Below are 45,542 nucleotides of genomic sequence, written 5' to 3'. Positions count from 1 at the left end.
GGGCGGAGCGCGGGATGCGCTCCGCCCCTCGCCCTGTCGGCGCCGTCCTCAACCGCCCACGACGGGCCTGGAGTCGATGGCCGCGCAGGCCGCCTCGTCCGTGGGGTATCCGTCGGCCGGATAGACGACCGGCCCGCCCAGTCGCGCACGCCCGTCGGTGCCGGAGGACTCGCCGTGATCGGGCCCCGCGATCGGGTGGTAGCACGCCGCGAACCGGGCCGGCTGCGGGCTGCCCTGCCACATCCGGTTCCAGGCCGTCGCGCAGGAACGAGCGGCGTCCTGCGGATCGAAGTCCTTCTTGGCCTCCGACGGCAGTTCACTGAGGTCTGCCTCGGCCGCCAACGTGCGAGCACACATGACCCTGTTGCCGTCCTCCCCCCACGGCCCGAGGGTCGCCACCGCTGCCGTGCTGACGCCCCCGAACAGCGCGGCCGCGACCCCGGCCACCAGGAACAGGCGGCGTCGGCTCCGGGCGCGGCCCGTGGCGGGCGGTTCCTCGGTGCGGCGCAGGATCTCGTGCAGCACGCGCCGGCCCGCGGCGGACGCCGCCCAGCCGTCGGTGCCGTCGTCGTCGGGGCGCACGGCCCGGACGGCGGCGAGATCGGGCGCGTGTCGCGGCGTGATGACGGTCTTCTTCATGCTGACTCCCGCTGGGCGAAGTGGGGGTGGCGGCGCGTGCCGGGGACGTGTGGTGCGTGGTCCGCTTCGGTCAGCGCGGTCAGTGCTGCCCGGAAGCGCTTCCGCGCGCGATGCAGGCGTACGGCGAAGGCGGTGGCGGTGCAGCCCATGACCACGGCCGCCTGCCGGGCCGTCAGGTCGTACCAGGCACTCAACAGGAGTGCCTCCCGGTCCTGTTCGGAGAGCGCCAGCAGAGCGGCGGCCACCTCGGAACGCGTTCCTATCGCGTCCGCGATCTCCACGCTGCCGGGCCGGGAAGCCAGCGTCGCCAGGCGCTCGGTCGCCGCGCGGTACCGCTGGTCGGACCGTACCCGGTTGGCCAGCAGCCGCCGGGCCGAGGCGAGCAGCCACGGCAGGGCGTCATCAGGGACGGCGCCGGACTTGTGCCAGGCCAGTACGAAGGTCTCCGAGAGGATTTCCTGGGCTGTCTCCTGGTCCGTGCGGTGCCGCAGATACCCGAGGACCCGGTCGGCATGAGCCGTGTAGAGAGCCTCCAGCGCCTCGTGCCCGGCGGGGCCGCCGGAGGTTGTTCGTCGTCGCTTCACTGCACCTCCATGGTTTCGTCCGTCAACCAGGAGATGTACGGCCGAGCCGGATCTCTTACCGCCCCCGCGGACCCGGTCCGCGGTCACCGGACCGGACATACCCCCGACGGACCCGATGGTCGCAGAGGGGGAGCGACGAAAGCCCGCAACTGGGGAGGCGCGGCAAGCGCTTCGCCACCGGTGCTGGACGCGTCGTGCGGCAGCCGGGACCGGCGGTCGGGGTGGCGGCGGTGCCGCTCACCTGCTCCCGGCTGCCCGCCGGAAATCGCTGGTCGTTGATTTGTTAACACCATTGACATATGACCTGACCCTGCATACGGTCCTGCGTCGAAGCGCTTCGACGCGTCGCATCGAATCCATTCGATGGGCGTCTCTCCGTTCGTACAGCCCAGGTGGAGGTCACTTCAATGTTGAAGGTGCGCAGACCGGCAGCTCTCGCGGCGGCTGCCCTGGCGGGCGTCCTGCTCATCACGTCGTGCGGCGGTTCCGGCGGCGAGGAGGGCGACGGCAAGACCCTCAAGCTCTGGCACTACGAGGCCCCGAACAGCGCGATGGGCGTCGCCTGGGACCAGGCGATAGCGGAGTTCAAGAAGACCCACCCGGGCGTGAAGGTGGAGTTCGAGGCCAAGGGCTTCGAGCAGGTCCAGAAGACCGCGTCGATGGTCCTCAACTCCAGCAACGCGCCCGACGTGATGGAGTACAACAAGGGCAACGCCACCGCCGGACTGCTGGCCAAGCAGGGCCTGCTCACCGACCTCACCCCGCAGGTCACCAAGTACGGCTGGGACAAGCTGCTCAGCCCCAGCGTGACCACCACCAGCCGCTACGACGCCAAGGGCGTCATGGGCTCAGGGAACTGGTACGGCATCCCCAACTTCGGCGAGTACACGATGGTGTACTACGACAAGGACCTGTTCAAGAAGAACAACGTGCAGGTCCCCACCACGTTCCAGCAGTTCGAGGACGCGCTGGCCGCCTTCAAGGCCAAGGGCATCACCCCGCTCGCCAACGGCGGCGCGGAGTACCCGGCCCACCAGTACCTGTACCAGCTGGCGCTGACCAAGGCCGACCGCAGCTGGGTCGACGCCTTCGAGCTCTACAAGGGCAAGACCGACTTCCACGACGCCGCCTGGACGTACGCCGCCAACACCCTGTCGGACTGGGTGAAGAAGGGCTACATCGCCAAGACGACCAGCGGCGCCAAGGCCGAGGACGCCGGCGTCTCCTTCATCAGCGGCAAGGCCCCGATCTTCTTCTCGGGCAGCTGGTGGTACGGGCGCTTCCGCGACGAGAACAAGTTCCAGTGGGGCTCGTTCCTCTTCCCGGAGTCCAAGCTCACCCTCGGCTCGGGCGGCAACCTGTGGGTCGTCCCCAAGAACGCCAAGAACAAGCAACTGGCCTACGACTTCATCGACATCACGATGAAGAAGGGGATCCAGAACACCCTCGGCAACAACGGCGGCGTCCCCGTCGCGGCCGAGCCCACGGCGATCACCGACCCCAGCTCCAAGGAACTGATCGAGAACTTCAACAAGGTCTCGTCCCAGGACGGTCTGGCCTTCTACCCGGACTGGCCGGTCCCCGGCTTCTACGACGTGCTGGTCTCCGCCACCCAGAAGCTGATCACCGGCAGCGCGAGCCCCGACGCGGTGCTCGACGAGCTGCAGAAGGCCTATGACGCGGGTGCGCCCACGTCATGAGTGCCCGACCCCTCCGGCTGCGCAACCCCTACGCGCTGTACCTGATCCCCGGTGTCATCGCCTTCCTGGCGGTCATCGTCGTGCCGTTCGTGATGAACATCTACTTCAGTTTCACGCACTGGCAGGGCGTCGGCTCCCCGGCATGGGCGGGGCTGGACAACTACCGGGAACTGATGAAGGACTCGCGCTTCTGGGAGTCCTTCCGGCACAGCCTCGCCATGGTCGTGGCGATGGCGGTCGTCCCGACCGCCATCGGCCTCGTCGTGGCCGCGGCCCTGTTCGACTTCATCGGCAAGCACTTCGGATCGAAGCTGGCCGGCGTGCTGCGCGCCTGCTTCTACCTGCCGCAGGTCCTGCCCATCACGGTCGCCGGCATCGTGTGGAGCTGGATCCTCGCCCCCGAGAACGGCTCGCTCAACGAGGTGCTCAAGGCGGTGGGCCTGGGCTCGCTCCAGCAGGACTGGCTGGGCGACCCGAAGTTCGCGCTCTGGAGCGTGATGGCCGTGATGGTGTGGGTGCAGCTGGGCTTCCCCGTCGTGATCTTCATGGCGGGGCTCCAGCGGGCCGACCCGGCGCTGTACGAGGCGGCCGAGCTGGACGGGACGAACTGGTGGCAGCGTTTCTGGCATGTGACGCTGCCCCAGATCCGCCCCGAGATCTACGTGGTGATGCTCTGGTGCACCATCGCCGCGCTCAAGGTCTTCGGCGCCGTGTACGTCCTCACCAAGGGCGGACCGGCCGACGCGACCATCGTGCCGTCGTACTTCTCGTTCGCCACGTTCTTCGAGAAGACCGACGTCGGCTACGGCTCGACGATCGCGACGGTGCTCACCCTGATCATCCTGGCGCTGACCATGGTCGGCCTGCGCTTCCAGACCCGCGCGGAGGACGCCCAGTGACCGCGGCAAAGCGCTACCCCGTACTGGTGGCGATCATCCTCGGCGCGATCTTCATGGTGCTGCCGCTCCTGATCGTGCTCAACAACGCGCTGAAGTCGCCCGCCGACTACTCCGCGCACGGCCCGCTCGCCCTGCCCCACGGGCTCCACTTCGACGCGCTCTCGGACTTCTGGACGCGGGTGGACTTCGGGCAGATGCTGCTGAACTCGGTGCTGATCTCCGGCCTGGTGGCCGTGTTCGGCGTCGTCCTGTCGGTGCTCAACGCGTACGCGATCGGCATCGGCCGGATCAAGGGACGCGCGTGGATCCTCGGCTTCTTCGTGCTGGCCAACGTGCTGCCGCAGGAGGCCCTGGTCTACCCGCTGTACTACCTGGCCAAGCAGGTCGGCCTCTACGACACCCGGGTCAGCCTGATCATCGTCTTCAGCGTCATCCAGGCGGCGTTCGGCACCTATCTGCTCTCCTCCGTGCTGGGAGCGTTCCCCAAGGAGGTCATCGAGGCCGCCCGGATCGACGGCGCCAACAGCTGGCAGATCCTGTGGCGGATGGTGGTCCCGATCAGCCGGCCCACGCTCGGCGTCCTGATGGTCTTCTTCTTCATCTGGACCTGGAACGAGTTCCTGCTGCCCCTGGTCATGCTGCCGTCGAACGACAACCAGACCGTCTCGGTCGCGCTCGGTGTCCTCCAGGGCCAGCGGCTGATGGACGCGACGATGACCAACGCGGCCGGCCTGCTCGGCGCGCTGCCCGCCATCGTCTTCTTCCTGGTCTTCCAGCGGACCCTGACCCGCGGCATCGCCGTGGGCGCGGTGAAGTGACCCGGCCGCCGGCCGCGCCTGTCACCACCGCCCGCCCGCGGGGCGGCTGACCACCGCCCCGCGGGCCCCGCCCACCGCTCTGCCTCCCGCCCTCCCTCCCCGGGCCGGAGGCAGAGCCCCCCATGCCTCCCACACGTACCGAGAACGCCGGTGGCATCCACCGGGAAAGGCATCTCCATGAAGTTCACCGACGGATACTGGCTGCTGCGCGAAGGCGTCACGGCGGCGTATCCGGCAGAGGTCCTCGATGCCGTCCCCGGAAACGGCACGCTGCGGATCTACGCGCCCACCCAGCACATCCGGCACCGCGGCGACACCCTCAAGGGCCCGGTCGTCACCGTCGACTGCACCGCGCCGATGCCCGGCGTGATCGGCGTACGCGTCACCCACTTCGAGGGCGGCGTCGGGACCGGCCCGCACTTCGAGCTGCACGAGCGGCCGCACGAGCCCGTGGTGACCGTCGACGACAAGGAAGCCGTCCTCACCTCCGGCGAGCTGAGCGTGCGCTTCGCCCGCGACGGCGAGTGGCGGATGGAGTTCCGCGACGCCGACGGCCGCACGCTCACCAGCAGCGACGTCAAGGCGATGGCGCTGATGAGCACCGCCGACGGCGGCCACCACGTCCGCGAGCAACTGCGCCTCGGCGTCGGCACCTCCGTCTACGGCCTCGGCGAGCGCTTCGGGCCGCTGGTCAAGAACGGCCAGACCGTGGACATCTGGAACGCCGACGGCGGCACCAGCAGCGAACAGAGCTACAAGAACGTCCCGTTCTACCTGACCGACGCCGGCTACGGCGTCTTCGTCGACGACCCCGGCAAGGTCTCCTTCGAGGTCGCCTCCGAGCAGGTCTCCCGCGTCCAGTTCAGCGCCGAGCGCCAGCAGTTGCAGTACTACGTCATCCACGGCCCCTCGCCGAAGGAGATCCTGCGCAAGTACACCGCGCTCACCGGCCGGCCGGCCCTGCCGCCCGCCTGGTCCTTCGGGCTCTGGCTGACGACGTCGTTCACCACCTCCTACGACGAGCAGACCGTCACCGGGTTCGTCGAGGGCATGGCCGAGCGTGATCTGCCGCTGTCGGCCTTCCACTTCGACTGCTTCTGGATGCGCGAGTTCAACTGGTGCGACTTCGAGTGGGACCCGCGGGTCTTCCCCGATCCCGAGGGGATGCTGCGACGGCTGAAGGAGCGCGACCTGCACATCTGCGTGTGGATCAACCCCTACATCGCCCAGCGCTCCCCGCTGTTCGCCGAGGGCAAGGCCGCCGGTTACCTGCTGAAGCGCCCCGACGGCAGCGTGTGGCAGTGGGACCTGTGGCAGCCCGGCATGGCCCTGGTCGACTTCACCAACCCCGACGCCTGCGCCTGGTACGCGGGCAAGCTCGAGGCGCTGCTCGACATGGGCGTGGACTGCTTCAAGACGGACTTCGGCGAGCGCGTGCCCACCGACGTCGCGTACTTCGACGGCTCCGACCCCGAGCGCATGCACAACTACTACACGCAGCTCTACAACAAGACCGTCTTCGACGTGCTGCGCGGGCACCGCGGCGAGGGCGAGGCCGTGCTCTTCGCCCGCTCGGCCACGGCCGGCGGCCAGCAGTTCCCGGTGCACTGGGGCGGCGACTGCGAGTCCACGTACGAGTCGATGGCCGAGTCGCTGCGCGGCGGCCTCTCGCTCGGCCTGTCCGGCTTCGGCTACTGGAGCCACGACATCGGCGGCTTCGAGGGGCTGCCGGACGCGGGTCTCTTCAAGCGCTGGACCGCCTTCGGCATGCTCTCCTCGCACAGCCGGCTGCACGGCTCCTCGTCCTACCGCGTGCCGTGGCTGTTCGACGAGGAGGCCGTGGACGTACTGCGCCACTTCACCAAGCTCAAGCTGAGCCTCATGCCCTACCTCTACGGGGCCGCCCACCAGGCGCACACCGAGGGCGTCCCGATGATGCGCGCCATGGTGCTGGAGTTCCCCGACGACCCGGGCTGCGCGCCGCTGGACCGCCAGTACATGCTCGGCGGCGACCTGCTGGTGGCGCCGGTGTTCTCCGCGAGCGGCGAGGTGTCGTACTACGTGCCCGAGGGCACCTGGACCCACTTCACGACGGGCGAGCGGGTCACCGGCCCGCGCTGGGTGCGCGAGACGTACGACTACCTCGGCGTGCCGCTGCTGGCCCGGCCCGGCGCCGCGATTCCGGTCGGCGCGGTCACCGGCCGCCCCGACTACGTGTGGGCGGACGACGTGACCGTCAGGGTCTTCGAGCCCGCCGACGGCTCCCGGACCCTCGTCCGGATCCCGGGCGAGGACGGCGCCACCGCGGCCGAGATCACCGTCGTCCGCGACGGTGCCACGCTGCGGGCCGAGACCTCCGACGCCCGCTTCCCGTGGGGCGTCGAGGTCGCGGGCGGACCCTCCGCCCGTGCGGCGGCGGGAACGGCGGTGCTCACGCTGGACCTGTCCGTCTAGCCGGAGACAAGGGACAGACAAGGCACAAGGCACAAGGCACAAGGCACAGGGACAAGGGACAAGGGAGTCTCATGGTCAAGATCACCGATGTCGCGCGGCACGCGCAGGTGTCCCCGAGCACCGTCAGCTACGCGCTGAGCGGCAAACGGCCGATCTCGCCGGAGACCCGGGAGCGCATCGAGAACAGCATCCGTGAACTGGGCTACCGGCCGCACGCCGGTGCCCGTTCGCTGGCCAGCAGCAGGTCACGGGTGCTGGGTCTCGTCCTGCCCCTGCGCAAGGGCATCCACGTGCCGGTGGTGATGCAGTTCGCGACCTCCGTGCTGACCGCGGCCCGTGAGCACGACCACGATGTCCTCCTCCTCACCCAGAGCGAGGGGGAGGAGGGCATCATGCGGGTCGCCGAGAGCGCCATGGCGGACGCGTTCATCATCATGGACGTCGAGTTGGAGGACCGCAGGCTCCCGCTGCTGCGGACCCTGGACCGCCCGTCCGTGCTCATCGGCTTCCCGTCCGACCCGGCCGGGCTCACCTGCGTCGACCTGGACTTCGCGGGGGCCGGCGAGGCCTGTGTGGAGCATCTCGCCTCGCTCGGCCACCGCACGGTGGCCCTCGTCGGCTCACCCCCCGAGGTCTACGTCCGCGGCACCGGCTTCGCCCGCCGGGTCGCGGCCGGTTTCACGGCCGCCGCCGACCGGCTCGGCCTGCGCTCCAGCGTGCACCCGTGCCCGGAGACGCCCGCCGCCGCCCGGGCGATGGCCGAACAACTCCTGCGCGAGCAGCCCTTGTTGACGGGGGTCGTGGTCCACAACGAACCGATCACCCAGCCCCTCATCGACGCCTTCACCGCCATGGGACTGCGGGTGCCCGAGGACATCTCGGTCACCGCGATCTGCCCCGACGAGATCGCCGAGCAGACCCCGCTGCCCATCACGTCGGTCGCCCTGCCGACGGCCGAGATCGGCACCCGCGCCGTGGGCCTGCTCATGGCCAAGCTCACCGGTGACGACGTCCCCGAGACCACCGTCCTCCCGGCCCGCCTCACCCCCCGGTCCACGACGGCCCCGCCCCAGGCCTAGCCGGGCGTGCGCCCGGGGCCGGCGGCCGGACGGTGACCCCACTATGAATTCCCTGTATACGTCATGTGTATTGTCCCGGCATGCACTTCTCCAGTCTGCGCGGGCGCTCGTCCGCATCCCCCCGGCCCGCCTCGGCGGCAGTCCGCCGTACCGTCATGGCCCTCGGGGCCGCGACGGTGGCCCTGACCCTGACGCTGACCGGCTGCACGCGGGTGGAGACCACCACCCCCAGCGCTGTGCGCGACGCGGCGGGCAGCCACGGCACCGGGCACTTCGGGAGCGTCGACTGCCGCAAGGCCAAGTGCATCGCCCTGACCTTCGACGCCGGGCCGAGCGCCAACACCGCCCGGCTGCTGGACGTCCTCAAGGAGAAGCAGGTGCACGCCACCTTCTTCCTCCTCGGCGGCAAGAAGCACATCGAGGGCCACCCCGACATGGTCAAGCGGATGGCGGCGGAGGGCCACGAGGTGGCCAGCCACACCTGGGACCACAAGATCCTGACGGACCTGGACGCCGACGGGATACGCGAGGAGCTCAGCCGCCCCAACGACGCGATCGAGCGTCTCACCGGCCACCGCCCCACGCTGATGCGCCCGCCCCAGGGCCGCACCGACGACACCGTCCAGGGGATCGCCCGCGAGATGGGGATCTCCGAGGTGCTGTGGAGCGTCACCGCCAAGGACTACGCGACCAGCGACTCCGCCCTGATCACCAAGCGCGTCCTGGACCAGGCCGGCCGCGACGGCATCATCCTGCTCCACGACCTCGTCCCCACAGGCGACTCCCCGGGCTACCGGGGCACCCTGCCCGCCGTGCCCGGCATCATCGACAAGCTCAGGAGCCGCGGCTTCACCTTCGTCACCGTCCCGCAGCTGCTCGCCCCGGGCACCCCCGCTCCCGGCGCCGTCTACCGGCCCTGACCCCGCCGCGGCCGGGCGGAGGGACCGGCCGCTTCCCCGAGCCGCCCGGCGGGCCGCGTTCACCCTGATGCCCCGCCGTCGTCACCCGGTCGGACAACGTGGCCGGGCCCGGACCCGTCGCCGCGTGAACGCTGTGTGCCATAGGCCTCAAGGGAAGCGAGAACGGCATGACGGCATCTCCGGTCCTCGGCTCGCGGCGGTACGCAAGGCGCTCCCATCTCGCCGCGGCGGCGTGCGCCGCGGCCCTGTGCGCCGCGACCGCCGCCCCGGCCGCCGCCGACGGCGACACGAGCCGTACCAAGCCCACCGTCGTCCTCATCCATGGGGCGTTCGCGGACGGCTCCAGCTGGAACGGGGTCGCGGAACGACTCGAACGCCGCGGGTACACGGTCATGGCACCCGCCAACCCGTTGCGCGGCCTGTACAACGACTCGACGTACATCTCGTCGGTGCTGGACAGCATCAAGGGCCCAGTCGTGCTGGCCGGCCACTCCTACGGCGGCGCCGTGATCAGCTCGGCCGCGGCCGGCCACCCGCAGGTGAAGGCGCTGGTCTACATCAACGCCCTGATGCCGGACGTGGGGGAGAGCGGCGCGTCGCTGGCCGCCCGGTTCCCCAGCGCCCTCGGCACCGCGACCAGGTCCGTCCCCTACCAGGAGGGCCACGGGCAGAGCGGCACCGACCTGTACCTCAAGCGCGACAAGGTGTACCCGGTCTTCGCCGCCTGCCTGCCGGAAAGGCAGGCCGACCTGCTGGGCGTCACCCAACGGCCCGCGGCCACCACCGCGTTCTCCGAGACGGCCAAGGTCGCGGCCTGGAAGACCATCCCGTCCTGGGCCCTGGTCGGCCGCCAGGACATGACCATCAACCCGGAGCAGGAGCGCTTCCAGGCCCGCCGGGCGCACTCGCACACGGTGGAGATCAACTCCTGCCACGTCTCCCTGATCGCCCACCCCGACGCCGTCACCGACCTGATCCTGCAGGCCGCCACCGCGTCCGGGTCCGGGTCCGCGTCCGGGTCCGCCGGACCCTCGCTGGCGGCCACCGGTGCGGCCGAGCCCCGGCGTGAGCTCACCGGTCTCGGCGGCATCGCCGGGATGTCCCTGGTCGCCGGTGCCGGCGCCGTCCTCGTCGGCCGCCGTCTGCGCCGCCGCGTGCGCTGACGGGACGTCCCGCGGAGCGCGCGGCCCGGATCGCGTCACCGGCCGCGCGCCTCGGGGCCGACCAGCAGCAGGGCGATGTCGTCCCGGCCCTGGTCCGTGCTCCGCGCCTCGCGGATCAGACCGTCCGCGAGCACGTCGAGGGAGTCCGCCGGGGCGGTGGCGAGGCGGTCCGCCAGATCGCGCACGGCGGTGCCGATGTCCGTGCCGGGGCGCTCGACGAGGCCGTCCGTGTACAGGAGGAGGACGGCCCCCGGCGGCAACGGGATCTCGGCGGTCGGGTACACGGCGTCGGCCTCGATGCCGAGGAGGATCCCCGCCGGCGCGCGCACGATGTCCGCGCCGCCGCCCGGGTGGCGCACGATCGCCGGCGGGTGCCCCGCGCTGGCCAGCGTCGCCCGCTGTCGGGGGAGGTCGAGCCGCGCGTACAGGCAGCTGGTGAACAGGTCGGTCTCGAGGTCCTCGAACAGCCGGTTGATGCGTGCCAGCACCTCGCCGGGCGGAGCGCCGGTGCTGGCGTGGGCGTGGACGGCCATGCGCACCTGGCCCATGAGGGCGGCCGCACCGACGTTGTGTCCCTGGACGTCGCCGATCACCGCGGCCGCCGCGGAACCGTCGAGGCGGATCAGGTCGTAGAAGTCCCCGCCGATGTCCATCCCGCGGGTCGCGGGCAGATAGCGCGCCGCCACCCGCAGTCCCGGGACGCCCGGCAGGGACCGCGGCAGCAGGGCGTTCTGGAGCCCGCGCGCGAGCAGATTCTTGGCGTCGTACAGCCTGGCGCGTTCGAGGGCCTGGGCGATCATGCCCGCGAGCGAGGTGAGCGCGGCGCGGTCGTCCGGTCCGAACGGGCGGCCCTCGGCATAGCCGAGGACGCAGTAGCCGATCGTCCGGCCGGAGGCGTTCAGCGGCAGGAACGCCCAGCCGTCCATCTCCCGGTAGAGAGCGATGTCCGGGTGGGCGCGGCGGAGCTCGTCCGGCCGGGAGAAGAAGGCGGGCACGCCCGTCTCGACCACCTGTGCGCCCTGGCTGCCGGCCGCCAGCGGCAGGTGCTCGAAGTACGCGGTGCTGCTGGGCGAGAACCCGCGCGTGGCCAGTATCTCGATGCGTCCCTCGTCGGCGGTCAGCAGCCCGAACCCGTCGGCGCCGAGCACGGGCATGATCTGGTCGCTCACGGCCGCGGTCACGTCCCGCAGGCCGACCGCTTCGGTGAGCCCGGCCGAGATGTAGAGCAGGTGGTACAACGCGCCGGCCCGGGAGGGCGCCGTCGCCGACGGGGCCGAGGGCCACGCCGAGTTCCCTTCGGGCGCCCCCGAAGGCCGGACGCGGACGCTGATGCCGGTGGCGTCCGGGCTCAGCAGGAACGACAGCCAGTGGTCCGGTGGGCGCAGGGCGGTGAACTTCGAGGGCAGGCGGCTGAACAGGGCGCCGAGATAGGGATCCTCGAACGCCGGGTCGTTCAGCCAGGGAAGGGCGTCCCAGGGACGCGTGTGCATGAGGTCGTCCTTCGCCCGCCCCAGCAGCTCCGCCGCGCGGGCGTTCAGGAAGGTGAAGCGGCCCTCCAGGTCGAGGGCGAACATCCCCACCTCCAGCCGCTCGGTGAGTTCGGCGGCGGCCTGGGCCTCGTCGGCCGGCCGCCGCGCGGGCGGCTCGGGGGGCAGGACGCGGGGCGCGTCCGCCGGACGCAAGGCGTCGTCCTCGGCCGCGGCACGGCCCAGCGCCGCGCCCATCCGCTCCGCGGCCGAGGCTATGGCGGACTCCTCGGCCGGTGTGAGCCGCTCGGCCCGCGTACCGGGCCACAGCATCTGCAGAGCGCCCCAGACCGTGCCGTCCGTCGACAGCGGCACGACGTTCATGGCCAGGTCGTAGGGCAGCGCGTACGCCGTGCGCGCGAACCGCCGGGCGAGTTCCGCGTGGCCGCGCACCCACACCGGGCGTCCCTCGCGGACGGCCGTGGCGACCGGGACGGGCGCCGCCAGCGCCAGCCGGGACCATGGCTTCACCACGCCGGAGGAGAGGCCGGTCACCACCTCCATGCGCAGCGCCTGTTCCTCGCGGACCAGCAGGAACACGGCCGCGGCGTGCGACCCGGTGGCCCGGACGGCTTCGGCGAGCGCCCGGTCCAGCTCGGCCGCCGCCCGCGCGGCGCCCGGTCCCGTCCGCTGCCCGCCCGTCATCCAGCGGCCCCTGACGGAGACACCGCGAGCGCTGGCCGCCGGGGAGCGCCGGGCCGGCGAGACCGGGGGTCTCCCATAACGGGACGATATCCCCGTCACCCGTCTGCGGGCATCCGGACCCGTGGGCTTGGGGGCCCGGGGGACCCGCGGGGGCCAGGGTGCGATGGAGCCGAGCGGTTGGCCGGAGGCGGTCCGCCTGACGTCCGGCGAGATGTGCGTGAACTGCCGGAGCCTCAGGACTCGGTGGCGGCCTTGCGCCGGCACGATGCGCACAGGCCCCACCAGGTGATCTCGGCCTCGTCGATGACGAAGCCCTTGTCCTCCACCGGGTCCAGGCAGGGGGCGGCGCCGACGCCGCAGTCGACGTCCTCGATCAGTCCGCAGCCGCGGCACACCAGATGGTGGTGGTTGTCGCCCACGCGCAGTTCGTAGCGCGCGGGTGAACCGGCCGGCTCGATGCAGCGGATCAGCCGCGCCCGCGTCAGGTCGTCCAGCACGTTGTAGAGGCCCTGCCGTGACAGGCGGCCGCCTGTGGCGGACTGGGCCAGGCCTATGCGGGCCTCCAGCTCCGAGGCCGTGGAGTGGGGATGTCCCTGCAGTGCCGCCAGAATGGCGCGACGCTGGGTGGTGCTGCGCAGCCCTTTGCGCTTGAGCAGGTCGCCGGGTGAGTCCTGCATACGGCTGTCACGCTCCTCGGCCGGTCCCGGCACCGCTGCCCCGCCCGTCGGTGCGGGCGACGTCAATTCTGTCGCGTCCCGGCGTAGTCGCCGCTGGTGGCGGACGTCTCGGCAGTGCGGCAGACCGTGCAGACGAGCCGGCGCGCCGGCACGCGGCTCGTGGCGCGCCCCAGGCCGTTCGGCTGGTGGAGGAGGTGCCGGATCACCAGTGCGTGGTCGGCGCAGACGAACAGGTTGCAGCGGGAGCAGATGCCGATTCCATCGGTGTCCCGGCGCGCTTCCTGGAGGCAGTCGTAGCACTTCACATCGGCTCCCTGGGGGTGGTGGGGCGGGTGGGGCGGTGGCCCCACGTGCGGTGGCCCCACGTGCGGGGCACCTCGCGGGCGGTCCTCCGAACGTACGGAGCAGAATGGACTGAGTCAAATCTGAGGCCGCCGGCCGTGGCCGGTGCCTTCGAAGGCACCGGCCTCCACCAGGCCGAGCCCGAGCAGGCTCGCCGACAGACCGGGCCAGGTGTGCACGTCCCAGCCGGTGAGCTCCCGCCAGCGCGCCAGGCGGTACTTCACGGTGTTGGGGTGCAGGTGCAGCGCTCGCCCCGTCGCGGTGAGCGAGAAGCCGTTGTCGGCGAAGCCCCGCACCGTGACGGCGAGGTCGGGGTGGGACCCGGCGGGCTCCGCGGCGGCTTCGAGCAGCGGCGTGAGCCGGCCGGCCTGTGGGAGCAGCGTCGCCGCGAGCCAGGCGCTGCCGAAGGACACCGCTTTCCCGTCGGCACCCGCCAGCGCCAGCGCCTCCTGGGCGTCGACGATGCTGGCGGCTGCCCCGTCGAGACCGGAACGCGCCAGTCCGGTGCCGATCGGCAGCGCCGGGTCATGGCGGCGCATGGCCTCGATCAGGACGTCGACGGGCATGGACTGCACGACGGCCACCATGGTGGCGCCCCGGTTGGCGCACCGCATGTTGCCCGTCCGCCGCCCGACGCGCCCGCGCAGCTCGGCGAGCTGTTCGTCGGCCCAGGCCGAGGACGGGGCGCACACCGCCTGGAAGGTCCCGGCCGGGTCGAAGCCGAGCGAGTGCGCCAGCCGGGCCACGTCCACCTCGGCGGGCGACGAGGCGTACAGGCCCTCGAAGAAGCGGTACGTCAGGCCGAGTTGGGCGGCCTCCTGGGCCCGGATCGTGTCGTTGTAGGCCTCGGCCGCGGCGCCGGTGGCCTGCTCGACCCAGGTCCACACGGTGCCGACCAGCCGAACCAGCTGCCGGCTGAGATCCCCGCCGTGCGCGTCCGCGCGGATGAGCAGCACGTTCCAGATCTCCCGGTAGCCCACGTGGAAGGCACCGATGAGGGCCTGCAGCGGCAGGCCCTCGCGGGCGCGGTCGCGTCCCAGCGTGCGGGCGTGCTCGCTCTCCTCGGGGGAGGGCCCGCGGCGGGTGGTCAGACCGGTGAGCAGCCCGGCGACCTGCTCGGCGACGCCCGCCTCGTGCTCGTCGCGCGGCACGATGTGGTATTCCGGGATCTCCTCGCGGATGCGGTCGACGATGCCGGCGGTCAGCCGGGGCAGCTCGGCCCGGACCGACGTGCACAGTTCGGCGAGTGCCCGCCAGTCCTCCCGCACGGGTCGGGAGGGCAGGGGTGGAGTCGTCATGGCGGCTCACCGCTCTTTCCGCGAACAGGCGCTTTTCCACCATAAGCCCGCCCATGGCCTGACTCGTCTGCGGTGGCCTGCGCCTTTGCGTATTCCACAGGGCGCCCGCGGCGGAATTCTCGCTTTCGGTGAGCCCAGCGGCACGGCGACGGAGAAAGCTGGAGGGCACCCGGCTTCGGCTCGCCGGGTGGGCCTGGGACGGCGGAACGGCGTGGTCGCGGGCCGATGCCCCCGAGAGAGGTATTGGCTGGGCGAGAAGTGACGCGGTGCGACCAGGACGTGTTGTGAACGAGGAGTGGACCCCATGACGACAGCGACGGAGAGCGGCCCGGTCGAGGAGTTCCGGCGGCTGAGTGACGGCGACGCCGAGGTACAGGCCCACGGCGCCTACTTCTCCTGCGCCTACCTGCTCGACATGGAGCGGCACACCTTCCTGGTGCGTATGCACCGGGGCCGGGTGGAGGAACTGGTCACGGACCCGGAGCCCCTGACGGCGTACGACTTCGCGATCAGGGCGAGCGCGGGGACCTGGCGGGAGTTCTGCAAGCCGGTGCCCAAGCCCATGTACCACGGCATCTGGGCGGCGACCTTCCAGCGGGACATGCGCCTGGAGGGCGACCTGCTGGTCCTCATGCAGAACCTGCGCTGCCTGACCCGGCAGCTCGAACTGCTGCGTGTCACCGGGCCGCTGGGCTGACCCGCGGCCCGCGGCCCGCGGCCCGCCACCTGGCGCACGCCGCCCGACTCCCGCCGAAAGGACTCCCGATGAGCACTCCGTCCCGCATCTCCCCGGTGACCGGCCACTACGTCACGATCGACGTGGAGGACGCGCAGTACAAGGTGTTCTACCTGGAGAGCGGCCAGGGGCAGCCGCTGGTCTGCCAGCACACCGCGGGCTGTCACAACCACCAGTGGATGGGGCTCCTGGAGGACGAGGAGATCACCGCGAACCACCGTGTCATCGCCTATGACCTAGCCCGTCACGGCAAGACCGACCCGCCCCTGAACAAGGAGTGGTGGAAGGAGGAGTACAAACTCTCCGCCGACCACTACGTCGCGTTCATCACCGCCTTCTGCGACGCGCTCGGCCTGGAGGACCCGATCTTCATGGGGTCCTCCTTCGGCGGCAACGTCGCCCTGCAACTGGCCCTGCGCCACCCCGACCGCTTCAAGGCCGTCATCCCGGTCGAGGGCGCCGACCACTCGCCCGGCTTCTACCTCGACTGGTGGCAGCACCCGCACGCCAACGCCGCCCAGGTGTGCGCCAGCGGCGTGTGGGACCTGATGGCCCCGCAGTCGCCCGACAAGGACCGCTGGGCCACCTGGTTCTACTACAGCCAGGGCTCGGAGGCGTTCAAGGGCGATCTGTACTTCTACTCCGTCGACCACGACCTGCGCGGCCGGCTGGGGGAGATCGACGGTGAACGCTGCCCGGTGATCATGATGACCGGCGAGTACGACTACCTCACCACGCCCGCGGACGGTGCACGCACCGCGCAGCGGATCCGCGGGGCGGAGTTCATCGAGATGAAGGAGATCGGGCACTTCCCGATGAGCGAGAACTACCCGCGTTTCGCCGGGTATCTGAAGCAGGCGCTGCGCCGTATCGAGGAGCGCACCGGCGCCTCCCACTGACCGTCCGGGCCGGCCCCCGGGCGGCGGATGGGCGGGGCGGGACCGAATTGCGGCGGTCCCGCCCCACCCGTGCCCGGCCCGGCCGGAGCCGGGCCCACCCTCGGGTCAGCTCAGCCCGAAGGCCCGGGTGATGCTCTGCTCCACGCTGTTGCCCCGCGCGTCGCGGGCGGTGGCCCGCAGCGTGACGAAGCGCGCGCCGCGCGGGGCGTCGAGCCGGGTGCGCCAGCCGTCGCCGCTGTGCGTGAGCGCGGCGGGGTGCCAGGTGGCGCCGTCGTCGTACGACAGCTCGAGGCCCACACTGCCGACGGCGCCGGCGTCCACCGACTGCGACAGGTGCGACGCGGTGACCGTGACCTCGGCGTTCCGCCGTGCCGTGCCCGCCGCGTCGGTGTCGACGCCGTAGTCCAGCTGGATGAGCGGAAGCTGCACGGCCTGGCCGGCGGCACCGGCCTGCGACGTGAACCGCCACTCGGTCCGCGTCTTGGTGGAGTAGGGCGCCGCCCACGCGTCACGGGAGTTGTCCGAGACGAGCCGGTACGGCAGCCGCTCCGGACGCAGTCCCGTGGTGGTCATCCACATCTGGTAGCGGTTGGTCTCCCCGATCAGCGTGTCGCCCTGGTAGAGCTTCAGCAGGTTCTCGACGTCGAAGTTGCCGAGGGTGCCGCCCATGTGGGCGGTGCCGGAGTCGCCCCAGCCGGGGACGAAGGAGAGCAGCGTGTCGTCCTGGCGCACCACGGCGTTGCCGTCCAGGAGCCGCGGGCGCTGGACCGGGCCGAACCAGCTGATCTCGTTCCTGGACCTCGGAGCGTAGGTCACCGGCAGGGCGTACTGGTCCTGCTCGCCGGGGACCCGCGCCTGGTCGGTCCACTGCTCACCGGCGGCGACGTAGTCGGTGCGCTCCCCGACCGCGGGGGCGCCGGACGGGTTGAGGGCGCTGGGGCCGCCCCGGGAGATGTCCTGGCGGTCCTCCAGTGCCTTGTCCTGCCGGAAGTTGCGGAAGGAGACGTCGACACGGGCCAGTTCACGGTGCGTGACCCGGTACGTCAGGTCCGCCGGCACCTCGCCGGTGTAGTCGTGGACCAGGTCGTAGACATACGAGGTCTCCGGGTTGGAGGTGACGTCCAGCCGCACGCGACCGTGACCCAGTCGCTCGATCAGCTGCTCGCCCTCGTCGTGGGTGAGGGTGGCCACCGTCAGCGGGGCGGGGTTCGCCTGCGGAGACCACGGGGAGTCGTTCCACGGCTCCAGGCGCCCGGATCCGTCGTTGACGACGATCAGGAGACCGGCGCCCGCGGCGGCCGCGGCGGCGGCCTGCTCCTCGACGCCGACGGTGTCGTTGCGGCGCACCACGACGGCCTTGCCCTTGACCGCTCCGGAGGCGTAGGCGGCCGCGGAGCCGTCACCGGCGAACACCGCGTCCAGGCGGTGGCCGCCCCGGGACATCGGGGTCCCGGCACGCTGCACCCGCAGGTCGTCGTAGACGCGGTCGCCGTCGGCGACGGTCAGCGCGGGCTGCTGCATGCGCCACCGGGTGCCGAGGACGAAGTCGCCCTCCTTGACCTTCCGCCCCGTGGGCAGCGTCCACACGCTGTCGTACGAGGGCGAGGGCCACCACGCCGAGGTCGACCAGTCGTCGTCGGCGAAGCCGCGGTAGAACTCGAAGCGCGACCCGTCAGGGGTGCTCGGCTTGGGCGTCCGTGCGGAGATCTCGCGGGCCTTGGTGGCGTCGATGACGACGGTGCGGTCCTGGTCCAGCGCGATGTCGGACACCGAGAGCATGCCGAGGCCGAGGGACTGCGGGCCGTGCGTGCCCTCCAGGTCCGTGCTCAGCCACACGGTGTACGTGCCCTTGGGCAGACGCAGGTCCAGCGTGCCGGACTCGTCGATCTGCGCCGGCAGCCAGGCCTTCTTGCCGGTGAGGATCACGTTGCCGCCCATCGGCCGGCCACTGCGGTCCTTCGCCTTCAGCGAGAGCGTGTACCGCTCGCCCTCCTTGCCCGCGCTCACCGACGTGCGGGCGCGGACCGCGCCCGAGCCGTCGGTGGCCGTCACGGACCCGGCGAGCACCTTGTCCTCCGCCACCTTGTCGAAGTGCGCCGTGGCGGTCACCGAGGCGGTGCCGTGCGCAGGGACGGTGACCTGCCGGGCGGACAGCGTGAACAGGCCGTCGGTGCCGTCGGTGCCGTTCTCGGTCGCGGCCGCGAGGTCGAGCGTCACCGGGCCGTCACCGGCGTTGGTGTACGTGATCTTCCGGTCGGCGGTCTCCCCGGGCTCGGCCGGCCAGCCGTGGAACCCGAAGTCGGCGCTGCCGGTGGCGAACACCGTCGCGGCCGTGGTCGTGGCGATGTCCATGCGGCCGTTGCCGCCCTCGAACGGGCTGTACTGCGGCGTGGCCTTGGCCGTGCTGACCAGGGCGTCCTTGAGCTGCCCGCCCGTCCAGTCCGGGTGTTCCGCGGCCAGCAGAGCGGCAGCGCCGGCCACGTGCGGCGTCGCCATCGACGTGCCGCTCATGGTCTGGTATGCGCCCGAGCCCTCCATGGCGTACTGCGAACGCGCGGCCAGGATGTCGACGCCGGGCGCGGTGAGGTCCGGCTTGACGGCGCCGTCGCCCGCCCGCGGGCCCCGGCTGGAGAAGTCGGCGAGCCGGTCGGCGCCGTCGACGGCACCCACCGTCAGCGCGGCGTCGGCGGCGCCCGGGGCACCCACCGAGTAGCGGCCCGGCCCGGCGTTGCCCGCGGCGATGGTGAAGAGCGCCCCGGTCTCCTTGCTGAGCGTGTTCACGGCCGTGCTCAGCGGGTCCGTGCCGTCCGTCGGACTGCCGCCGAGGCTCATGCTGATGATCTTCGCGTGCTGGTCGCGGGCGGCCCACTCCATGCCCGCCAGAATCCAGGAGTCCTGGCCGTAGCCGTCGTCGGACAGCACCTTGCCGACGTGCAGCCGGGCGCCGGGGGCGACGCCCTTCTCCTTGCCGTCGGAGGCCGCGCCCGTGCCCGCGATCGTGGACGCGACGTGCGTGCCGTGCCCGTTGCGGTCCTCGACCGACTCACCGGGGACGAAGTCCTGGGTCGCCGCGATCTGCCCGGCCAGGTCGGGGTGCTCGGTGTCGACACCGGTGTCCAGCACCGCCACGTCGACGCCCTGGCCGGTGTTGCCCGACGCCCACACCTTCGGCGCGCCGATCTGCGCCGTGCTGTCGGAGAGGGTGGCCTTCACCTTGCCGTCGAGCCATATCTTCGCGATGCCGCCCTTGAGGGACGGCCGCTGTCCGGCGGTGCGCTCCTGCGCGCCGCCGCCCGTGACCGACGACCAGAACGCGTCCGAGCGGTCCGCGCCCAGCGCCGCGCCCTGCACGCTCTCCAACGTCCGCACCTTGCGGGCGCCTTGCGGCACCGCCGTCGTGCGCGACCGCGCGGCGGCGTCGGTGTAGGTGACGATCAGCGGCAGCCGGTCGCTGTGCGCGTCGTCGTAGCCGTCCGCCAGCAGCCGCGTGACGTTGAACAGTTCGCGGTCCAGCAACCCCGCCGCCACGTACGGCAGCGCGTCGTGCGGGTACACGTACAGGTCCTTGCCGGACCGGTTGACGTCGTACCCGGTGAGCAGGCCCTGCGGGTTGCGCACCGTCGGGGTCAGCGTGCCGTCCGGCGCCTTCGCCGTGGTGACCTTGTCACCCGTGACCAAGGTGACCGACATGGCGCCCGGCGCCGGCGCGGGTGCCGGCGTGGCCGCGGACGCGACGGAGGCGGAAGCCCGGGGCACGTCCGCACCGGCCGCGGAGACCGACGCGGGCGAGATGGCCAGCAGCGCGGCGGCGGTGCACGCCGCCGTCAGTGCGCGTCTGTGAAATGGCAATGGCGACAAAGGGACCCCTGATGAACGTGGGACAAGGACTACGGGATCATGCGTTAGCCCTCGGCCGTCCAACCCCTCTTTGGCGTGGCAGAGTTCGGACATGTCACAGAGCGGCCACGGACGGGACGGGCCGCGCCGAGCCGATTCGTGCGCCTGCGGGGGACCGCTCTCCGTGGCAAACCCGGTCAGGACGGCCTTTTGTCACGGCCGCGCCTCCAGCCCGGCGAGCAGTTCGTGGACGTCGAGACCGCACCGCAGGTACTGCTCGAAAACGGCGTTGCCGAGGGCCCAGGGGGAGCGGCGCCGCCGGACGAGGGCGATCGCCGAGGCCGCGTCATGGCCGAGTTCGACGAGCGTCTGTGCCACGACCAGGCCGGAGCGGTTGTACCCGGCGTGGCAGCGGACCAGGATGGCGCGGCGCCGGCCACGACCACCGGGTGGACGGCGCCGTCGGCGTCGGTCCTGAAATGGCCGCCCATCCAGAGGTCCGGGGTGATCTCGTCCCAGGGCCTTCCGGGACCGGGGACGCCGCCGGGCCGGTTGCGGGTCTTCATGAGCGGTCCCCTCCGGACGGTCAACGGGCCGCCGCCCACCGCCGTTCCGGGGACCCCACGCTCAAGGCGCCGGCACGCCGATGGGGTTGGGGAAGCGCAGCGCCCCGGCACAGGCGTGCGCCGGGGCGGAGAGGAGGGCGAAGAGCCGGTCGAGGGCGGCCGGGGGGAGTGCGGACCAGGGGCGGGCGGCGGCGAGGTCGGTGGCGGTTTCCAGGGACCGGTGGGCAGCGCGGCCCGCGTCGGTGGCGGCGCCGGCGGCGTCGAGCAGACCGCGGGCGGTGAGGCGGGAGTGGGCGGCGGTCCACTGGTCGTCGGTCCAGCCGCGGTGGGGCTGGAGTTCGCCGCGGGGGATGTCGATGCCCGAGCGCAGGACGAGGGCCTCGCAACCGTCCAAGTCCGCCGCGACAAGGGCGGCGACGTGGCCGTCACCGCGGTGTTCGCGCAGCAGTGTGGCGTGGTGCCAGAGCTCGTCGAGCGGGCCGGCGGGCAGCGGCAGGGCCGAGTTGGCGGCGGCCAGGACACGGCCGGCGACGTCGAGCCCGCCGGTGACCGGGCGCAGCAGGGCCACCGCCTCCTCGGCCGCCGCCTCGTGCCCGGCGAGCAGCCGTCGCAGCGCTGCGCCGGCCCCTCGTGCGCGGACCTCCAACGCCGTTTCCGGCGAGGCAAGTTGCCACACACCCGGCAGCGCCCGGGCCGTCATGCCCGGGGCGAACGAGAAGAAGGCGGCGGTGACCGGGGCCGGGCCGACGGGGCCCAGGGGTGCCGCGCGGCAGGCGAAGTAGCCGCGCCAGAAGCCGCGCAGACCCGCATCCTCACAGGCCGCGCGGGCCTCGGGTGCGAAATAGGTGACGGCGTGGACGGGTTCGAGGAGCCGCCACATGCGGCGGGCGGTCGCGGAGGCGTCGGTGCCGGCCGTCACGGTCGTGCGCCTTCCGCGGCGTTCACGGCCGCGGTCCCGCGCCCGTCGTCTCCGGTGGTGCGGGCCTCGATCGCCCGCAGCACGGCCACCATGTCCCGGTGGCCGTCGCCCTGTTCGACGGTCTCCTCGAAGAGGGCGTGGCAGACGTCCAGCAGCGGCGAGGCCAGCTCCGCCCTGCGCGCGGCCTCGGCGATGAGGCGGTTGTTGTGCAGGACGTCGGCGGCCGCGGCCTGGGCGGCGAAGTCCCTCTCCCTCAGCTTGGGCGCCTTCATCCGGGACACGGCGCTGGCCATCGGCCCGGCGTCGAGGACGTCGAGGAACTGCCCGGTGTCCAGGCCCTGACGTTCCGCGAAGTGGAACGCCTCGGTCAGCCCGGTGACCTGCGTGATCAGGAACAGGTTGACCGACAGCTTCATCAGCAGGCCCCCCGGGACCGGTCCGCAGGCGAAGGTCTCCCGGCACAGGGGCGCGAGCAGCGGTCGCACCTCCTCGACCGCGGCGGGTTCCCCGGCGAGCATCCCGACGAGCTGCCCCGCCTCGGCGGGCTTGCGGGAGCCGGAGACCGGGGCCTCCACATAGGCTCCGCCCGCGGCGCGGACGTCGCCCTCCAGGGCACGGGAGTACTCGGGGGAGGTGGTTCCCATGTGGACGACGACATGTCCGGCGACCAAGGGCGCGAAGCCGGGCCCGCCGCGGTCCAGTACCGCGTCGATGGCCGGGCCGTCGGCCAGCATGAGGATCACGACCCGGGCACGGGCGAAGACCTCGGCCGGTCCGGCGGCCACGCGGGCGCCGGCCGCGCGCAGCGGCTCGCCCCGCTCCGCGGTGCGGTTCCAGACGACCAGCGGCAGCCCGGCACGGGCCAGATTCAGGGCCATGGGCTGTCCCATGATCCCCAGGCCGATGAATCCCACGTCCATCACGCACCGCCGTCCCGACCGGTCTACCCCGCCGCCTGCTATGACGGCTGTCATAATAGTGTCCGTGGCGCCCGCGGCCACCCCGTTCGCGGTATGACGCCACGGTGTGGGGCCACGTGGCCGGCGCCGATACGCTCGGCCCGGGCCGGCGCGGCGTCCGGTCGGGAAGCCCGGTCGCAAGGGTGTGAGGTCGGGAGGGCGGTCATGACGGAATCCGGGCGCGGGCCCCGCGAGCGCATGGTGTTCAGCGCGGCGCAGCTCATCAGGCGGGGCGGCGTCACGGCGACGGGCATGCGCGACGTCGCGGCCCACGCGGAGGCCCCCCGCGGGTCCCTGCAGCACTACTTCCCCGGCGGCAAGGAGCAGTTGGTCAACGAGGCCGTCGCGTGGGCCGGCCGCTACGCGGGGAACCGCGTGGCCCGCTTCCTCGCCGGTCTGCCCGAGCCGACGCCCGGCGGTCTGTTCGCCGCGATGGTCGCCCAGTGGACCGACGAGTTCCGCGCTTCCGGATTCGGCGCGGGGTGCCCCGTCGCCGCCGCCACGGTCGACTGCGCCGGCTCCACCGACTCCGTGCGCGCCTCCGCGGCAGCCGCCTTCGCGACGTGGACCGGACCGGTCGCCGCGGCCCTGCGCGACATGGGCGTGCCGGGCCGGCGGGCCGAACCGCTGGCCACCCTGATGATCAGCGCCATCGAGGGCGCCCTCGTGATCGCCCGCGCGGAACAGGACGTACGTGCCCTGACCACCGTCGCCGACGAACTCGCCCCGCTCCTGGACGCCGCCGTCGCCGTCGCCCGCTGAGGGTGCGTTCCAGTCCGGGGGCGGAATCCCGGAGTGGAACGCGAGAGCCGGGGCAGACGTCCCCCAGGACCGCACCGGTGGCTACCCACCCCCCCCGGGTCGCCGGTGCGGTCCTTCCCCCCCCTCGCGGCGTGACCGCGGCACCGTCTCCGGTGTGAGGACCCCCCACCGGACGCTCTGAGAGCCCGGCCGTCCTTCGGCGCATCCATGTCGCCTGTACCACAAGGCTCAAGGCGATGACATGGCGACGCGTTCCGGGCATCGTACTTGTCGACTTTCGGACAACTGGGACTTCGAGAAGTCGATTTGGCGCCACTTTGGAGGAAACTGGCGCCCAGAGCTGACGGGTGGCGGCACCGGGGAGCTGGGCAGGGTTCTCGCGGTGCGAGATGATCAGGGCAGGGTCCGGGACGCCGGCACCGGTGAACCGATCCGGCCCTGCGAACGTGAACCTCGTGGACGAAGGGTGGCCGGCCTTGTGTCGTGACGCGACGCGCAGCGGTACGGCGGCCGGTGTTCGCCTTGTTCTCATCGGGACTTTGACATGTGGAAATGAGTGACCTATGCCTCCTGAGATTGTTGGGCGCCAAGGCTCTCTGGCCGGCGAGAGGTTCGGGATCGGCGACAAGCCCCTCACCTTCGGCCGCAAGGCCGAGAACACCGTGGTGATCGCCGGTGTGAGCGCCTCGCGGTTCCACGCGGAGGTGCGTCGCGAGAACCACGGGTTCGTGCTGTACGACCGGGGCAGCAGCAACGGGACGCGGGTCAACGGGGAACGCGTGACCTCGCATGTGCTCCAGCCCGGCGACGTCATCGCCATCGGCGAGGAGACCTTCTGCTTCGAGGCCGCCGATCCGATGGAGACGATCCTCGATCTCTCCCTCCTGCAGTCGCTGATGGCTCCGGCCGAGCCCGAGGAGCCCGGCCCGGTGCTGAACGTGACGGTGGCGGGCGGCGGCCCGGTGGGCCTGTCGTTCGCGCTGCTGCTGGAGCACCTGATGGGCCGCCGGGTCGCCATCACCGTCTATGACGGCCGCTGGACGCAGGACGGCGACCGGGTCGTGTGGAAGAGCGAGCAAGAGGGCAACGTCCGCCGGCAGCAGGTCGTCACCGTGCAGAGCCGCCAGTACCTGAACCTCCCCGAGGAGGTCCAGGCCCGGCTGTTCACGGAGGACGCGTACACCGAGATGTGGCCGGCCGGACCCGACTCCATCCGCGGCTTCAGCCCCCGCAACATACGCATCGCCTACATCGAGGACACGCTGCTCGCCCTCGCCAACGAGAAGCGGGAGCGCATCCGCCTGGTGCCCGCGCGCTTCGACGCGATCGAGCACCACGAGAGCGTCGCCAAGGACCATGTGCTCGCGATCTGCGAGGGCGGCCGCTCCCGCACCCGCGAGTACTTCACCGAGAAGTTCGGCACCGCCGACAAGTCGATCTATTCCCTGGGCGGCGAGCACATCCAGGACGTCGTCCTCGGACTTCGCGTCAAGTCCACGCTGTCGGACCCGATGACCGTGCTGCTGACTGTGGCGCAGAATCGTTTCCTGCTCAACGCCCTGCGCGGCGAGGGCTTCCTCAACATGCGCCTCACCGACGCCGAGGCGAAGGAGGTCGTCGGCATCGACCCCGTCCGGCAGGTCTTCGAGGAGTGCATCGCCTCCCGTCCCTGCGTGATGGGGCGCGACGAGCACGGCGACTTCCACTGCTCCACCCACAGCACCCTCTTCCTGCCCGCCCTCATCAGGGGCTCGGCCCTGTGGAAGCGGGTCAAGGAGGGCCTGGCGCTCTTCGGCGTCCCCGAGGACGACCTGAGGGCGGTCACCGCCTTCCGGCTGGACATGGTGCAGCGCCCCCGCTTCACCGCACGCCTCTACCCGGGCACCTCCTCCGCCCCGGGCACGTACGGCTTCCTGCTCGGCGACGCGGCGAACGCCATCCACTTCTGGCCCGGGCGCGGCCTCAACAGCGGCCTGGGCTCTGCCATTTCGCTGGCCCGCACGCTCAGCGGCACCTGGCGCGGCCGGCCGTTCCGGGACGCCGACTTCGTACGGCACGAGGCGGCCATGTCGATGCTCCAGTACCGGCACAAGAGCCGCGCCTGGAACGCCATGATCACCACGGATGAGAACGGCGTCAGCCGTGCCATCAAGGAGGTCATCGCCCAGAGCATCGCCGAGTCCGCGGCCCTGGAGGTGGAACTGGACCGCGAGTCCGACATCGACGGCCTCATGGAACAGCTCCGCGCGATCCGCGACCGCCTCGCCCCGCGCATCCCGGGCATGCCCGACGACGAGACCCTGCGAGCGCACCTGGAGACGCTCAAGAGCGAGACCCTCCGCACCCTCATCGACAGCGGGCCGTGGGACACGCTGATCGTCGGCGGCGAAGAGGTCGACATCGACATCTTCTACCGGGACGAGCCCACGCCCCCGCCCGCCTCGAAGCCGGTCCCGGCCGCCACGGCGTGACGACGGGCCGGCGTGACGACGGGACGGCCCGGCCGCTGCTGACACCTCGTGGGCGCGCTCGCGGTCGGCCGGCCCGCCCGGGGGTCACCAGCCGGGGCGCGTGCTGACCCCGCCGTCGACCACGAGGTCGTGGCCGGTGATCCAGGACGCGGCCGGGGAGGCGAGGAACACGCAGGCGGCGCCGACGTCCGCCGGGCTGCCGAGACGGGTCAGCGGCGCGGCCGCGGTCCAGCGGCGTACGCCGTCGGGCCAGTCGCCGGCCAGGCCCGGGCGGTCGATCAGCCCGGGGGAGACGGTGTTGACGCGGATGCCCGCGGGACCGTACTCGCCGGCGGCCGCCCGGGCGAACATGATCAGCGCGGCCTTGGCGGCGCTGTAGTGGGCGTGCCCGTGGGCGGGGCGGCTGCCCTCGACGGACGCGATGGCGGTGATCGAACCGCCGCCCTGCCGGGAGGACATGTGGGCGGCGGCGGCCTGCACGACCCCGAAGGCCGCGTGGAGGTCCGCGTCGATCACCTCGCGCCAGGCGGCGTCGCTCATCCCGGCGAGTTCCTGCACGGGCTGGACACCCGCGCAGTGGACGACGGCATCCAGCCGTCCGCGCCACGCGGCAGCGGCCCCGACGAGTTCGCGCGGTTCGTCCGGCCGGGTCAGGTCCGCGCTCAGCCAGTGGGCGCTGCCGCCCGCGGCGGCGATCCCGTCGGCGAGGGCCTTGACGGCCTCGGTCCGGCGGTGCGCGTGCAGCACCACCGATGCCCCCGCGTCCGCCAGGCTCCGGGCGACACCCGTCCCGATGCCGCCGCCGGCCCCGGTGACCAGGGCGACCTGTCCGGCCAGGCCGAAGCCGGGACCGCCCGTCGTCATTCCCGCTCCCCGTTCGTGCCTGCTGTGCCGGCGGCGCGCACGGGGCGGCTCAGGGCGCGGATCAGCGCGGCGTGCGCCGGATAGCGGTCGGCCAGCGCGTCGGCGTCGCCGCCCTCGAAGTCCGCGGGGACGAAACCCGGCGCCATGGTTGTGCCGCACAGCGACCAGCGTCCGCCGGGCGCGACCCGGGCCGCCATCCACGTACCGGCCGGCACCGTCCACTGCACCCGGCGGTCGGCGTCGTCGCCGAGCAGCAGGGTGTGCGAGCGGCCGTCCGGTTCGAGCAGCAGGAGTTCGGCCGGGTCGCCCCGGTAGAAGTGCCACACCTCGTCGACGGGCAGGCGGTGCGGCGCGGAGGCCCCGTCCTCGTCGCCGCCGAGCAGGTACAGGATCGCCGAGCCTGCCGGCCGCCCCGTTCCGTCCGGCGGCCCCGCCCAGGTGCGGCGGAACCGGCCGCCCTCGAACGGCAGCGGCTCCAGCCCGTAGCGGGCGGCCACCTCGTCGGCGCTCTCGTCGTCGCGGTGCTGCGACATCGTTCCCTCGCCCCCTGCCGGTCTGCTGTGCCGACCCTACGAGACGGGGGCGCGACCAGGAGCCCGGCGCGCGCATGCGGGGTCCTGCGGTCAGGAACCCGTGAACCGGGGCCGCGGGGCCGGATCGCCGCTCCAGGAGGCGAGGAGGGCGAGGGCCTGCCCGGAGGGCGAACCGGGTTCGGCGGTGTAGATGCCGAGGACCTGGTCCGCGTCCCCGGTGACCGCCAGGGCCTCGTAGTCGAGCGTGAGATCGCCGACCACCGGGTGATGGAACAGCTTCCTGCCGAAGGTGCGGCGCTCCACGTCGTGCGCGGCCCACCATGTGCGGAAGTCCCGGTCGCGCAAGGAGAGTTCGCCGACGAGCTCGGTGAGGCGGGGGTCGTGGGGATGCTCGCCCGCGTAGAGGTGGAGGGCGGCGACGGTGGTGCGGGCGACGCCCTCCCAGTCCTCGTACAGCGTCCGCGCCTCGTCGTGCAAGAAGATGAACCGCGCCATGTTGCGCTCGCGTTGGGGCAGCGCGTCGAAGTCGGTGTAGAGAGCACGGGCCAGCCGGTTGGTCGCCAGGACGTCGGTGCGGCGCCCCACGACGAGGGCGGGGACCTCGGTGAGCGTGTCGAGGACGCGGTACAGCCCCGGGCGCACCCGCTGCGCGGGCACGGGACGCGGCCGGCTCCGCACGGGCTTGGCGATCCGGAACAGATGGCCGCGCTCGTCGCCGGTCAGCCGCAGCGCGCGGGCGATCGCGTCGAGCACGCTCTCGGAGACGTTGACGGCGCGGCCGCGCTCCAGCCGTACGTAGTAGTCCACGCTGACCCCCGCCAGCTGGGCGACCTCCTGGCGGCGCAGCCCCGGCACCCGCCGCGCCGTGGGCACCGGGGTCAGCCCTGCCTGCTCGGGGGAGATCTTCGCCCGGCGGGAGCGCAGGAACTCGCCGAGTTCGCCCCCGCGGGGGTCCGCTTGGTCGTCCATGTCCCCACGCTACGCCGCGCCTCCCGCCCGCCCCGGCGGCAAAGGGGTACTGCCGGGCCCCCTCGCCTGAGCCCCCGGGCGGGCGGGGCTCACCCCGCCCGGGAGGCGTTGCGCGCGATGGCGGTGATGATCGACGGCCACAGCGCCTCGGGCAGGTCGTGGCCCATGCCGGGGAACAGCAGGAGTTCGCTGCCGGGGACCGCGGCGGCCGTCGCCTCGCCCCCGCTGCGGTCGACCAGGCAGTCGTCCTCGCCGTGGACGACCAGGGTCGGGACGGCGACCGAGCGGAGCGCGGCCGTGCGGTCGGGCGAGGCGAGGATGGCTGCGTACTGGCGGGTGTAGCCCTCCGGACGGTGCGCGCGGTCGAGGGCGGCGGTGACGCGTTCACGGAGCACGTCCTCCGTGACGGGGTAGCCGGGCGAGCCGATCACCGCGGCGCGCCGGACGCCGGCGGCGATGACCCCGTCGCGGTCCAGGGACGCCGCGTCCGGGCCGGGCATGACGGCGCGGGCCCGTTCGGAGGCGCGGCCCACGGAGCGGTCCCCCGTGGTGGACATGATCGAGCACAGCGACAGCACACGCTCCGGGTGGTCGATCACCAGTTGCTGCGCGATCATGCCGCCCATCGACGCCCCGACGACGTGCGCTGCGGGAATCCCGAGGGCGCCGAGCAGGTCGGCCGTGTCCTGGGCCATGTCGGCCAGCAGATAGGGCACACCGGAGGTGTCGCCCCGCAGGACGGCGCCGATGTCGGGCACGGGCTGCCCGTCGAGCCCGCTCGACAGGCCGCTGTCGCGGTTGTCGAAGCGGACGACATGGAAGCCCTGCTCCGCCAGGGCGGTGCAGAACTCCGGCCGCCATGTGGTCATCTGCGCGCCGAGACCCATGACGAGCAGCAGGGCGGGATGCCCGGGGCTGCCGAAGGTGTCGTACTCGATCTCCATCCCGTTGGCTTTCGCACGCGGCATGCGGGGCTCCTCTGTCGGGTCGTGGACCATCAGTCTGTATACCGTCCAGTCGGTACGGTATACGTCCGGCTGCTGTCCGGCAGGGGTGGCTGCCCCGGCCGAGGCATCACGCAGGCCGACCGGGCAGTCGGTTCGCCTCCCGACCGTCAGGCGGGGCGCGTCGCGCCACCGACGCGGAGGGCAAGCCCCGCCCCGAGGACCAAGGCAGTGGCGGTCCGTCAGCGGGCAGGCCGAACCAGCGGAGGAGCCTCCCTCCTCATCCGGTCCGGCTCGGCCGACATGACGCGCTCGGCGGCGCCCCGCTCACCACAGGTCGTGACGCTCCGCCACGGCGTCGCCCGGGTAGGGACGGAAGCGGTCGAGGTTGTCCCGGGCGGGATGCCGCCGTCCGGCGGGGCCCTCCGCGAAGGCGTGCAGCAGGTTCGCGGTGACCCGCCGGGTGAAGCGCGCGGCCGCCGGGGGCATGCCGTGGCCGCCGTCTCCCTTCAGGGAGCCGACCCAGCGCATGGTGCCGGTGTTGAACACGCCCGCCCCGCCCGCGGTCGTGTAGTACGCGGAGTCCTGGAAACTGCGCACGCCCCGGCAGACCAGCGGCGAGTGGGCGATGATCTCGATCGGCCGAGGGGTCGGCGGTGCGCCGGTGACGCGGTCGTACTCCGTGCCGACGAGGTTCGGGAAGCGGGTGGCGCTCGTCGCGCCGGTCCCCTCCAGCAGCCAGTGGCCCGGCTCGGCGACGGCGTACGCGGCACTGGTGCCGTTGGACTCGTAGAGGGTGCCGGTGAGGGAGTTCTCCGGCCGGGGGTGCGGGGGCCCGCGCCAGTCCGTCGTGACGGCGGCGTCGTCCTTGCCGTTGAGGGGGTCGTGCGGCCAGTCGCTCTTGTAGCAGACGACGAGGCGACGGTCGCCGAGGGCGGTGGGTTCCAGGCGGATGCGCCGGAAACAGGCGTTGGCGCCGAGGAACGCCACGTTGGTCCCGCTGTCGCGGGCCTCCGTCACCCGGCCGCGCATGACCGGTGTCCAGTACTCGTCGTGGCCGAGCGAGACCACGGCGCGTGCCCCCGCGAGGAGGTCCGGATCGTGGTCCACGTCCATGCTCGTCGCGTAGGCGAGCGGCAGCCCGAGGCTCTCGGCGAGCGCGATGGCGGGCTGCTCGTACGTCAGGAACAGCGGCGCTCCGTCGCGGTCGTAGGGGCGGTCGCAGCTGACGGCCAGCGAGCGGCCCGCGTAGTCGGCCTTGCCGCCGGGCCCCTGGTAGAGGCTGCGCCCGCCCCACGTGTTGTACGCCTGCCAGGTCGCGACCGCGTTGACCAGGACCACGCGCCCGGCCGTCGCCCGCGACCGCACGGTGACCGGGACGTAGCGCTGCGCCCCGGAGTCTCCCGCGGTGAGCCGGACCAGGTAGGCGCCCTCGGGCCAGCCGCGGGTGGGGACCCGGACCCCGGGACGCCACCGCGCCGCCGACACCGTGCGGGTGGCACCCTGCGGTCCGGGCGCCGGCTGCTCCCGCCCCGGCAGTTCGGGGGACCACCAGACCCGGCGGGCCCGGGCGCCCGCGTACCAGCCCATGCGGAACGCCTCCGCGCGGTACGTCCGGTCGGTGGTGGACACCAGCAGCCGGAACTCCTCACCGGGGAGCACGCTGACCCGGTCGGCGAATCCCTCGATCGCGCGGTCGCCGCCGCGGGACCGCAGTCCCCAGTCGCGGTCGCCGGCTCGCGCGTTCTCGGCACGGACGTCGAGGCCGGTGCCCGTGCCGCCGTGGTCCGTGGCGCGGCCGTGCGGCGGCCCCGCGGCCGAGCAGCCCCCGGTGACGGCCGCCGCGGCCACCGCCGACACCCCTTCCAGGAAACGTCTGCGGTCCCAGGGCGCGATCACACCGCGAGGCTAGACATCGGATCCGCGGGCGGCCCGCCGGAGTGGGCCGGGCGGAGGACGCCGCACCGGCCACGCGTCGCGGGCCGTCATTCGGCGACGAAACTTCCCGAAGGAAATATTTCCGACATTCCGCCGTGCTGACCAAAGCAACACCGCCTCGCCCCGACAGTGCGGTCGGAGGTCCTGATGACGAGTTCGGGTCGGACGCGACTCGCGACGGGCTACGCCCAGCCCGGCGCTCCCCGGCAACCGGCGTTCAGAGCGCTCGGGCTGCGCCTGCGACCCCAGGCGCCCCTGATCGTCGCCTCGACGGTCCTGCTCACGATCACGGTCCTGAGCCTGCTCATCCCGATGGACGTCCACCTGGCCTCGCTGCTGGTGGCGGTGCCCGCCCTCACGGCGACCCTGTACAGCGCGCTCGTCACCATCCACATGACCGTCCTGGCGTGTGCCGGCGCCGTCGCGGTGGACGTCCACGACGGCCTCGGCCACTCGCCGATCCTGCCCATCCACGTGCTGGACCTGCTGGTGGTCTGCGGTCTCGTGCTGGTCTTCTGGCACATGCGCGACTCCGACCGCAAGACGCTCAGGGCCGTCCGCTCGGTCGCGGAGACCGCACAGCGCGCTCTGCTGCGGCCCCTGCCGTGCCGGGTGGGGTGCGTGGACATGGCCACCGCCTACCGCTCGGCCGTCGCCCACGCGCGCATCGGCGGCGACCTGTACGCGGCCGAGCGGGTCGACGGGGCCGTCCGCCTGCTGATCGGCGACGTACGGGGCAAAGGCCTGGCGGCCGTCGACGACGCCGCCACGGTCCTGGGCGCCTTTCGCGAGGCCGCGCACCGCGACAGGTTCCTCAAGGGAGTCGCCATCGCGCTGGAGGCGAGCGTGGCCCGTCATTTCGGGGAGGTGGGCGAACGGGACGCCCATGCCGCCGAGCGGTTCGTCACCGCGCTCGTGGTCGAGATCCCCGACAACCTCCCCGTCGTCCGAGTCATCAGCTGCGGCCATCCGCAGCCGATGCTCGCGCGCGGCCATGACGTGGACCTCCTCGACCTGACCCATCCCGCGCCCCCGCTGGGCGTGGCGAGCCCCGGCCAGGACTACCGCGTCGACACCTTCCGCTTCGAGGTCGGCGACATCCTGCTCCTCCACACCGACGGACTGCTGGAGGCCCGTGACTCGGCGGGCGTCTTCTACCCCGCCCTGGACCGGTTCTCCTCCCTGTCCAAGAGCGGCGGCCCCGACCAGGTCATCGAACGCCTGCTGGACGACCTCACCGCCTACGCCGGCGGGCAGCTCGAGGACGACGTCGCTTTGGTGGCCGTGCGCCGACGCTGCGCCGACGCCCGCTCCGCCGAACGGCAGCTGGGAGCGCCCACCGCGGCCACCCGGGGACGGCGCGGTCCCGCCGCCGCCCGCGGCGGCGTCCCGCACAGCCGACGCGACGAGGAGGCCGCCCGGCGCGAACCGGCCTGAGCCGGCGCACGGCAACCCGGCGACCCTCTGCCCGACGCGGCCGTCCCCGAGGCCTTGAGCCGTGTCGGGGGAACCGTTGCCGGCGGCTCACCTCCCGCACACCCGCGCGCGCCATACTGCGCGCATGACACCGTCGGCCTCGCGTCTCACCGGCTCCGCGGCCCTGGCCGCGCTGCTCGTCCTGGCCGCCTGCGACGGGTCGCCCGGCACGGCGGCCCCGCACCCGCCCGGCACGGTGGCGCCGCTTCCGGACTCCGCCGTGGGACAGGCCCTGGCCCGGCGCGCCGCGCATCCCTACTCGGCCCGCTTCCGGACGGAGAAGGCCCCCGGCGCACCGTCCGCGCCGCCGCAGCGGATCGAGGGGACCCTGAACCTCGGCGCCCACACGACCGGCGAGTTCTCCGTGTCGTCCGTGGAACCCGACCGGTACAAGGAGGCCCAGGAGGTGCTGCTGCCCACCGGCGCATGGGTGCGCGAGGTGGACGAGCACGGCCGGACCGTACGGGGCTGGTGGCACGACCCGCTCGACAAGGCGCCACCGGGCAACCAGATCATGCAGGTCCACGCCGTGGCCCAGTTGCTGGCCCGCCAGCCGGCCAACGCCGGTCGTCAGCTCCGCGAGGACGCCGGCGGCCGGCCGGTGTACCGGCTCTCCGGCTGGATCGCCGCCGAGGCGTTCGCGGACGTCGATCCGCACACCTACGCGACGCTCGCGCCCCGCGAGGACGTCCCGGGAACGAAGGGCGTCTCCTGCACGGCCTGGGTGGACGCCGAGGGGCGGGTCACCCGCTTCGAGGAGGATCTGGTCTATCCCGACAGCAGCCGCTACCAAAGCGTCATGACGTTCACGCACTTCGCCGGGCCGGTCCCGGTCCGGGCACCCGCGGCCGCGTCGTGACCGGGCCGGTGCCGCCGCCCGCCCGCGGTGTCGTACTAGTGGAGGCCCGCCGGATCCGCCTCGTCGAGGTCGGCGCCCCGGCGTTGCCGCCGGGCGAGCGGTCGGCCATGGACCGGGCCTGGGACGCGGCCGTCGAAGCGGCGCCGGCCCTCTTCGACGGGCCGGTTGCGGCCTGCGTCGGGCTGGACCGCGACGGGCCGGACTCCCTGGTCCTGTCCTGGGCGAGGACGACGTACCGGCGGCACGTCCTGCGCCGGTTCCCCGGGGCGCCCGGGTGGCTCCCGTCGCTCTTCGTCGCCGTACTGCAGCCCGACGAGGACGGGCGCCTGCTCATCGGCCGCATGGCACCGTGGACCGCCGCCCTCGGCCGCCTCCAGTTGCCCGGCGGATCCGCCGAACCCCCCGAGGACCACGAGGTATTGGACCTGGCCGCGCTGCGCCGGCACGCCGCCCGCGAACTGGCCGAGGAGACCGGCACCGTCGTCCCGCCCGGAGACCTGGCGCTCTGGCACGTCACCCGCGCCGCCAACGGCACGGCCGGCGTCCTGTTCCTCGCCCCGCCGCGGCCGGAGGCCCTGCTGCGGGAGTGCTTCGCCGCCCTGGTGGCCTCGGACACGGCGCGGGGCCAGGAGCCGGAGTTCGACCGGATCGCGTTCGTCGGGTCCCCGGCCGACGTGGCCGCCCTCGGCGGCCGCGCGGTGGACTACCTGGGCGCGGTCGTCCGCCGCTTCGCCGGCCGCGCCCAGGAGCCGGCGGACGGCCTCAGGGCTGAGGACCCCCGGGCCTGACGGGCGGGGTGAAGCAGGCGGTCACCGTCTTGCCGTCCGGCCGGGTGTGGGTGTGCCAGTGGTCGGCCACCGCGTCCACCAGGGCGAGCCCGCGGCCACCGGTCGCGGTGGCGTCGGCCTGACGCGGGGCGGGCATCTCGCCGCCGGAGTCGTGGACGCTCACGTGCAGGCACTGGCTGTCCCAGGTGAGCACGAGTTCCGCGTCGCTGCGGGCGTGCACATGGGCGTTGGTGATCAGCTCCGACACCGTGAGCAGGATGTCGTCGACGGTGCCCGGGGCGTCCTCGGTCCACTCCAGGGTGTCCAGGTGCTCGCGCGTCCAGCGCCGGCCCGCGCGGACCCCGCCGGACACGGGGAAGGACCGCGCCCAGCCCACGGCTTTCATCGATGTGTCGGCCACCGTGCGTCTCCCTTCGACGGTCCGTTCCTCCCGTGTACCCCGGTTTCGCCGCCTTACGGGGCCTGCGGCGGGCCCGTGATGCGGAGCGCGACCCTGAGGCGGATCGTGGGTGGGGACCGGCCGACGACGCCTACGCGGGCCGCACGGCGCGTATGACCCGGCCGGGCGGAGCGCGCCCGGCGAGGACGGGGGAGTACCGGTGAAGCAGTCCGTCCTGCACGATCGACTCGCCGTCGTGACGGGTGCCGCGCGCGGCCTGGGGGCCGGCCTGGCCAGGGAACTGGCCCGGCGCGGCGCGCGGCTGGCCCTGCTGGGCCGCGAGGAGCACGCCCTGGCGGCCGTCGCCGAGTCGCTGCCCACCCAGGCACTGTGCTGGGAGGCCGACGTCACCGACGACGCCACCATGAGCCGCGTCGCCGTCGACGTGGCCGCCCGGATGGGAGACCCGGCGGTCGTGATCGCCAACGCGGGCATCGCCGAGGGCGGTCCCTTCGTGGAGTCCGACCCCGCCGTCTGGCGCCGGGTCATCGAGGTCAACCTCATCGGCAGCGCGACCACGGCCCGTGTCTTCCTGCCGTCGCTGCTGCGCACCCAGGGGTACTTCCTCCAGGTCGCCTCGCTCGCGGCCATCGGCGCGGCGCCCATGATGAGCGCGTACTGCGCCTCCAAGGCGGGCGTGGAGTCCTTCGCCCAGTCGCTGCGCTCCGAAGTCGCCCACGAAGGGGTGGCGGTCGGGATCGCCTATCTGAACTGGACGGACACCGACATGATCCGCGACGCCGACGAGCACCCGGTGCTGCGGGAGTTGCGTGCCCACATGCCGCCACCGGCGCGGAAGGTGTACTCGGTCGAGTCGGTGGCCGCCCGTCTTGCCGACGCCATGGAGCGGCGCGTCGCGGCGGTCTACGCCCCGCCGTGGCTGCGCGCGGCGCAACCGGTGCGCGCGCTGCTGCCGTCCGTTGTCGTCCGGCTCTCGCGCCGGGAACTGCCGCGGCTGGCCGAGCGGACGCCGTTCCGGGCGACCGGTCTGCTGGGGCCCGGCGGTCGTGCCGACATGCCCGGCGACGGCACGGCGACCTGAGCGGACCGTCGTCGTCCCCCCTTTAGCCGCCGCCGGTCCCGGCCGCCGGCTTCGCGCCCGGCGCTCACTCCCAGGGATCGTCCTCCGGGACGATGTGCACCGCGGCCTCCTCCGCTCCCGCCGCCCCGGCGTCGATGCCCACGTCCCGGGCGAGGAGGTCGGAGTCGATGTCCTCCTCCTCCCCCGTGCCGGCGTCCGGCGCGACGAGGCGTCCCGCCCGCTCGCCCCCGGCCTGCGGATCGACCGGTTCTCCGTCTCCTCCGGCCAGGTCGCCGATGTCGTCGCCCGGATCGACGGCGTCGTCGGGGACCTCCTGGGCGAGGCGCTCGTCGAGGGTCTCCCCGGCGCGTTGCTCGGCGGCGGTGACCCCCACCTTGTCCAGGCCCAGCGGCCGCTCGGGCGGGGAGTAGCCCTCGTCCAGGATGTCGTCGTAGTCGCGTTCGCCGAGCGCGTCCTCCAGGTCGGGGGAAGTCGCGTCCTGCTGCTCCTCGTCGTCGCCGGTGGGCTGGTAGACGTCGTCCGCCATCGGGTCGTCGCTCATGGCCGCCTCCGCATCCGTCGCTCTCTCCTCCGCCCGGGGGAGTGGGACTGCCCTTCGCGCCGGGCGGCACACGCCGTTCCTCCCCACTATCCCCGCCGTTCCTCCATCGCGGCGCGCGGGCGGCGGGGGCAGACGCATTCCATCGTCGTGGTGGACGTCGGCCGGTGCCGGCACGGGAGACGGGGCATCCCATGGAAGCAACGGAATCGATCGTCGAACGGCTGCCCATGCGCCTGCGGGCGGGCCCCGGGCCGACGGTGGAGCTGTCCGTCGAGTGCCGGTACGCCGCCTACGAGCCCTACGCGGTGCACATGCGCTTCGGCCGGGTGCCCGGTACGGGGGACGCGGTGTGGGTGGTCTCCCGTGAACTGCTGCTCGCGGGCCTGCGCGGGCCCTCCGGGGCGGGAGACGTCCACGTCCGTCCCGGGGCCGGCGAGGACACCCTGATCGGACTGGGCGGCGAGTCGGGCACGGCCGTACTGCGGGTGGGGACGGGGGCGCTGGCCGCGTTTCTGGCATCCACCATCGCGCTCGTCCCGGCCGGCGCCGAGTCGCGGCACATCGACTGGGACGCCTGCATCAGCGGGCTGCTGTCGGCCTGAGCCCGGCAGGGCCTAGCGTTCGCCGCCGGCCGCGACCGGGTCGCCGGACGCCTTCTTGCGGGCGCGGTAGGCGGCGGCCTTCACCCTGTTGCCGCACGTCTCCATGGCGCACCACTCGCGGCGCGAGCCGCGGGAGCGGTCGATGTAGACCTGTGTGCACTCGGGCCTGCCGCACTCCTTGAGCAGGGACCCTTCCGGCCCGCTGAGGATGTCGATCACCTCGCGGGCCAGCGAGGACAGCGCCTGTCGCGGGGTCGCCTCGACGCGCCGCCCCTCCGCTGTGAGCTGCGGGACCGCGGAGGGCGTACGCGCCGTGTCGTTGACGAGGGCGACCGCGGCGGCGTCGCGGCCCTCGCCCAGAAGGCCCGCGCGGACGAGCGCGTACACCGCCTCGCGCAGCTCCACGGCGGCATCCAGGTCCGCCTGATCGCACTGGGTGTCGGCGTGCACCATCCGCGACTCGCGGAACCAGGCGTCGAGGCTCTCCGGCGTCGTGAGCATCTCGCGGGGTTCGGGGTTGCGGCGGGCCCTGAGCGTCCCCACGAAGTCGAGTGCCGGGGTCCCGCACGGGAAGGCATGTACCATGTCACCATTCTGACAGGTGATACTTCTCGGGGCAAGCAGCTCGCGCCGATCGGCATTCTCCCGCATCGATCGCTTGACAGGGAACCTGGAAGTGGCGCAGCATCGTCACCAGTCCAACTGGTTATCCATGGGGAGGTGCGAGCCGCCCCGCAACCGCCGCCGTCGAAGGAGTCCCCCATGACCATGCCCCGCACCTTCGCCGCCGTGCTCGTGGCCGTCGTCGCCGCGGCGACGATGATCGGCTGTTTCGCCCAGGTCTGGTGACCCGTCAGGCCCCCGGCGCCCGGGGGCGGCGGACGCCGTGTCGGCTCTGATCCCTACGATGGCCCGGTGACGACGCACACACCGACACAGGACCGTGCCGGCCAGAGTCCTCCCGTGGGCGGGTGGCCCGGTTCCTGGCTGCGGGGACTGAGGCCGTTCGGCTACGAGGCACGCCCCTGGACGGACGTCCGGCAACGGCTGGTGCCGCCGTTCGGCTCGTCGCGGGCCGGCTGGCTCGGCCCGCTGCTCGTCGCGCTCTTCGCCGGGGTGCTCCGCTTCTGGAACCTCGGCCGGCCGCACGATGTGGTCTTCGACGAGACGTTCTACGCCAAGGACGCCTGGTCGATGCTCCGCCTCGGCTACGAGGGCACCTGGCCCGACCGCAAGGTCGCCGACCCGCAGATCCTCGGCCATTCCGCCGATCTGCCGCTCACCGACCCAGGGACGTTCGTCGCGCACCCGCCGATGGGCAAGTGGATGATCGCCCTCGGCGAATGGGGCTTCGGCCTGGGCCCGTTCGGCTGGCGCTTCATGGCGGCCCTGGTCGGCACGGTGTCGGTGCTGATGCTGTGCCGAATAGGCCGCCGCCTGTTCCGCTCGACGGCCCTGGGCTGCCTCGCGGGCGGGCTGATGGCAGTGGACGGGCTGCACTTCGTGATGAGCCGCGTCGCCCTGCTCGACGTGTTCGTCATGTTCTTCGTCCTGGCGGCCTTCGGGTCCCTGCTGATCGACCGCGACCGCGCGCGGGGCCGGCTCGCCGCCGCCCTGCCGGTGGGCGCGGACGGCCTCGCCGGCCCCGGCGCCGCGGCAGGAGACCGTACCGGCATGGGCCCGCGGCCCTGGCGGCTCGCGGCAGGCGTCTTCCTCGGCCTCGCTTCCGCCGTGAAGTGGAACGGCCTGTACTTCCTCGCCTTCTTCATGATCCTGACGTTGCTGTGGGACCTCGGCGCCCGTCGCCTGGCCGGGTCCCGCCGTCCCTACCGCGCCGTGCTGCGCAGGGACTTCGTCCCCTCCGTGCTGTCCCTGCTACCGGTCGCCGTCGTGACGTACCTGGTGACCTGGACCGGCTGGTTCCTGACGGACGACGGCTACGGACGCCACTGGGCCGACGGCCGCGGCGGCACCTGGTCGTGGATCCCGGCCCCGCTGCGCAGCCTGTGGCACTACGAGCACGCGGTCTACCAGTTCAACGTGGGCCTGCACACCCCGCACCCCTACCAGTCCAACCCCTGGAGCTGGCTCGTCCTGGGCCGCCCCACCTCGTTCTTCTACCAGTCCCCGAAAGTCGGCCAGGACGGCTGCACCGCCACCGAGGGCTGCTCCCGGGCGATCCTCGCCCTCGGCACCCCCGCGCTCTGGTGGGCGGCGTGCTTCGCGTTGGCCTATCTCCTCTACCGCTGGGCCCTGCGCCGCGACTGGCGCGCGGGCGCCGTCCTGTGCGCGGTGGCGGCCGGCTACCTGCCCTGGTTCAACTACCAGGACCGCACGATCTTCACCTTCTACGCGGTCGCCTTCGTCCCCTACCTGTGCCTGGCCGTCGCGATGACCCTGGGCGCCCTCATGGGCCCCCCGGGCACGGACGAGCGGCGCCGCGTATGGGGAACCGTCGCCGCGGGCACCCTGGGCCTGCTCGTCCTGTGGAACTTCATCTACTTCTTCCCGATCTACACGGGGCAGACGATCCCCTACTCCTCCTGGCACGCCCGCATGTGGCTCGACTCCTGGATCTGACCCGCACAATCGCGTCGCGGCCGCATCAAGCCGGCCCGGTTGTCCCCCGTGCTGCGCTCTCTCTGCGCTAAGCGGGCGCCAAACATGGATTCCTGATCCGCACGCTGGACCGTTCCTGCCCGAGACTGACCCTCGTGCCGTGCTTGCCGGTGTGGAGAGTGGGGAGGGGACCCGGTGGTCAGTGGTGTGCGTGGTGGTGATGTGCTTCCTGCCGCCCAGGTCAGGGACCCGGGGCGGGGCAGGCGGGTCAGGGCAGCCGTGCTGGTGTGCGCGGGGTCGGTGGCGTGGGCCGCTGTAGCAGGAGTGACCTCACTCATCGTGGGCGCCGTCACGGGTTCGCTGGCGCTGCTGGCGTTCGGCCTGAGCTCGGTCATCGACGGCTCGGCGTCGGTCGTTCTGGTCTGGCGGTTCCGGCGCGAACTCCGGGGCGCGGGACGTGACTCCCGGGGCCTCGCCCGCGTCGAGCGCCTTGCCACGCGGGCGGTTGCGGGGGCGATGCTGGTGTCGGCGGCCTATGTCGCCGTTCAGGCTGCCCGTTCGCTGCTTGCCCGGGACAGCCCTGAGCAGAGCGCCATGGGTGTGGTCCTGCTGGCCGGCTCTCTCCTCCTGCTTCCGCCGATCGGTTTCGTCAAGCTGCGACTGAGCCGGCGACTGCGCAGTAGCGCTTTGCGGGGGGACGGCGTCCTCAGCCTCGTCGGAGGCGCCCTGGCCGTCACGGCGCTCCTCGGGCTGGCGGCGAACGAGGAACTGGGCTGGTGGTGGACCGATTCGACCGCCGCGCTCCTGATCGCGTTGTTCCTCGTCCGTGAGGGCCGGCACACCCTCAGCGCATCGCGTGGCGCGGCCGAGTGAGCCTGTCAGCGCCGCGTGTCCCCGCGCGCGGGGCTGGGCGGCGGAGTGGGACGCGCTCGCTGTCAGAGGGTTCGACTGCCGCCCTGAAATGAGTGGTTCACGCGACGCGGCCTGCCTCATCCTCGACTCGTGCAAGAACCGAAAAACAGGATTCGCGCCTGCTACACCCCCACCACGGTCACCGTCTACCAGGCGTACGCGCCGGCGATCGGACTGCCCGCGGCACGGGAGGGACGCTTCCCCGCAATCTGGCAACGAGACCGAATGACATGGATCAAGCCGTCGTTCCTGTGGATGATGTACCGCTCCGGCTGGGCCGCCAAGGAAGGCCAGGAGACCGTCCTGGCCATCGAGATCGCCCGTCAGGGCTTCGAGTGGGCACTGCGCCACGCCTGTCTGTCCCACTATGAGCAGGGCCTGCATACCGACCGTGCCGCATGGAAGCGTCAGTTGAAGCGAGCCCCCGCCCGCGTGCAATGGGATCCCGAACGTGATCTGCACATGCAGCCGCTGCCGTACCGCTCGCTGCAACTCGGCCTCACCGGCGAAGCGGCGCACCGGTACGCAGACGAGTGGACGGTCGCCATCACCGACGTGACGCAGCTCGCTCACGAGGTCCACGCGCTGGTACGTGAGGGCAATCTGGCGGCCGCCGGCCGTCTGCGGCCTCAGGAACTTCCCTATCCCGTCGAGGACAGCGTCTTGGCTCACTTGAGTTCCTGACCGCCGCCGCGCCTTTTGCGGCTGCCGGCCGGCTGCGGGATCAGGACGCGGCGGATTCCTTCGCGGTCGGCTCCGTGGCGGGCAGTAGCCGGGGAACCAGGCGGACGTAGGCGACCATGCCGAGGACTTCGACGAGGGTTTGGGTGACCACGACGACCGCGGCCACCGCGAGCGCGTCGGGCAGTGCCAGGGCCAGCGGGAGGACGACCAGGGAGTTGCGGGTCGCGCCGGTGAAGACGATCGCCCGCCCGGCTCCGGTGTCGAGTCGGAACAGCCGGGCCACGGCCTTTCCGGCGAACGCCATGACCAGCAGGAACACGGCGTAGAAGGGAACGACGGCGGCAACGTCGGCCAGGTTGCCGCCGAGCTTGGGGACCTGGGAGGCGACCACGGTCAGCAGAGTCGCGGCCATGAGCGGCACCATCGTGGTGGTCGCCGCGTCGGAGACCCGCTGTCCGGCCGGGCGCCGCGCGGCCCACGCCTGCAGGGCCCAGGCGAGCGCGAGGGGGATGACGATCAGGAACACGAAGGCTTTGAGGAACGGGCCGACCTCGACGATGTCGGCCAGTCCGGAGCCCATGAACAGGTACAGGAACCCCGGCAGCAGCAGCATCTGGGCCACGAGCAGCAGCGGGGTGGCGGCCAGCAGGCGGCGGCTGGAGCCGCCGGCCAGTCCGGAGAACACGATCACGTAGTCGACGCACGGGCACAGCAGCACCAGCAGCACCCCGACCCGCACGGCCTGGTCCGCGGGCAGGAAACCGAACATCGCCGCGACGACCAGCGGCACCACCACGAAGTTCACCGCCAGGGCCGCGGACAGAAAGCGTCCGTCGCGCAGCGAGCGGATCAGCTCAGCGGCCGGGACCTGGAGGAAGGTGACGAACAGCAGGGCGCCGAGTACCGGGTTGATCGCGTGCTCCAGCCCCGGACCGGCGGCCGGGGCGAGCCGGCCCAGCAGCGCACCGGCGGCCATCGCCGCCAGGTAGGTCGCGACCTGGTGGCGCTCCATCCGCTCGACCAGGCTCTGCGGTCCCTGCTGCGACACCCTGACCGCTCCCTCGTGCTCCTACGGACCACCGGGCGGCAGTCGCTCGCCCATCTTCACAGGTGATGCGACCTGCCCGGACACCGCTGATTCGGCGCGCTGCGCACGTCCGGCGGCGACGAGGCGGCCTGCCTTCCAGCGCCGGTATCGGTCTTTCGGCACGAGGACAGTGAAACTCCTCACGGAGCCGGCGACGTTTTTCGTTGACGCTGTCGCTACGCGGCGAGCCGCGCGTCTGATGTGACCTTGACGTCGACCCGCTGCCAGTCCACCGGACGGGCCACGAACGCCGGTGACTCGAGGGAGGGTCCGGAGGGGCTACCAGGGGGTAACGGCCGGATGCCGTCGCGGTCTCGGGCTGCCAAGGTGGCGTCAGGGTAATCGACCGGCGTGTCAAGAAGGCACCAGCGTCCTGTCCCCGGGCCGGGGTGTGGCGCTTGGCTGTCCCAGCCGGTCCACCGGCACCGCTCCTGGCCGCCGTGTTCCCTCAGCCCGGTAGGGCTCGGGCGGCTCCGTTCGTCGATTCCTTTCCGGGGTGTCTTCATGTCAGACGTCGTTCTTGCCGTGCCCAGCCTCGAGGTCTCCGGACTTCTCTGGCCGGCGGCCAAGGAGGCGGAGCGGCTGTGAGTACCGAGAACACAGTCGGCCTGATAGTCGCGGTGTACCTGGTGGCCTGCCTGGTCCTCTGCCTGATGCTTCCGGAGCGGTTCCAGTGAATGAGACTCTCGCGGGCTGGCTCCAGATCCTGGCCCTCATAGGCGCGCTGGCGCTGAGCTACCGTCCGCTCGGCGACTACATGGCGCACGTCCTGACCTCCGCCAAGCACTGGCGGCTGGAGCGTGTGCTCTATCGCGCGGGCGGTGTGGACGGAGACGCCAAGCAGCCGTGGGGCGCGTATCTGCGCAGCCTGCTGGCCTTCTCCCTGGTCTCCATGCTCTTCCTCTACGGGTTCCTGCGGCTGCAGAACCATTTTCTTCTGTCGCTCGGCATGAAGGGGATGTCGCCGGCCCTTGCGTTCGACACGGCGGCGGCCTTCGCCAGCACCACTCAGTGGCAGGCGTACTCGGGCGAATCGGCGCTGGGCCACCTGGTGCAGATGTCCGGCCTGGTGGTGCAGGACTTCGTCGGGGCCGCTGTCGGCATCGCTGTGATGGCCGCACTGATTCGCGGTTTCTCGCGGAAGAAGACCGTCCACGTCGGCAACTTCTGGGTGGACCTCACCCGCATCACCATCCGTGTACTGCTGCCGATCTCGTTCCTCTTCGCGATCGTGCTGGTCGCCGCGGGCGCCATCCAGAACTTCCACGGCTTCCAGTCGATCACGACCATCGCGGGCGACCACCAGACCCTGACCGGTGGCCCGGTCGCCTCCCAAGAGGCGATCAAGGAGCTCGGCAGCAGCGGTGGCGGCTTCTACAACGCCAACTCCGCGCACCCCTTCGAGAGCCCCAACGCCTTCACCAACTGGCTTGAGCTCTATCTCCTGATGGTGATCCCCGTCTGCCTGCCGCGTACCTTCGGCACGATGATCGGTGACAAGCGGCAGGGCTACGCGGTCATCGCCGTCATGGGTGTGATCTGGGCCGCCTCGGTGGCCATCATCACCGTGAACGAGCTGCACAGTGTGGGCAGCCAGGCCGGCCACTTGGCGGGCGGCATGATGGAGGGCAAGGAGCAGCGGTTCGGGGTGTGGGGCTCGGCGCTGTTCGCGGCGTCGACCACGCTCACCAACACGGGCGCGGTCAACTCCTTCCACGACTCGTTCTCGCCGCTGGGTGGCGGCATGGCGCTCTTCAACATCATGCTCGGCGAGATCGCCCCCGGCGGTGTCGGTTCCGGCCTCTACGGCTTCGTCATCCTGGCGATCATCACGGTGTTCATCGCGGGACTCATGGTCGGCCGCACCCCGGAGTACCTGGGCAAGAAGCTCGGCGGCCGTGAGATGAAGTTCGCCTCGCTCTACATCCTCACCACCCCGGCGATCGCCCTGATCGGCGCCGCCGTCGCCATGGCGCTGCCGGGTGAGCGAGCGGGCATGCTCAACTCGGGCCCGCACGGCTTCTCCGAAGTGCTGTACGCCTTCACCTCGGCCGCCAACAACAACGGCTCGGCCTTCGCCGGTATCACCGTCAACACCGACTGGTACAACGTGGCGTTCGGCCTGGTCTGCCTCCTCGGCCGCTTCCTGCCGATCGTCTTCGTCCTGGCGCTGGCCGGCTCCCTGGCCCAGCAGCAGCCGGTTCCGGCCACGGCGGGCACGCTGCCCACCCACCGGCCGCAGTTCGTCGGCCTGCTGACGGCCGTGATCCTCATCGTCGTCGGCCTGACCTACTTCCCCGCCCTCGCGCTGGGTCCGCTCGCGGAGGCTCTGTCCTGATTCCCTGACCATCCTCGAACCTCCCGCCGCGCCGGGGGTCGCGACGAAGGGGTGCCCTGGACACAGGGGCACCCCTTCTTTCAATGCCGGGTGGCACCCCGGGATCTACGGCACGCAGCGGAGGCTGTCGGAATCACCGCACTCGTGGGCGCCGGGTCGCCTTGGGCCGCAGGCCACGCGTGTCCGGGGCGGGCTCCTGTACATCCTCGGGCGGCAGGGTCTCGTCTTCCCCGAAGTCCGGGGCCTGGAAGGGGTTTGTCACCGGAGACGGCGATGCCGCGGTGGCACGGCGGGGTTGCCCTTCCGGGGCGGAGAACAGCGACGTCGGATCGATGAGAAGTTTCCCTTTCGTTACAGATCCCTGGAGGGCCTGGCGTGCCGTGACCCGGCACAGCGGTCCTACAGCTTGGTCATCTTGGCGTACGGGCTCAAGATCCGCAGTTGGCTCGAGCCGAAATCCACGAGTGCCGAGGTCCCGTCGTCGATGTCGATCACCCGGCCGAGACCGTGGATGTCGTGCGTGACCTGGTCACCCACGGCGAAGTGCTTGGGAGCCCGCGTGACCGGGGCCTTGAAGGGGCTGGTAGGCAAATGACGCTTCGGTGCAGCAGGCTTTGTCATTGTCCCCAGTATGCACCCGCGAAATGTGCTGGTGGCCGACTCTCCGGGGCGGGAATCGCTGATCGTCGGAGGCCGCTCCAGCAAGGGCCGGGCCTGCCGGTCGGCCGCCACCCGGGCGGGTCAGGCTCGCGAGGGGCCGAATGGCCCGTACTCTTCATGGTGTCTACGGCGTCACATAGCGGGCGCCAAACACTGGAGGCAATACCTCGTGCTGATCGCTCAGCGTCCGTCACTGACCGAAGAGGTCGTCGACGAATTCCGCTCCCGGTTCGTGATCGAGCCGCTGGAGCCGGGCTTCGGCTACACCCTCGGCAACTCGCTCCGCCGCACGCTCCTCTCGTCGATCCCGGGTGCCGCGGTCACCTCGGTCCGGATCGACGGTGTCCTGCACGAGTTCACCACCGTGCCGGGCGTCAAGGAGGACGTCACCGACCTCATCCTCAACATCAAGCA

Annotated in this window: 43 protein-coding genes and 1 pseudogene; 24 read left to right on the top strand and 20 right to left on the bottom strand. The window is 72.3% G+C overall.

The window, feature by feature from the left end; all coding sequences use genetic code 11:
* Positions 1–48 precede the first annotated feature (48 nt).
* Both ACFWVC_RS31640 and ACFWVC_RS31635 read right to left on the bottom strand, forming a co-directional pair.
* A complete protein-coding gene (locus tag ACFWVC_RS31640) occupies positions 49–639 on the bottom strand; it encodes a hypothetical protein (protein ID WP_384295326.1) in 591 nt (196 codons plus the stop codon).
* Positions 636–1,223: an RNA polymerase sigma factor gene (locus ACFWVC_RS31635; protein WP_384295322.1), complete on the bottom strand. Its 588-nt coding sequence runs from the start codon at positions 1,221–1,223 to the stop codon at positions 636–638. Before ACFWVC_RS31635 ends, ACFWVC_RS31640 begins: the two co-directional genes overlap by 4 nt.
* A 407-nt stretch (positions 1,224–1,630) precedes the next feature.
* Between ACFWVC_RS31635 and ACFWVC_RS31630 the strand changes: the two genes are divergently transcribed.
* The 7 genes from ACFWVC_RS31630 (at position 1,631) to ACFWVC_RS31600 (ending at position 10,256) form a co-directional block, all read left to right on the top strand.
* Positions 1,631–2,923, top strand: coding sequence for an extracellular solute-binding protein (locus ACFWVC_RS31630; RefSeq protein WP_384295318.1), 1,293 nt, complete (start codon positions 1,631–1,633; stop codon positions 2,921–2,923).
* On the top strand, positions 2,920–3,822 hold the full coding sequence (locus ACFWVC_RS31625) for a carbohydrate ABC transporter permease (protein WP_384295311.1): 903 nt from the start codon (positions 2,920–2,922) through the stop codon (positions 3,820–3,822). Before ACFWVC_RS31630 ends, ACFWVC_RS31625 begins: the two co-directional genes overlap by 4 nt.
* A gap of 53 nt (positions 3,823–3,875) precedes the next feature.
* Positions 3,876–4,640, top strand: coding sequence for a carbohydrate ABC transporter permease (locus ACFWVC_RS31620; protein WP_384295343.1), 765 nt, complete (start codon positions 3,876–3,878; stop codon positions 4,638–4,640).
* A 177-nt stretch (positions 4,641–4,817) separates the two neighbouring features.
* Positions 4,818–7,094: an alpha-xylosidase gene (gene yicI, locus ACFWVC_RS31615; RefSeq protein WP_384295309.1), complete on the top strand. Its 2,277-nt coding sequence runs from the start codon at positions 4,818–4,820 to the stop codon at positions 7,092–7,094.
* A 71-nt stretch (positions 7,095–7,165) separates the two neighbouring features.
* Complete coding sequence (locus ACFWVC_RS31610; protein WP_384295306.1) at positions 7,166–8,173, top strand: LacI family DNA-binding transcriptional regulator; 1,008 nt, start codon at positions 7,166–7,168, stop codon at positions 8,171–8,173.
* 155 nt (positions 8,174–8,328) lie between these two features.
* Positions 8,329–9,093 carry a polysaccharide deacetylase family protein gene (locus ACFWVC_RS31605; protein WP_384295340.1) on the top strand — a complete coding sequence of 255 codons (765 nt, stop codon included), beginning with the start codon at positions 8,329–8,331 and terminating at the stop codon, positions 9,091–9,093.
* Between the two features lie 167 nt (positions 9,094–9,260).
* Complete coding sequence (locus tag ACFWVC_RS31600; RefSeq protein ID WP_384295303.1) at positions 9,261–10,256, top strand: alpha/beta fold hydrolase; 996 nt, start codon at positions 9,261–9,263, stop codon at positions 10,254–10,256.
* A 35-nt stretch (positions 10,257–10,291) separates the two neighbouring features.
* Here the strand turns inward: ACFWVC_RS31600 and ACFWVC_RS31595 are convergent, their stop codons facing one another.
* From ACFWVC_RS31595 to ACFWVC_RS31580, 4 genes are all read right to left on the bottom strand, one after another.
* On the bottom strand, positions 10,292–12,427 hold the full coding sequence (locus ACFWVC_RS31595) for a SpoIIE family protein phosphatase (RefSeq protein WP_384295300.1): 2,136 nt from the start codon (positions 12,425–12,427) through the stop codon (positions 10,292–10,294).
* A gap of 233 nt (positions 12,428–12,660) precedes the next feature.
* Positions 12,661–13,104 (bottom strand): Fur family transcriptional regulator, encoded by a 444-nt coding sequence (locus tag ACFWVC_RS31590; protein ID WP_384295297.1) that lies wholly within the window; start codon positions 13,102–13,104, stop codon positions 12,661–12,663.
* Positions 13,105–13,166: 62 nt separating this feature from the next.
* Complete coding sequence (locus tag ACFWVC_RS31585) at positions 13,167–13,409, bottom strand: DUF2180 family protein (protein WP_384295293.1); 243 nt, start codon at positions 13,407–13,409, stop codon at positions 13,167–13,169.
* Between the two features lie 114 nt (positions 13,410–13,523).
* Positions 13,524–14,744, bottom strand: a complete 1,221-nt coding sequence (locus ACFWVC_RS31580; protein WP_384295288.1) for a PucR family transcriptional regulator — start codon at positions 14,742–14,744, stop codon at positions 13,524–13,526.
* A gap of 304 nt (positions 14,745–15,048) precedes the next feature.
* On the opposite strand from ACFWVC_RS31580, the gene ACFWVC_RS31575 reads away from it, so the two are divergent.
* Both ACFWVC_RS31575 and ACFWVC_RS31570 read left to right on the top strand, forming a co-directional pair.
* Complete coding sequence (locus ACFWVC_RS31575; protein ID WP_384295285.1) at positions 15,049–15,441, top strand: hypothetical protein; 393 nt, start codon at positions 15,049–15,051, stop codon at positions 15,439–15,441.
* A 68-nt stretch (positions 15,442–15,509) separates the two neighbouring features.
* A complete protein-coding gene (locus ACFWVC_RS31570) occupies positions 15,510–16,379 on the top strand; it encodes an alpha/beta fold hydrolase (protein ID WP_384295282.1) in 870 nt (289 codons plus the stop codon).
* A 105-nt stretch (positions 16,380–16,484) separates the two neighbouring features.
* Here the strand turns inward: ACFWVC_RS31570 and ACFWVC_RS31565 are convergent, their stop codons facing one another.
* On the bottom strand, positions 16,485–20,069 hold the full coding sequence (locus ACFWVC_RS31565) for a S8 family serine peptidase (RefSeq protein WP_384295280.1): 3,585 nt from the start codon (positions 20,067–20,069) through the stop codon (positions 16,485–16,487).
* Here ACFWVC_RS31565 and ACFWVC_RS31560 point away from each other — a divergent pair.
* A complete protein-coding gene (locus ACFWVC_RS31560; RefSeq protein WP_384295277.1) occupies positions 20,050–20,220 on the top strand; it encodes a hypothetical protein in 171 nt (56 codons plus the stop codon). The two genes, ACFWVC_RS31565 and ACFWVC_RS31560, sit on opposite strands and share 20 nt — an antisense overlap.
* Positions 20,221–20,429: 209 nt before the next feature.
* Here ACFWVC_RS31560 and ACFWVC_RS31555 read toward each other — a convergent pair whose 3' ends face one another.
* The 3 genes from ACFWVC_RS31555 to ACFWVC_RS31545 form a co-directional block, all read right to left on the bottom strand.
* Complete coding sequence (locus tag ACFWVC_RS31555) at positions 20,430–20,594, bottom strand: hypothetical protein (RefSeq protein WP_384295275.1); 165 nt, start codon at positions 20,592–20,594, stop codon at positions 20,430–20,432.
* 249 nt (positions 20,595–20,843) lie between these two features.
* Positions 20,844–21,662 carry a hypothetical protein gene (locus ACFWVC_RS31550; protein ID WP_384295337.1) on the bottom strand — a complete coding sequence of 273 codons (819 nt, stop codon included), beginning with the start codon at positions 21,660–21,662 and terminating at the stop codon, positions 20,844–20,846.
* A gap of 35 nt (positions 21,663–21,697) precedes the next feature.
* Positions 21,698–22,621: an NAD(P)-dependent oxidoreductase gene (locus tag ACFWVC_RS31545; protein ID WP_384295335.1), complete on the bottom strand. Its 924-nt coding sequence runs from the start codon at positions 22,619–22,621 to the stop codon at positions 21,698–21,700.
* Positions 22,622–22,825: 204 nt separating this feature from the next.
* Between ACFWVC_RS31545 and ACFWVC_RS31540 the strand changes: the two genes are divergently transcribed.
* The gene (locus ACFWVC_RS31540) at positions 22,826–23,422 is read left to right on the top strand and encodes a TetR/AcrR family transcriptional regulator (protein ID WP_384295271.1); all 597 of its coding nucleotides are present in this window, start codon (positions 22,826–22,828) and stop codon (positions 23,420–23,422) included.
* A gap of 563 nt (positions 23,423–23,985) precedes the next feature.
* Positions 23,986–25,893 carry an FHA domain-containing protein gene (locus ACFWVC_RS31535; RefSeq protein WP_384295266.1) on the top strand — a complete coding sequence of 636 codons (1,908 nt, stop codon included), beginning with the start codon at positions 23,986–23,988 and terminating at the stop codon, positions 25,891–25,893.
* An 84-nt stretch (positions 25,894–25,977) separates the two neighbouring features.
* Here the strand turns inward: ACFWVC_RS31535 and ACFWVC_RS31530 are convergent, their stop codons facing one another.
* The 5 genes from ACFWVC_RS31530 to ACFWVC_RS31510 form a co-directional block, all read right to left on the bottom strand.
* A complete protein-coding gene (locus ACFWVC_RS31530; protein WP_384295260.1) occupies positions 25,978–26,757 on the bottom strand; it encodes an SDR family NAD(P)-dependent oxidoreductase in 780 nt (259 codons plus the stop codon).
* Positions 26,754–27,290, bottom strand: a complete 537-nt coding sequence (locus ACFWVC_RS31525) for a cupin domain-containing protein (protein WP_384295256.1) — start codon at positions 27,288–27,290, stop codon at positions 26,754–26,756. Before ACFWVC_RS31525 ends, ACFWVC_RS31530 begins: the two co-directional genes overlap by 4 nt.
* Positions 27,291–27,380: 90 nt before the next feature.
* Positions 27,381–28,259: a helix-turn-helix transcriptional regulator gene (locus tag ACFWVC_RS31520; protein WP_384295251.1), complete on the bottom strand. Its 879-nt coding sequence runs from the start codon at positions 28,257–28,259 to the stop codon at positions 27,381–27,383.
* 89 nt (positions 28,260–28,348) lie between these two features.
* Positions 28,349–29,227 (bottom strand): alpha/beta fold hydrolase, encoded by an 879-nt coding sequence (locus ACFWVC_RS31515; RefSeq protein WP_384295246.1) that lies wholly within the window; start codon positions 29,225–29,227, stop codon positions 28,349–28,351.
* 303 nt (positions 29,228–29,530) lie between these two features.
* Positions 29,531–31,102, bottom strand: a complete 1,572-nt coding sequence (locus ACFWVC_RS31510) for a N,N-dimethylformamidase beta subunit family domain-containing protein (protein ID WP_384295242.1) — start codon at positions 31,100–31,102, stop codon at positions 29,531–29,533.
* A 186-nt stretch (positions 31,103–31,288) separates the two neighbouring features.
* Between ACFWVC_RS31510 and ACFWVC_RS31505 the strand changes: the two genes are divergently transcribed.
* From ACFWVC_RS31505 to ACFWVC_RS31495, 3 genes are all read left to right on the top strand, one after another.
* Positions 31,289–32,578, top strand: coding sequence for a PP2C family protein-serine/threonine phosphatase (locus ACFWVC_RS31505; protein WP_384295237.1), 1,290 nt, complete (start codon positions 31,289–31,291; stop codon positions 32,576–32,578).
* Between the two features lie 124 nt (positions 32,579–32,702).
* A complete protein-coding gene (locus ACFWVC_RS31500; protein WP_384295234.1) occupies positions 32,703–33,476 on the top strand; it encodes a hypothetical protein in 774 nt (257 codons plus the stop codon).
* The gene (locus ACFWVC_RS31495; RefSeq protein ID WP_384295231.1) at positions 33,473–34,264 is read left to right on the top strand and encodes an NUDIX hydrolase; all 792 of its coding nucleotides are present in this window, start codon (positions 33,473–33,475) and stop codon (positions 34,262–34,264) included. The genes ACFWVC_RS31500 and ACFWVC_RS31495 overlap by 4 nt, the downstream gene beginning before the upstream one ends.
* Here ACFWVC_RS31495 and ACFWVC_RS31490 read toward each other — a convergent pair.
* Positions 34,239–34,649 (bottom strand): ATP-binding protein, encoded by a 411-nt coding sequence (locus tag ACFWVC_RS31490; RefSeq protein ID WP_384295332.1) that lies wholly within the window; start codon positions 34,647–34,649, stop codon positions 34,239–34,241. The genes ACFWVC_RS31495 and ACFWVC_RS31490 overlap by 26 nt on opposite strands.
* A 214-nt stretch (positions 34,650–34,863) precedes the next feature.
* Here ACFWVC_RS31490 and ACFWVC_RS31485 point away from each other — a divergent pair, with 214 nt between their 5' ends.
* Positions 34,864–35,745: an SDR family oxidoreductase gene (locus tag ACFWVC_RS31485; RefSeq protein WP_384295228.1), complete on the top strand. Its 882-nt coding sequence runs from the start codon at positions 34,864–34,866 to the stop codon at positions 35,743–35,745.
* Positions 35,746–35,809: 64 nt separating this feature from the next.
* Here the strand turns inward: ACFWVC_RS31485 and ACFWVC_RS31480 are convergent, their stop codons facing one another.
* A complete protein-coding gene (locus ACFWVC_RS31480) occupies positions 35,810–36,286 on the bottom strand; it encodes a DUF5709 domain-containing protein (RefSeq protein ID WP_384295225.1) in 477 nt (158 codons plus the stop codon).
* A 191-nt stretch (positions 36,287–36,477) separates the two neighbouring features.
* On the opposite strand from ACFWVC_RS31480, the gene ACFWVC_RS31475 reads away from it, so the two are divergent.
* Positions 36,478–36,888 carry an SsgA family sporulation/cell division regulator gene (locus ACFWVC_RS31475; RefSeq protein WP_384295222.1) on the top strand — a complete coding sequence of 137 codons (411 nt, stop codon included), beginning with the start codon at positions 36,478–36,480 and terminating at the stop codon, positions 36,886–36,888.
* Positions 36,889–36,900: 12 nt separating this feature from the next.
* On the opposite strand, the gene ACFWVC_RS31470 is transcribed toward ACFWVC_RS31475, so the two are convergent.
* Positions 36,901–37,473 (bottom strand): CGNR zinc finger domain-containing protein, encoded by a 573-nt coding sequence (locus ACFWVC_RS31470; protein ID WP_384295219.1) that lies wholly within the window; start codon positions 37,471–37,473, stop codon positions 36,901–36,903.
* 135 nt (positions 37,474–37,608) lie between these two features.
* Here ACFWVC_RS31470 and ACFWVC_RS31465 point away from each other — a divergent pair, with 135 nt between their 5' ends.
* The 4 genes from ACFWVC_RS31465 (at position 37,609) to ACFWVC_RS31450 (ending at position 41,043) form a co-directional block, all read left to right on the top strand.
* Positions 37,609–37,737: a hypothetical protein gene (locus ACFWVC_RS31465; RefSeq protein ID WP_384295217.1), complete on the top strand. Its 129-nt coding sequence runs from the start codon at positions 37,609–37,611 to the stop codon at positions 37,735–37,737.
* 66 nt (positions 37,738–37,803) lie between these two features.
* On the top strand, positions 37,804–39,468 hold the full coding sequence (locus ACFWVC_RS31460; protein ID WP_384295214.1) for a dolichyl-phosphate-mannose--protein mannosyltransferase: 1,665 nt from the start codon (positions 37,804–37,806) through the stop codon (positions 39,466–39,468).
* Positions 39,469–39,642: 174 nt separating this feature from the next.
* Entirely contained in the window at positions 39,643–40,320 is a 678-nt protein-coding gene (locus tag ACFWVC_RS31455; RefSeq protein ID WP_384295212.1) for a cation transporter, read from the top strand.
* Positions 40,321–40,449: 129 nt separating this feature from the next.
* Complete coding sequence (locus tag ACFWVC_RS31450; protein ID WP_384295209.1) at positions 40,450–41,043, top strand: DUF4291 domain-containing protein; 594 nt, start codon at positions 40,450–40,452, stop codon at positions 41,041–41,043.
* A 40-nt stretch (positions 41,044–41,083) separates the two neighbouring features.
* On the opposite strand, the gene ACFWVC_RS31445 is transcribed toward ACFWVC_RS31450, so the two are convergent.
* Positions 41,084–42,055: a bile acid:sodium symporter gene (locus ACFWVC_RS31445; RefSeq protein WP_384295329.1), complete on the bottom strand. Its 972-nt coding sequence runs from the start codon at positions 42,053–42,055 to the stop codon at positions 41,084–41,086.
* Between the two features lie 659 nt (positions 42,056–42,714).
* Between ACFWVC_RS31445 and ACFWVC_RS31440 the strand changes: the two genes are divergently transcribed.
* A complete protein-coding gene (locus ACFWVC_RS31440) occupies positions 42,715–42,807 on the top strand; it encodes a K(+)-transporting ATPase subunit F (RefSeq protein WP_384295206.1) in 93 nt (30 codons plus the stop codon).
* Positions 42,804–44,468: a potassium-transporting ATPase subunit KdpA gene (gene kdpA, locus ACFWVC_RS31435; protein WP_384295203.1), complete on the top strand. Its 1,665-nt coding sequence runs from the start codon at positions 42,804–42,806 to the stop codon at positions 44,466–44,468. Before ACFWVC_RS31440 ends, kdpA begins: the two co-directional genes overlap by 4 nt.
* Before the next feature lie 399 nt (positions 44,469–44,867).
* Here the strand turns inward: kdpA and ACFWVC_RS31430 are convergent, their stop codons facing one another.
* Positions 44,868–45,089, bottom strand: a complete 222-nt coding sequence (locus ACFWVC_RS31430; RefSeq protein WP_384295200.1) for a hypothetical protein — start codon at positions 45,087–45,089, stop codon at positions 44,868–44,870.
* A 208-nt stretch (positions 45,090–45,297) separates the two neighbouring features.
* Between ACFWVC_RS31430 and ACFWVC_RS31425 the strand changes: the two are divergent.
* Positions 45,298–45,542 (top strand): annotated as a pseudogene (locus ACFWVC_RS31425) (DNA-directed RNA polymerase subunit alpha); the annotation flags it as partial.

This window comes from Streptomyces sp. NPDC058691, from assembly GCF_042714775.1.
In the GTDB taxonomy this organism is placed as follows: domain Bacteria; phylum Actinomycetota; class Actinomycetes; order Streptomycetales; family Streptomycetaceae; genus Actinacidiphila.
The sequence above is the reverse complement of the archived record's forward strand: the minus strand, read 5'-3'. Positions and strand labels throughout refer to the sequence as shown.

Coding starts and splice junctions, on each gene's coding strand:
- ACFWVC_RS31620 (WP_384295343.1), top strand. CDS start 3,876: ATGGTGCTGCCGCTCCTGATCGTGCTCAACAACGCGCTGAAGTCGCCC.
- ACFWVC_RS31565 (WP_384295280.1), bottom strand. CDS start 20,069: ATGTCGGTCACCTTGGTCACGGGTGACAAGGTCACCACGGCGAAGGCG.
- ACFWVC_RS31470 (WP_384295219.1), bottom strand. CDS start 37,473: ATGGTACATGCCTTCCCGTGCGGGACCCCGGCACTCGACTTCGTGGGG.
- ACFWVC_RS31445 (WP_384295329.1), bottom strand. CDS start 42,055: ATGGAGCGCCACCAGGTCGCGACCTACCTGGCGGCGATGGCCGCCGGT.
- ACFWVC_RS31595 (WP_384295300.1), bottom strand. CDS start 12,427: ATGACGGGCGGGCAGCGGACGGGACCGGGCGCCGCGCGGGCGGCGGCC.
- ACFWVC_RS31600 (WP_384295303.1), top strand. CDS start 9,261: ATGACGGCATCTCCGGTCCTCGGCTCGCGGCGGTACGCAAGGCGCTCC.
- ACFWVC_RS31610 (WP_384295306.1), top strand. CDS start 7,166: ATGGTCAAGATCACCGATGTCGCGCGGCACGCGCAGGTGTCCCCGAGC.
- ACFWVC_RS31580 (WP_384295288.1), bottom strand. CDS start 14,744: ATGACGACTCCACCCCTGCCCTCCCGACCCGTGCGGGAGGACTGGCGG.
- ACFWVC_RS31530 (WP_384295260.1), bottom strand. CDS start 26,757: ATGACGACGGGCGGTCCCGGCTTCGGCCTGGCCGGACAGGTCGCCCTG.
- ACFWVC_RS31490 (WP_384295332.1), bottom strand. CDS start 34,649: ATGAAAGCCGTGGGCTGGGCGCGGTCCTTCCCCGTGTCCGGCGGGGTC.
- ACFWVC_RS31505 (WP_384295237.1), top strand. CDS start 31,289: ATGACGAGTTCGGGTCGGACGCGACTCGCGACGGGCTACGCCCAGCCC.
- ACFWVC_RS31570 (WP_384295282.1), top strand. CDS start 15,510: ATGAGCACTCCGTCCCGCATCTCCCCGGTGACCGGCCACTACGTCACG.
- ACFWVC_RS31540 (WP_384295271.1), top strand. CDS start 22,826: ATGACGGAATCCGGGCGCGGGCCCCGCGAGCGCATGGTGTTCAGCGCG.
- ACFWVC_RS31575 (WP_384295285.1), top strand. CDS start 15,049: ATGACGACAGCGACGGAGAGCGGCCCGGTCGAGGAGTTCCGGCGGCTG.
- yicI (WP_384295309.1), top strand. CDS start 4,818: ATGAAGTTCACCGACGGATACTGGCTGCTGCGCGAAGGCGTCACGGCG.
- ACFWVC_RS31430 (WP_384295200.1), bottom strand. CDS start 45,089: ATGACAAAGCCTGCTGCACCGAAGCGTCATTTGCCTACCAGCCCCTTC.
- ACFWVC_RS31535 (WP_384295266.1), top strand. CDS start 23,986: ATGCCTCCTGAGATTGTTGGGCGCCAAGGCTCTCTGGCCGGCGAGAGG.
- ACFWVC_RS31630 (WP_384295318.1), top strand. CDS start 1,631: ATGTTGAAGGTGCGCAGACCGGCAGCTCTCGCGGCGGCTGCCCTGGCG.
- ACFWVC_RS31605 (WP_384295340.1), top strand. CDS start 8,329: ATGGCCCTCGGGGCCGCGACGGTGGCCCTGACCCTGACGCTGACCGGC.
- ACFWVC_RS31520 (WP_384295251.1), bottom strand. CDS start 28,259: ATGGACGACCAAGCGGACCCCCGCGGGGGCGAACTCGGCGAGTTCCTG.
- ACFWVC_RS31500 (WP_384295234.1), top strand. CDS start 32,703: ATGACACCGTCGGCCTCGCGTCTCACCGGCTCCGCGGCCCTGGCCGCG.
- ACFWVC_RS31590 (WP_384295297.1), bottom strand. CDS start 13,104: ATGCAGGACTCACCCGGCGACCTGCTCAAGCGCAAAGGGCTGCGCAGC.
- ACFWVC_RS31525 (WP_384295256.1), bottom strand. CDS start 27,290: ATGTCGCAGCACCGCGACGACGAGAGCGCCGACGAGGTGGCCGCCCGC.
- ACFWVC_RS31550 (WP_384295337.1), bottom strand. CDS start 21,662: ATGTGGCGGCTCCTCGAACCCGTCCACGCCGTCACCTATTTCGCACCC.
- ACFWVC_RS31480 (WP_384295225.1), bottom strand. CDS start 36,286: ATGAGCGACGACCCGATGGCGGACGACGTCTACCAGCCCACCGGCGAC.
- ACFWVC_RS31545 (WP_384295335.1), bottom strand. CDS start 22,621: ATGGACGTGGGATTCATCGGCCTGGGGATCATGGGACAGCCCATGGCC.
- ACFWVC_RS31515 (WP_384295246.1), bottom strand. CDS start 29,227: ATGCCGCGTGCGAAAGCCAACGGGATGGAGATCGAGTACGACACCTTC.
- ACFWVC_RS31475 (WP_384295222.1), top strand. CDS start 36,478: ATGGAAGCAACGGAATCGATCGTCGAACGGCTGCCCATGCGCCTGCGG.
- ACFWVC_RS31625 (WP_384295311.1), top strand. CDS start 2,920: ATGAGTGCCCGACCCCTCCGGCTGCGCAACCCCTACGCGCTGTACCTG.
- ACFWVC_RS31640 (WP_384295326.1), bottom strand. CDS start 639: ATGAAGAAGACCGTCATCACGCCGCGACACGCGCCCGATCTCGCCGCC.